This window comes from Pedobacter sp. AK013 (assembly GCF_014205835.1).
In the GTDB taxonomy this organism is placed as follows: Bacteria; Bacteroidota; Bacteroidia; order Sphingobacteriales; family Sphingobacteriaceae; genus Pedobacter.
Genome location: NZ_JACHCQ010000010.1, coordinates 57,672 through 114,845, shown reverse-complemented (window position 1 = coordinate 114,845; position 57,174 = coordinate 57,672). Strand labels below are relative to the sequence as shown.

The 57,174-nt window shown below is 37.1% G+C and carries 59 protein-coding genes (2 of these 59 running past the window's edge); 36 read left to right on the top strand and 23 right to left on the bottom strand.

Going from position 1 to position 57,174, the window contains the following annotated elements; all coding sequences use genetic code 11:
• On the top strand, nt 1–552 hold the 3' portion of the coding sequence (locus HDC90_RS09160; RefSeq protein ID WP_184465656.1) for a DUF1684 domain-containing protein. Its footprint begins 57 nt before the window's first position; only the last 552 of its 609 coding nucleotides appear in the window; its start codon lies beyond the left edge, outside the window; it ends in the stop codon at nt 550–552.
• 115 nt (nt 553–667) lie between these two features.
• Nucleotides 668–1,423, top strand: a complete 756-nt coding sequence (locus HDC90_RS09155; protein ID WP_184465655.1) for a LytTR family DNA-binding domain-containing protein — start codon at nt 668–670, stop codon at nt 1,421–1,423.
• A 1-nt stretch (nt 1,424) separates the two neighbouring features.
• Here the strand turns inward: HDC90_RS09155 and HDC90_RS09150 are convergent, their stop codons facing one another.
• On the bottom strand, nt 1,425–3,740 hold the full coding sequence (locus HDC90_RS09150) for a tetratricopeptide repeat protein (RefSeq protein WP_184465654.1): 2,316 nt from the start codon (nt 3,738–3,740) through the stop codon (nt 1,425–1,427).
• A 257-nt stretch (nt 3,741–3,997) separates the two neighbouring features.
• Nucleotides 3,998–6,418, bottom strand: coding sequence for a thiamine pyrophosphate-dependent enzyme (locus HDC90_RS09145; RefSeq protein ID WP_184465653.1), 2,421 nt, complete (start codon nt 6,416–6,418; stop codon nt 3,998–4,000).
• Between the two features lie 171 nt (nt 6,419–6,589).
• Here HDC90_RS09145 and HDC90_RS09140 point away from each other — a divergent pair, with 171 nt between their 5' ends.
• From HDC90_RS09140 to HDC90_RS09110, 7 genes are all read left to right on the top strand, one after another.
• Nucleotides 6,590–6,982: a DUF1573 domain-containing protein gene (locus HDC90_RS09140; protein WP_167294985.1), complete on the top strand. Its 393-nt coding sequence runs from the start codon at nt 6,590–6,592 to the stop codon at nt 6,980–6,982.
• Between the two features lie 62 nt (nt 6,983–7,044).
• Nucleotides 7,045–8,244, top strand: coding sequence for a pyridoxal phosphate-dependent aminotransferase (locus HDC90_RS09135; RefSeq protein WP_184465652.1), 1,200 nt, complete (start codon nt 7,045–7,047; stop codon nt 8,242–8,244).
• A gap of 675 nt (nt 8,245–8,919) precedes the next feature.
• Nucleotides 8,920–10,071, top strand: coding sequence for a hypothetical protein (locus HDC90_RS09130; protein ID WP_184465651.1), 1,152 nt, complete (start codon nt 8,920–8,922; stop codon nt 10,069–10,071).
• 1,024 nt (nt 10,072–11,095) lie between these two features.
• Nucleotides 11,096–11,353, top strand: a complete 258-nt coding sequence (locus HDC90_RS09125; RefSeq protein ID WP_184465650.1) for a helix-turn-helix domain-containing protein — start codon at nt 11,096–11,098, stop codon at nt 11,351–11,353.
• 759 nt (nt 11,354–12,112) lie between these two features.
• Nucleotides 12,113–12,859: a LytTR family DNA-binding domain-containing protein gene (locus HDC90_RS09120; RefSeq protein WP_184465649.1), complete on the top strand. Its 747-nt coding sequence runs from the start codon at nt 12,113–12,115 to the stop codon at nt 12,857–12,859.
• A gap of 247 nt (nt 12,860–13,106) precedes the next feature.
• Nucleotides 13,107–14,177, top strand: coding sequence for a sensor histidine kinase (locus HDC90_RS09115; protein ID WP_184465648.1), 1,071 nt, complete (start codon nt 13,107–13,109; stop codon nt 14,175–14,177).
• 393 nt (nt 14,178–14,570) lie between these two features.
• Nucleotides 14,571–16,394: a M60 family metallopeptidase gene (locus tag HDC90_RS09110; RefSeq protein WP_184465647.1), complete on the top strand. Its 1,824-nt coding sequence runs from the start codon at nt 14,571–14,573 to the stop codon at nt 16,392–16,394.
• A gap of 212 nt (nt 16,395–16,606) precedes the next feature.
• Here HDC90_RS09110 and HDC90_RS09105 read toward each other — a convergent pair whose 3' ends face one another.
• Entirely contained in the window at nt 16,607–16,837 is a 231-nt protein-coding gene (locus HDC90_RS09105; RefSeq protein ID WP_184465646.1) for a hypothetical protein, read from the bottom strand.
• 256 nt (nt 16,838–17,093) lie between these two features.
• Between HDC90_RS09105 and HDC90_RS09100 the strand changes: the two genes are divergently transcribed.
• The 3 genes from HDC90_RS09100 (at nt 17,094) to HDC90_RS09090 (ending at nt 20,390) form a co-directional block, all read left to right on the top strand.
• On the top strand, nt 17,094–17,777 hold the full coding sequence (locus tag HDC90_RS09100; protein WP_184465645.1) for a phosphatase PAP2 family protein: 684 nt from the start codon (nt 17,094–17,096) through the stop codon (nt 17,775–17,777).
• Nucleotides 17,778–19,304 carry a glycosyltransferase family 39 protein gene (locus HDC90_RS09095; protein WP_184465644.1) on the top strand — a complete coding sequence of 509 codons (1,527 nt, stop codon included), beginning with the start codon at nt 17,778–17,780 and terminating at the stop codon, nt 19,302–19,304. It abuts the gene before it with no gap.
• A gap of 135 nt (nt 19,305–19,439) precedes the next feature.
• A complete protein-coding gene (locus HDC90_RS09090) occupies nt 19,440–20,390 on the top strand; it encodes an alpha/beta hydrolase (protein ID WP_184465643.1) in 951 nt (316 codons plus the stop codon).
• 152 nt (nt 20,391–20,542) lie between these two features.
• On the opposite strand, the gene HDC90_RS09085 is transcribed toward HDC90_RS09090, so the two are convergent.
• Nucleotides 20,543–20,740, bottom strand: a complete 198-nt coding sequence (locus HDC90_RS09085; RefSeq protein ID WP_184465642.1) for a hypothetical protein — start codon at nt 20,738–20,740, stop codon at nt 20,543–20,545.
• Between the two features lie 347 nt (nt 20,741–21,087).
• Between HDC90_RS09085 and HDC90_RS09080 the strand changes: the two genes are divergently transcribed.
• Nucleotides 21,088–22,062, top strand: coding sequence for a Gfo/Idh/MocA family protein (locus HDC90_RS09080; RefSeq protein WP_184465641.1), 975 nt, complete (start codon nt 21,088–21,090; stop codon nt 22,060–22,062).
• Nucleotides 22,063–22,525: 463 nt separating this feature from the next.
• On the opposite strand, the gene HDC90_RS09075 is transcribed toward HDC90_RS09080, so the two are convergent.
• From HDC90_RS09075 to HDC90_RS09060, 4 genes are read right to left on the bottom strand one after another with little or no spacing between them, the layout of a single operon-like run.
• Complete coding sequence (locus HDC90_RS09075) at nt 22,526–23,107, bottom strand: peroxiredoxin-like family protein (protein ID WP_184465640.1); 582 nt, start codon at nt 23,105–23,107, stop codon at nt 22,526–22,528.
• 50 nt (nt 23,108–23,157) lie between these two features.
• Nucleotides 23,158–23,421 carry a hypothetical protein gene (locus tag HDC90_RS09070; RefSeq protein ID WP_184465639.1) on the bottom strand — a complete coding sequence of 88 codons (264 nt, stop codon included), beginning with the start codon at nt 23,419–23,421 and terminating at the stop codon, nt 23,158–23,160.
• A gap of 60 nt (nt 23,422–23,481) precedes the next feature.
• Nucleotides 23,482–23,748, bottom strand: a complete 267-nt coding sequence (locus HDC90_RS09065) for a zf-HC2 domain-containing protein (protein ID WP_184465638.1) — start codon at nt 23,746–23,748, stop codon at nt 23,482–23,484.
• Nucleotide 23,749: 1 nt separating this feature from the next.
• Nucleotides 23,750–24,349, bottom strand: coding sequence for a sigma-70 family RNA polymerase sigma factor (locus HDC90_RS09060; RefSeq protein ID WP_184465637.1), 600 nt, complete (start codon nt 24,347–24,349; stop codon nt 23,750–23,752).
• Nucleotides 24,350–24,479: 130 nt separating this feature from the next.
• Between HDC90_RS09060 and HDC90_RS09055 the strand changes: the two genes are divergently transcribed.
• From HDC90_RS09055 to HDC90_RS09045, 3 genes are read left to right on the top strand one after another with little or no spacing between them, the layout of a single operon-like run.
• On the top strand, nt 24,480–25,271 hold the full coding sequence (locus HDC90_RS09055; protein WP_184465636.1) for a thioredoxin family protein: 792 nt from the start codon (nt 24,480–24,482) through the stop codon (nt 25,269–25,271).
• Nucleotides 25,272–25,308: 37 nt separating this feature from the next.
• Nucleotides 25,309–26,028 (top strand): cytochrome b/b6 domain-containing protein, encoded by a 720-nt coding sequence (locus tag HDC90_RS09050; RefSeq protein WP_184465635.1) that lies wholly within the window; start codon nt 25,309–25,311, stop codon nt 26,026–26,028.
• Nucleotides 26,012–26,803, top strand: a complete 792-nt coding sequence (locus HDC90_RS09045) for a molybdopterin-dependent oxidoreductase (protein ID WP_184465634.1) — start codon at nt 26,012–26,014, stop codon at nt 26,801–26,803. Before HDC90_RS09050 ends, HDC90_RS09045 begins: the two co-directional genes overlap by 17 nt.
• 150 nt (nt 26,804–26,953) lie before the next feature.
• On the opposite strand, the gene msrB is transcribed toward HDC90_RS09045, so the two are convergent.
• Together msrB and HDC90_RS09035 are read right to left on the bottom strand one after the other, a co-directional pair.
• On the bottom strand, nt 26,954–27,457 hold the full coding sequence (gene msrB, locus HDC90_RS09040) for a peptide-methionine (R)-S-oxide reductase MsrB (protein ID WP_184465633.1): 504 nt from the start codon (nt 27,455–27,457) through the stop codon (nt 26,954–26,956).
• Nucleotides 27,458–27,540: 83 nt separating this feature from the next.
• Entirely contained in the window at nt 27,541–27,723 is a 183-nt protein-coding gene (locus HDC90_RS09035; RefSeq protein ID WP_184465632.1) for a twin-arginine translocase TatA/TatE family subunit, read from the bottom strand.
• Nucleotides 27,724–27,878: 155 nt separating this feature from the next.
• Between HDC90_RS09035 and HDC90_RS09030 the strand changes: the two genes are divergently transcribed.
• The 12 genes from HDC90_RS09030 to HDC90_RS08975 all read left to right on the top strand — a co-directional run bounded on the left by HDC90_RS09030 (nt 27,879) and on the right by HDC90_RS08975 (nt 36,651).
• Nucleotides 27,879–28,109, top strand: coding sequence for a hypothetical protein (locus tag HDC90_RS09030; protein WP_086547003.1), 231 nt, complete (start codon nt 27,879–27,881; stop codon nt 28,107–28,109).
• 126 nt (nt 28,110–28,235) lie between these two features.
• Complete coding sequence (locus HDC90_RS09025) at nt 28,236–29,339, top strand: XdhC family protein (RefSeq protein ID WP_184465631.1); 1,104 nt, start codon at nt 28,236–28,238, stop codon at nt 29,337–29,339.
• 14 nt (nt 29,340–29,353) lie between these two features.
• Nucleotides 29,354–29,944 carry an NTP transferase domain-containing protein gene (locus HDC90_RS09020; RefSeq protein ID WP_184465630.1) on the top strand — a complete coding sequence of 197 codons (591 nt, stop codon included), beginning with the start codon at nt 29,354–29,356 and terminating at the stop codon, nt 29,942–29,944.
• Nucleotides 29,941–30,921, top strand: a complete 981-nt coding sequence (gene moaA, locus HDC90_RS09015) for a GTP 3',8-cyclase MoaA (protein ID WP_184465629.1) — start codon at nt 29,941–29,943, stop codon at nt 30,919–30,921. Before HDC90_RS09020 ends, moaA begins: the two co-directional genes overlap by 4 nt.
• Before the next feature lie 7 nt (nt 30,922–30,928).
• Nucleotides 30,929–32,107: a gephyrin-like molybdotransferase Glp gene (gene glp, locus HDC90_RS09010; protein ID WP_184465628.1), complete on the top strand. Its 1,179-nt coding sequence runs from the start codon at nt 30,929–30,931 to the stop codon at nt 32,105–32,107.
• Between the two features lie 3 nt (nt 32,108–32,110).
• Nucleotides 32,111–32,851 (top strand): sulfite exporter TauE/SafE family protein, encoded by a 741-nt coding sequence (locus HDC90_RS09005; RefSeq protein WP_184465627.1) that lies wholly within the window; start codon nt 32,111–32,113, stop codon nt 32,849–32,851.
• Nucleotide 32,852: 1 nt separating this feature from the next.
• Nucleotides 32,853–33,350, top strand: coding sequence for a molybdopterin-binding protein (locus HDC90_RS09000; RefSeq protein ID WP_184465626.1), 498 nt, complete (start codon nt 32,853–32,855; stop codon nt 33,348–33,350).
• Between the two features lie 4 nt (nt 33,351–33,354).
• Nucleotides 33,355–33,588, top strand: coding sequence for a MoaD/ThiS family protein (locus tag HDC90_RS08995; RefSeq protein WP_184465625.1), 234 nt, complete (start codon nt 33,355–33,357; stop codon nt 33,586–33,588).
• A gap of 7 nt (nt 33,589–33,595) precedes the next feature.
• Complete coding sequence (locus HDC90_RS08990) at nt 33,596–34,702, top strand: HesA/MoeB/ThiF family protein (RefSeq protein WP_184465624.1); 1,107 nt, start codon at nt 33,596–33,598, stop codon at nt 34,700–34,702.
• 1 nt (nt 34,703) lies between these two features.
• Nucleotides 34,704–35,147 carry a molybdenum cofactor biosynthesis protein MoaE gene (locus tag HDC90_RS08985; protein WP_184465623.1) on the top strand — a complete coding sequence of 148 codons (444 nt, stop codon included), beginning with the start codon at nt 34,704–34,706 and terminating at the stop codon, nt 35,145–35,147.
• A 1-nt stretch (nt 35,148) separates the two neighbouring features.
• Nucleotides 35,149–36,057 (top strand): bifunctional molybdenum cofactor biosynthesis protein MoaC/MoaB, encoded by a 909-nt coding sequence (moaCB, locus tag HDC90_RS08980; RefSeq protein ID WP_184465622.1) that lies wholly within the window; start codon nt 35,149–35,151, stop codon nt 36,055–36,057.
• A gap of 252 nt (nt 36,058–36,309) precedes the next feature.
• A complete protein-coding gene (locus HDC90_RS08975) occupies nt 36,310–36,651 on the top strand; it encodes a hypothetical protein (protein WP_167295011.1) in 342 nt (113 codons plus the stop codon).
• 1 nt (nt 36,652) lies between these two features.
• Here the strand turns inward: HDC90_RS08975 and HDC90_RS08970 are convergent, their stop codons facing one another.
• The 7 genes from HDC90_RS08970 to HDC90_RS08940 all read right to left on the bottom strand — a co-directional run bounded on the left by HDC90_RS08970 (nt 36,653) and on the right by HDC90_RS08940 (nt 44,031).
• Nucleotides 36,653–37,324: a hypothetical protein gene (locus HDC90_RS08970; protein ID WP_184465621.1), complete on the bottom strand. Its 672-nt coding sequence runs from the start codon at nt 37,322–37,324 to the stop codon at nt 36,653–36,655.
• 245 nt (nt 37,325–37,569) lie between these two features.
• Entirely contained in the window at nt 37,570–37,758 is a 189-nt protein-coding gene (locus HDC90_RS08965; protein WP_025142821.1) for a cold-shock protein, read from the bottom strand.
• A 162-nt stretch (nt 37,759–37,920) separates the two neighbouring features.
• On the bottom strand, nt 37,921–38,211 hold the full coding sequence (locus HDC90_RS08960; protein ID WP_029277549.1) for a hypothetical protein: 291 nt from the start codon (nt 38,209–38,211) through the stop codon (nt 37,921–37,923).
• A gap of 627 nt (nt 38,212–38,838) precedes the next feature.
• Nucleotides 38,839–39,729 carry an SMP-30/gluconolactonase/LRE family protein gene (locus tag HDC90_RS08955; RefSeq protein WP_184465620.1) on the bottom strand — a complete coding sequence of 297 codons (891 nt, stop codon included), beginning with the start codon at nt 39,727–39,729 and terminating at the stop codon, nt 38,839–38,841.
• 70 nt (nt 39,730–39,799) lie between these two features.
• Entirely contained in the window at nt 39,800–41,602 is a 1,803-nt protein-coding gene (locus HDC90_RS08950; protein ID WP_255497567.1) for an ABC transporter ATP-binding protein, read from the bottom strand.
• The gene (locus HDC90_RS08945; RefSeq protein ID WP_184465619.1) at nt 41,547–43,283 is read right to left on the bottom strand and encodes an ABC transporter ATP-binding protein; all 1,737 of its coding nucleotides are present in this window, start codon (nt 43,281–43,283) and stop codon (nt 41,547–41,549) included. Before HDC90_RS08945 ends, HDC90_RS08950 begins: the two co-directional genes overlap by 56 nt.
• Before the next feature lie 145 nt (nt 43,284–43,428).
• The gene (locus HDC90_RS08940) at nt 43,429–44,031 is read right to left on the bottom strand and encodes an LURP-one-related/scramblase family protein (RefSeq protein ID WP_184465618.1); all 603 of its coding nucleotides are present in this window, start codon (nt 44,029–44,031) and stop codon (nt 43,429–43,431) included.
• A 311-nt stretch (nt 44,032–44,342) separates the two neighbouring features.
• On the opposite strand from HDC90_RS08940, the gene HDC90_RS08935 reads away from it, so the two are divergent.
• A complete protein-coding gene (locus HDC90_RS08935; RefSeq protein ID WP_184465617.1) occupies nt 44,343–45,188 on the top strand; it encodes a S1 RNA-binding domain-containing protein in 846 nt (281 codons plus the stop codon).
• Between the two features lie 118 nt (nt 45,189–45,306).
• Here HDC90_RS08935 and HDC90_RS08930 read toward each other — a convergent pair whose 3' ends face one another.
• The 3 genes from HDC90_RS08930 to HDC90_RS08920 form a co-directional block, all read right to left on the bottom strand.
• Entirely contained in the window at nt 45,307–45,981 is a 675-nt protein-coding gene (locus HDC90_RS08930; protein WP_255497565.1) for an MCP four helix bundle domain-containing protein, read from the bottom strand.
• A 119-nt stretch (nt 45,982–46,100) separates the two neighbouring features.
• Nucleotides 46,101–47,534, bottom strand: a complete 1,434-nt coding sequence (locus tag HDC90_RS08925; RefSeq protein ID WP_184465616.1) for an ATP-dependent RecD-like DNA helicase — start codon at nt 47,532–47,534, stop codon at nt 46,101–46,103.
• Nucleotides 47,535–47,750: 216 nt separating this feature from the next.
• A complete protein-coding gene (locus HDC90_RS08920) occupies nt 47,751–48,890 on the bottom strand; it encodes a putative sensor domain DACNV-containing protein (RefSeq protein ID WP_184465615.1) in 1,140 nt (379 codons plus the stop codon).
• 384 nt (nt 48,891–49,274) lie between these two features.
• Between HDC90_RS08920 and HDC90_RS08915 the strand changes: the two genes are divergently transcribed.
• The 5 genes from HDC90_RS08915 to HDC90_RS08895 all read left to right on the top strand — a co-directional run bounded on the left by HDC90_RS08915 (nt 49,275) and on the right by HDC90_RS08895 (nt 52,683).
• Nucleotides 49,275–50,081: a DUF3822 family protein gene (locus tag HDC90_RS08915; protein ID WP_184465614.1), complete on the top strand. Its 807-nt coding sequence runs from the start codon at nt 49,275–49,277 to the stop codon at nt 50,079–50,081.
• Nucleotides 50,072–50,611 (top strand): 16S rRNA (guanine(966)-N(2))-methyltransferase RsmD, encoded by a 540-nt coding sequence (gene rsmD, locus HDC90_RS08910; protein ID WP_184465613.1) that lies wholly within the window; start codon nt 50,072–50,074, stop codon nt 50,609–50,611. Before HDC90_RS08915 ends, rsmD begins: the two co-directional genes overlap by 10 nt.
• A 257-nt stretch (nt 50,612–50,868) precedes the next feature.
• The gene (gene coaD / locus HDC90_RS08905) at nt 50,869–51,330 is read left to right on the top strand and encodes a pantetheine-phosphate adenylyltransferase (RefSeq protein WP_184465612.1); all 462 of its coding nucleotides are present in this window, start codon (nt 50,869–50,871) and stop codon (nt 51,328–51,330) included.
• Nucleotides 51,331–51,584: 254 nt separating this feature from the next.
• Entirely contained in the window at nt 51,585–52,088 is a 504-nt protein-coding gene (locus HDC90_RS08900) for an RNA polymerase sigma factor (RefSeq protein WP_184465611.1), read from the top strand.
• Complete coding sequence (locus tag HDC90_RS08895) at nt 52,078–52,683, top strand: hypothetical protein (protein ID WP_184465610.1); 606 nt, start codon at nt 52,078–52,080, stop codon at nt 52,681–52,683. The genes HDC90_RS08900 and HDC90_RS08895 overlap by 11 nt, the downstream gene beginning before the upstream one ends.
• A gap of 188 nt (nt 52,684–52,871) precedes the next feature.
• Here HDC90_RS08895 and HDC90_RS08890 read toward each other — a convergent pair whose 3' ends face one another.
• Nucleotides 52,872–53,483, bottom strand: a complete 612-nt coding sequence (locus HDC90_RS08890) for an NUDIX hydrolase (RefSeq protein ID WP_167295026.1) — start codon at nt 53,481–53,483, stop codon at nt 52,872–52,874.
• A gap of 495 nt (nt 53,484–53,978) precedes the next feature.
• Here HDC90_RS08890 and HDC90_RS08885 point away from each other — a divergent pair, with 495 nt between their 5' ends.
• On the top strand, nt 53,979–54,830 hold the full coding sequence (locus HDC90_RS08885) for a hypothetical protein (RefSeq protein ID WP_184465609.1): 852 nt from the start codon (nt 53,979–53,981) through the stop codon (nt 54,828–54,830).
• Between the two features lie 106 nt (nt 54,831–54,936).
• On the opposite strand, the gene HDC90_RS08880 is transcribed toward HDC90_RS08885, so the two are convergent.
• Both HDC90_RS08880 and nudK read right to left on the bottom strand, forming a co-directional pair.
• Nucleotides 54,937–55,980, bottom strand: coding sequence for an NAD(P)-dependent alcohol dehydrogenase (locus HDC90_RS08880; protein ID WP_184465608.1), 1,044 nt, complete (start codon nt 55,978–55,980; stop codon nt 54,937–54,939).
• Nucleotides 55,981–56,078: 98 nt separating this feature from the next.
• Nucleotides 56,079–56,657 carry a GDP-mannose pyrophosphatase NudK gene (gene nudK / locus HDC90_RS08875; RefSeq protein ID WP_184465607.1) on the bottom strand — a complete coding sequence of 193 codons (579 nt, stop codon included), beginning with the start codon at nt 56,655–56,657 and terminating at the stop codon, nt 56,079–56,081.
• Nucleotides 56,658–56,711: 54 nt separating this feature from the next.
• Between nudK and HDC90_RS08870 the strand changes: the two genes are divergently transcribed.
• On the top strand, nt 56,712–57,174 hold the 5' portion of the coding sequence (locus tag HDC90_RS08870; RefSeq protein WP_184465606.1) for a DeoR/GlpR family DNA-binding transcription regulator. Its footprint extends 290 nt past the window's final position; 463 of the gene's 753 nt are visible here — the first part of the coding sequence; it begins with the start codon at nt 56,712–56,714; its stop codon lies off the right edge, out of view.

Here is a 57,174-nt window from a genome sequence, read left to right as displayed (position 1 = left end):
TATGCTGAACAGATCTCAAAACATCGTGAAACCTATAAACAGGATTTCATTAAAGATGAGCACTCACCACTCAAAAAAAATGACCTGCAAAACCTTCATTTTTATGAGGCAGACAGTGCGTATAAAATCTTAGCCGATGTAGAAATACTGAAGAATGAAAGGGTTTTCAAAATGCCCACTTTTAACGGTTCTAGCAGCGATTACTATAAATATGCGCATGTAAACTTTGTTCTCAACGGCAAAAAAAATCAGATGACTTTATATAAAAGTGTTTCTTTATCAACCAATCCGGTTTATAAAGACTACCTCTTTCTGCCTTTTACTGATGAAACCAACAATAAGGAAACTTATGGAGGAGGCAGGTACATTGATCTGGATGCAAAAGAAATCGTAGATAATCGTATCGAAATCGATTTTAATAAAGCCTACAATCCTTATTGTGCCTATAGCGACGGATACCGTTGCCCAGTCCCTCCAGAAGAAAACGACCTGCAATTGGCCGTAAAAGCTGGAGAGAAATTATACACTGGAGAAAAGAAACACCAAAAATAAATTTAACTTTGCGTTATCGATAGAACGATAGCTAGACTGTATTATAATCTATACTTTAGCGTAATTTTAACTAAAAATACCTGTTCTGTAAATAAATTATATATCCTATATCTAAATGACGTACAGCTGCCTAATTGTTGATGATAATGAAATTGAAAGAGATGCCATAGAAATGCATCTTAAAAAAATCCCATCATTAAATATTATTGCTGTTTGTAGTAACGGGATAGAAGCTTCGCAAATTTTATCAACCACTTCAGTGGATATTGTTTATTCCGATATTGATATGCCAGAGCTTTCAGGTATGGATTTATTAAAGAGCCTAAAAAAACAGCCGTTATTTATATTTATCACATCATTTAGCGAGTACGCGGCAGAAAGCTTTAACCTGGATGCACTTGATTTTATTGTTAAACCTGCAACATTCGAGCGCATATTAAAAGCTACCAATAAAGCAATCGAATATATTGAGTTGAGGAAGCAAGTAAATAAACTTCCTGCTGAAAATTTAAACGATTACGATAAAAAAGACGATGATTATTTCTTTTTTAGGGAAACAAAAGGCATAACCAAGCTGAAATATAATGATGTAATTTATATTGAAAGCATGGGCGATTTTTCAAAGCTGTTTACCAGTGGTGATAAACATGTTATTTTGGTAAGCCTAAAAAATTTAGAAAAACAATTGCCTTCGAAAATCTTTTCAAGAGTTCACAAACAATACATCATTAATATTAACCATATTGCAACCTTAACCAATCACGAGGTTCATTTAGATCATAATTTTCTGGTTCCAATAAGTGCCGCCAACAGGCAAGAATTACTGGAAAAATCTATTGATAAGAAAATTCTGTCGAGATTTTTAAAATAAGTTATTTCTGCAAAATTATTTTAAAATAACTTCCACCTGTAGGAATAGTATCGGCGCTGATTTTGCCATTCATTAAGCTAATAAAAGTTCTACAGAGCAATAAACCTAAACCAGTACCTTTTTCTTTATTTGTGCCCAAGGTGCTCATACCCGCACCTAAATAACCTGGCTTATTAAAATGTTCTACCTGTACAGGTGTTAAACCGACGCCAGTATCTGAAACTTTAATTTCCACTGTACTTCCAATAGAAAGAGCGCTGGCGGTGATGGTACCACCATTTGGCGTAAATTTAATTGCGTTACTGATGATATTGCGGATAACCAATATGAACATGTTCGAATCTGCTTTACAAAATGTTTTGGCCGGCACTAAATTCTGAATAGCCAAATGCTTTTGATTAGCGTTATCGTGCAAAGAAAGAATAACATCATTAATCAGCTCATGAACGTCCAATGATTCTAAATACGGGTTAAAACCCTGCATCTGGCTGGCTGCCCAATTGAGAAGGTTCTCCATCATTGTGGAGGTATAAGTGAGATTATTTTTTAGTGAGGCAGCATATCTGTTTAATTTCTCTTGCTCAATATTTCCACCTTCTAACAACTGCATAAAGGAAATTAATGAATTAACAGGCGTACGCATATCGTGGCTTACTACACTAAAAATACGATCTTTAACTTTACTTAACTGCTCTAATTCCCGTTTTTGCGTATTGATAATCTTATTCAGCCTGGTTGTTTTCCGCTGGTTAAAAAATATAACAATGGCAATAATCAGAATAAGTGTTGCAGCTATGGTAAGGAATAATTTAACACGTTCATCAAATTTAATCTGCTGTACCTGTTTACTAATCTGTTTATCCTTTATTCCGGCCGCTAACTGTGCCGCAAACTTAGCATTAGCAAATTTGCTATCCTGCGCCAAACGCTGAATATCGAGATCGGCTTTTGCTTTTTGAAAAGTTAACAGATCCAATGCTTTTTCTTTATCACTCAACACTAACTGTTGCCTCTTTAGCGCAAGTTCTTGCTGTTGTCTTTTTAACTCAGCTTCTGTAAGTTTTTGTTTCAATAAATAGTTGCGCTCCTTAATGCCAAAATCGAGCTGCATTTGCCTTCTGGTAATTTCTTTTTCTTTCTCCTGATCGAAAATTTTATCTCTAACAGCAATATACTGCCTGTAGTAGGCTAAAGATTTGTTGTAATCTTTTTGTTTTTCATATACGGCACTTAGTCCTAAAGAAGATTGTTTTTCAATATCTAGTAGTCTGTTATCTTCTGCAATTTTTAAACTATTATTGAGTAATATGATTGCATGTTCAAAATCATTTTCCTTTTGGTAAAAGTTTCCCAAAGCATATAAACTTGCGGCATAAGCTTCCTTATCTTCTCCTGTTTTATTTAACTCAACCGATTTTTGATACGATTTTAACGCCGCATCCTTTTGTCCTATTGAAGCGTACAAATCGGCAAGATCTCGTTTAACTGTAGCGATTAAGCCTATATCTCCAATAGCTTCTGACACCTTCAACGACTTGTTGTAATATGTTAAGGCCAGTTTTATTTTCTGGTTGGGCATTACATCCATCTCCGTTAATTCACGATCTGAAGCTTCGAAATAATTGGTTCCGATCAGGCCATAAACAACGGCTACACCTCTTGTATTTTCGCCATCTTTAGCAAATACTTTTAGCGCCAAGTTCATGTAAACCAATGCCTGACTCTGATTGCCCAAACTTTGGTAAATAGTAGAAATATTGGTATAACAACTGGCCATATCGGTTTCATTGCCCATTTTTTCGTAGATAGCTATAGCCTTTTGGTTAACATCCAGTGATTTTACATAATCAGGAATGCTGCTATATAAAGCGCCCAGATTGAGGTAAGTACCAGCCACCATATCCAAATTTCCTATTGCAGAAAACTCATTAACTGCATAATTATAGTTTTCTTCAGCCTTTTGATAATCAGACCTTCCATGATACATTAAACCCCTTCGGTAATAAGCCATGGCAGAGAATTTTTTCAGATTTTTCTCATGCGAAAGCTCAATGGTTTTATCCACATATTCTTCTGCTTTCTCTACATTTTTCATCCGCATGTATTGACGGTAAACCTCCGTCAATATTTTGATTTTAGTGGAATCTGATTTTAGATTTTTTAAATTTAAACTTAAAAGGCTATCAAGTTTCTTCTGCGGTGCACCAATCTGGCTAAAGCCAGCTGTGTATAAAAATGAAAAAAAGAGCAACAACATGCCTTTTTTTAAAAAACATGCTTTACTAACTAACTGAGCATTTACAAGATAGCGCTTCATTTTCAGACCAAACTAATAACTTATTTTTATCGGAAAATACCACGAAAAATCTTGAAAAATACAGCGTTTTATGCCGGGGATGAGATAAAACATTCTGAAATAACAAAATAGTGTTTGGTTTATAAAAGTAAATAAAAAACCGATTAATAGGTAACCAGTTTTTTACATTTTCATCAAAATCTCAAATCATTTAAGCATAAACAAAATAAGAAACTGATTGTAAACCTTTTAAATTATTCAGACTGTTAATTACTTAATTAAAAAAGCGAAGGGTATTTGGCTGGGTTTGCATCATGCATCATCTGGTAAATGGTTTCGATTACATCATCAACTGATGGTTTACTGAAATAATCGCCGTCTGATCCAAATGGCGGACGATGCGCTTTAGCCGACAATGTTTTCGGCTGACCATCTAAATGGAAATAACCTTTTTGTTCTTCCAGTACCTTTTGCAGGATATATGCAGATGCACCTCCTGGAACATCCTCATCTACTACCAATAATTTACTTGTTTTGGCAAGAGAGTTTACACAAACTTGCGTAGTATCGAAAGGCAAAAGCGTTTGTGGATCTATAATTTCTACAGAAATACCCAATAAGCTCAACTCCTCTGCTGCCTCCTGAACAATTCTTAAAGAAGAACCATAGGATATTACGGTAATGTCTGTTCCTTCTTCTAAAACCTCTGCTTTGCCTAACGGAACAGTAAAATCGCCAACATTACTTGGTAGTTTTTCTTTAAGCCTATAACCGTTTAAACACTCAATTACTATTGCAGGTTCATCAGCCCTAAAGAGGGTGTTGTACATACCGGCAGCCTGGGTCATATTTCTTGGCACGCATAAATGCATTCCTCTTAAAGTGCCTAAAATCATACTGATTGGCGACCCTGAGTGCCAGATTCCTTCCAATCGATGACCACGGGTACGTACAATAACCGGTGCTTTCTGAATCCCTTTGGTGCGATAGGAAAGCGACGCTAAATCGTCGCTAAGTACATTTAGTGCAAAAATTAAATAATCAAGATATTGTATTTCGGCAATTGGCTTTAAGCCCCTCATAGCTAAGCCTATACCTTGCCCCATAATGGTCATTTCTCTAATTCCGGTATCGGTAATTCTTAATTCACCATATTTGGCCTGCAAACCTGCAAAACCTTGATTGACATCACCAATATTCCCTAAGTCTTCTCCAAAAGCAACCAAACGCGGATCGCGCGCAAAGTTTTCATTAAAGCAGGCATTAAGCACTTCCCTACCGTCAACCATTTTCGATTGCTCATCATATACAGCATTAACCACTGCAATCATATCTGGGCTTTCTTTACCGTCTGTATGCAGTTTAGAGTTGTAACGGTCGTAATTAAACCTATCTTGTTGTTTATACCATGCTAATAGCTCATTGCGCTCTGGAGAGCTAAAACCAGCCGATAAACGTATTGCTTTTCGTGCAGCGGTATATACTTCCCGGCGTTGTGCATCGGCAGTTGAAGCCAGATTTGCCGCAATTTTAGCCAGTTCGGGTTGATGTTTAGCGATACCACTAATTAAATCAACAACTTGTTTTTGTTCTGGTTTAATACTATCCAAAAACTCATTCCAGGCTTCTTTTTGTGCGTTGCGCACATAAACCTTTGCATCTTTTTCAACCGTGGCAATTTCTTCTTCGGTTGTTATCGCTGAATCGAGCATCCAGGCACGCATTTTCAGGATACAATCATGCTCATTTTCCCAAGATAAGCGGTCTTTTGATTTGTACCTTTCGTGCGAGCCAGAGGTGGAATGCCCTTGGGGCTGAGTAAGTTCGGTAACGTGAATTAAAACAGGTACATGTTCTTCTCTACAAACATTTATTGCTTTTTCGTATACCTCGCATAAAGCAGGATAATCCCAGCCCTTTACTTTATAAATTTCATATCCCGGCTGATCAGCATCACGTTGAAAACCTTTTAAAACTTCTGAGATGTCTTCTTTCGTAGTTTGATATTTTGCCGGGACTGAAATGCCGTAAGCATCATCCCAAATAGAAATGGCCATGGGTATCTGCAAAACACCTGCAGCATTAATGGCTTCAAAAAACACCCCTTCCGAAGTTGATGCGTTACCAATAGTACCAAAAGCTACCTCATTTCCGTTTACAGAAAAGTGTTTTAAGTAATCGAGTTCTTTATTTTGCCTGAATAATTTAGAAGCATAAGCTAAACCTACCAAACGGGCCATCTGCCCACCTGTTGGAGAAATATCTGATGAGCAGTTTTTTATCTGCGTTAAATCGTTCCAGCTGCCATCTTCATTAACAGATTTTGTTGCAAAATGACAGTTCATTTGCCTCCCACCCGAAAATGGATCGGCTCCATCAGTTGGATTGGCATAAAGCTGTGCAAAAAATTCTTTAATAGTGGAAATGCCTGTTGCAAAAGCAAAAGTTTGATCGCGGTAATAACCCGAGCGCCAATCGCCGTTTTTAAAAGCTTTGGCCATGGCCACCTGGGGCACCTCTTTACCATCACCAAAAATACCAAATTTAGCCTTCCCTGTTAATACTTCTCTACGGCCTAAAATACTGGCCTGCCTACTTTCAAAGGCTATTTTATAGTCGTTTATGACGATAGATTTAAAATCGTTAAAACTGAGTTCGGAAGCATCAATAGTGTTGGTCATCAATTTTTCATTCGGCATAGTAATCAAAGATTGGTTGCGGCAAATATATACAAAATTAAAAGTTTGCCTTTATCCTCCATTGTAAAATTATATATCGATTTGCAAAATATATTTGGAATAGTTTTTGTTTTAAAATGAAAATATTAAATTTGTTTTAGAATTTTAAAAAATAAATTACAACCACATAACATGAAAAAGATCTTAGTATTATTCGCTTTTGTTTTGGGTTTAAGTGTTGCTGTAAATGCACAAACTAAACCTGCAGAGTTTAAATTCGAATCGGAAACCCACGATTTCGGTAAAATTGTTTTGAACAAACCAGTAACTTACGATTTTAAATACACTAATATTGGCGAAGAGCCTTTAATTATCACCAAAGCGGAAGCAAGCTGTGGATGTACAGTACCTAAATACACTTCTACTCCATTAAAAAAAGGCGAAACCGGTGTAATTTCGGTAACGTTTAACGCTGCTGCTGGTCCTTCTACTTTTTCGAAAGCCGTAACCATTACTTCAAATGCCAAAACACCTATTAAAGTGCTTTACATTAAAGGCGAAACGGTTGCAGCAGCTTCAAAATAATTTTTTAAACGATAATATTTAAAAAGTCCCGATTTTCATCGGGACTTTTTTATTTTTGTGCCATGCCAAAAATTTCACAAAAAGGTGTGCAGATGCCTGCATCGCCAATCAGAAAGTTAACTCCATTTGCAGATCAAGCTAAAAAAGATGGTAAAAAAGTTTTCCATCTCAATATTGGTCAACCAGATATCGAAACACCTGAGGGAATGTTAAACGCCATCAAAAACATTGATTTTAATGTTTGGGCCTATACTCCATCTGAAGGTACACTTGCTTACCGTTTAAAACTTACCGAATACTACAATAAACTAGGCTACAATATTACGCCAGAAAATATATTGGTAACTGTTGGTGGCTCTGAGGCCATTACCATTGCCATGCAAACCTGTGTAAATGAAGGCGATGAAATTATCATTCCAGAACCTTTTTATGCCAATTACAATGGCTTTGCCTGTATGAGCAATGTGGTTGTAAAACCAATACTTTCTTACATTGAAAATGGTTTTGCTTTACCACCGATTGCCGAATTCGAAAAATTGATTACTGAAAAAACCAAGGCAATTATTATCTGTAACCCCAATAATCCTACAGGTTATTTATATTCAAAAGCAGAATTAGAGGCTTTAAAAACACTTTGTGTTAAATACGATCTATTTTTATTCTCTGATGAGGCCTACCGCGAATTCTGTTATGATGGAAGGGAATTTATCTCACCTATGCACTTAGACGGTTTAGATGAAAATGTTGTTATTATGGATACCGTTTCTAAACGTTACAGCGCTTGTGGGGCACGTTTAGGCTGTTTGATTACCAAAAACAAAGACGTTATTGCATCAGGATTAAAATTTGCACAGGCAAGATTAAGTCCGGGTATGGTTGAACAGATTGCCGGTGCAGCAGCTGTAGATACGCCAGATAGTTATTTTGAAAAAGTAAATACCGAATATACTTTACGCCGTGATACTTTGGTTGGTCGGTTAAATAATATTGAAGGTGTTTTCTGTCCTAATCCAGGTGGCGCATTTTATGTAGTGGCAAAATTTCCTATCGATGACGCCGATAAATTCTGTCAGTGGATTTTAGAGGACTTTAACCATAATAACCAAACGGTAATGATGGCGCCTGCAACCGGGTTCTATTCTACCCCTGGTTCTGGTAAAAACGAGGTTCGTATGGCGTACGTATTAAATACCGACGATTTAAATGCAGCTATGGATTGCCTGGAAGTAGCATTGAAACAATATCCAGGAAGAGTAAGTTAATTCTAAAAATTATTTAAACCGATTAATTGTTGAGCATAGGCACAATTTTAGCAATTAATCGGTTTAAACAGTTATGGAAGTACAGTTAATTTGTATATTCTTGTAGATAGTCAATGTATAATAAGCTCAAATAATGGCAAATGACTAAATACTAATAAAAATAGAAGAGATATCTCCTAGAGAACTATAAATTAAATAGAAAAAGTCATCACCTATCTCTAAGCATAGCCGAGGTAAAGCAAACCTCCCGCGCAATCGAAAACCACCTACAATGACAGATATTTAACCTCAAGGTAAAATGCAATAAGAAAATGTGGTAATGCCTTCTGTTTTTCTGGTCATTCTTTATCTAACTAAATGCCCGCATTAAAAGCATCTGCATTTTAGATAATTCGCTTCGCCTTTCCACTTCCTTAAATTCTTGCAGCTATAGCTCCTTCCCATAATATTTGCATTCATGTGTATGATCGCCGATATCCGGACTGATCTAAATAAATACAAATTGCCCTGATATATTATCGAATAGCGCAACCATTAAAACCGGAATAATATGCTAATCTCAGCCAAAAAAAATGCAGAAATTAAGTTTCACCACGTTAACGGTCAGTTTTACCACGTTAACACAAAAAAAGAAAATAAAAAAACTTAGAATTAAGCAATTGGCTACTAAGCAAAATGACATTTGAACTTATCAGCTTCAGGAAAATAATTTTAGATGCCATTAAAGTAGAAGCGGCACATCAGCGGCCGCGTAAGGAACTGCAAGATGAAATTATAAAGGAAAGTAATCAGATAATCAGTTCCATTCTGTGTAATGTTGCGCAAATAGCACCTAAGAGATCAAAGGCTTACGTAAGGCAATATCAAAGAGGGTTGACGCAATTAATAGATGAGTTAGCACTAATGGTGAATAATGATAACCATAATGCTGGTCAAAAAGGCAAAAACGAAGAAATAAGCGGCGTAGCAAATCTACTCAACCAGATGGTTTTGGATCTTCAACAGCATTTACCATATTATTTTGACTATGATTGCCCTGTTTCTATCATTACTCAAAAACAAATATTATTGAATGTTGCAGAAAATTCCATTCTGATCCTAAAAAAACTTGAAGAACTGCAAGCCGATAATGAGACTGTTGTCATTTTCAAACATATCTTCGAGCACTTAAATGGCGTCAGTGGCCGCTTCACTTTCGAAAAGGCTATATATCTACATGACTTTTTTGAATCGCTTAAAATAGCATTAAACAAATTTGTTCCTCCTTTAGATGTGCAAGAGATTATCCTGCTGCTAGTCTCCCTAAATTTTAATCACCCATCTTTTTATCATTCCTGTTGCTGCCACTTTAATCATGAACTTCAAAAGTGCGAAAACATCAGCGAGCAATATAGATTAATTCATTTCTTTAAAAAGTTAATTGAGCAGGTTTTTAAAACCATAAGTATATCATATAATGGAAATTTGCCCAATATTGATGAATCGCTATTGAGGTATATCAAAAGCGAAATCAGCTATCTCAAAACAATAGATGCGATAGCCGAAGACCTAAGTTGTGGTGGTATTTTAGACAGCAATTTTAAAGTAACATTCACCGTTAGGCAGCTTGCAATATTCATCCACCTACAAGTTGAGGCTGGCATCATCACAACTCACAGCCCCAAGGCATTGCATCAATATGTTACGAAGCATTATAGCACTACAGAAAGAGATATCATATCAGAAAAAAGCTTTAAAAATGCATACTACGCAAATGTTGGAATCGATGTTCAAAAAGTGATCGAAAAAATCGTTGTCATGTTGGGCATTGCCCAAGACAAATACTAACCGAGAAGATTTAACAAATCCTTCCTTCGTAAAAAATCTACAAATTCAAAATACCAGTGTTCTGAATAATCATCCCGTTCATGTAATTCTTTTTGTTGGGTTCCAATAATATCCTGAAGTGTAAAAAAACCCATTAGTTTACTTCTAAGCTTAAAATTTTCTGATAGTGGAAGTTCTGCGATTGGCAGATTGACGAGAAAATGATTTGACTGGGAAAAACTATCCATAAAAAGCGTGGGTTAACCCGATATCCGCTTTAGAGGCACCGCAAAATGCCCAGACACAAGATAAACAGGCACCCACGCATAGCGTAGGCAACCATCTATTTTTTCCTGTGTCTTTTGAAGTTTTGCGGTTTTCTAAAACAGTAAAATAGCTATTGCTACAATATCAATATGTAATTAATTTTTATTTCATGGCTCAAATATAACAGATCTGAGCCTTTTATTCCCTTAAAACAAAAAATAAAGAGGCTGCTAGAGGTTGCCCTACCAGCAACTTGATAAAGTTTAAAAGATGAATTTCTTTGCTCTTGAAACAGATTAGGGAAAAGAACAATCTGTCAATTATGTTATGTACCAAACTGATTTTAGTAAAATGGAAAATCTGGCTCAGATGCGAGGAGATTAGAAGACAGCGATCCAGCTTCGAAACAACAAAGAAAAATCTGATATGAAGACAAAGATACTACAGGTATAAGTCTTGGCGGAGAGAAAAGTGGGCTTCCCAAACCATAACCTCATAATGTTTCTCACGCCTTACGTTGAAATGGAATTACAGCAGAAGCCCACTCTTATTTTGGAAAGCTAAAGATAGCAATTCCGCTATAAGAAATGGGATAAAATCTGCTGTCTTGCTCCAACGGCGTGAGATTTGAGGTTGCAAGACTCTTAATTTTACCTTACTGGTTTTATTTTTTTATTACGTAAATGTAGATAAAAAAAAGCCTATTGTCAAGTAATTACATGACGATTTAAAATAAAATATAAAAGACATTGCCAATTATATTTTTATTAGCAATGAAATGATTAGTGAGAAAGAAAAAATAATTCTGAAAAAATTCGGTCAGCATTTAAAATCGTTAAAGGAGAAACAGAAACTTTCTTATCGCGAATTTTATAAGAGAAGTGGAGTTAATACCGGAGATATTATTAAATATGAAAATGGAGAAACCAGCCCAAGTTTTATTACAATAATGAGATTGGCAATAGGTTTAAAAATCCATCCAACAGCACTTCTTGATTTTAATTTTGGAATAGACTTTAACGCTGGGCTTGAATAGTATAAGTCTTAACAATAATACCATAGTAGCAAATATGAAGACTATAGGCAATTAAAGGAGGAAATAACAAATTACACAGCGTAAACCATTAAAATAAAATCATCAAAAGCGGAGAAAAACATATAACAGGAATGCCTAATGATCTTATTGGCATGCTAAGTGTTAACGCAAAATATATTCAATCCTTCTAATCCGCTCTGCTGATTTTCGCAAAGTTTTCTTTTTCTATCAGGCATCACTCCTTCTATCAATAGCTGGTTCCAAAAAATCGACTGCCGACGGTGAAACATCACGGAAGAATTAGGAAATCCTGTACTATGTTAAAAAATTTTGCCACTATGCGCTATGAAAATCCTAACTTATGCCCTGTTATTTCTTGCAACATATTTGAAAAATTCTAACCCTTTTAATAACAAATTGTTTAGAGCAATCCTTTTTAAAACGTAGCCGCGAATCCAAGCAATACTTAAAGAAGCTAATCTTAATGCAACCAAAAGCGGCATTACGATTGCTGGTCAAGCCAGGAATAATATCCATATTCCATCATTGCCCCTCTATTGTTTTTCTAAAAAACTAAGCTTTTCAGAAAGAGCTCCAAATACAGTTTGGCGCTAAAACGGTAATGAACAACTATTAATTTAATGTTAGCCAGTTATTGGCTAACATTAAATTAGTTAACTATCACATTCTTAATCTTTTTCACTATTCCTTTTAAGAATAAATTTATTAAATTGCCTTTATCTACTTAAATCTATCTAAATGAAAAACTCAATCTCATGTATCATCATTGATGATGATCCTACCGCAATTAATATTTTACAAGACCATATTGCGGAAATGCCAAGATTAAAAATCCACCGCACCTTCACAAAACCGATAGAAGCCCTAAGCGAAATTAGTACTGAAAGCAATAAACAGCTAATCTTTTTGGATATCGATATGCCAGCAATGTCTGGCCTACGGCTCGCTGATAATCTCAAGCACAAATCGCATAACATTATTTTCACTACCTCCTATCCAGAATTTGCGCTAGATGCCTTCAAAGTGAGGGCAAAACATTATCTGTTAAAACCTTTCAACATGGGAGATTTTGCAGAAGTGGTTAACGAGGTCCTTTCCGAGTATTATGATACCCAGCGTCTTGTTCAAGAAAATGAAGAAGCATTCTTCTTACGCACAAACGGCGAACGCGGCAGACTGACCAAAGTACTCAAAAAAGACATCATTTATCTCCAGGGCTCAAATAACCATGTGCACATTTACACGCCAACAAATGATTATTCGGTATACATGACCATTAAGGAAATGGAAGAAAAACTCCGGGAAAATGAACACTTCTATCGCGTTCACAAATCATACATGATTAACACCACCTTTGTAAAGGAAATTAATGGGCATAAAATCGATCTTGGAAAGTACGAAGTGCTCATGACCCCACAATACAAAGCGGCCTTTATGGATTATATAGAAAGCCAAACCCTTGTCTCAAAACGACTAAGGGATTGACCCTTGCAAACCTGATTGGGTTGTTAATGTTGTAATCGCTGTAACTGTACTAGTTGTTGGATCAGTTTTTTGAGAGCGCATATCAGCCGCCCTTTGTGAGCGGAAAACAAATACAGTTTTCCGGGTCGATTTTAAGTCTATAATTCTTTTCATAAACGAAAATTAGCGCCATCGAAATCCCTAAAAGACTACATTACGCAAAGCAATTATTGACTGTTGTGAAACCAAATTTTAACTCAAAAACAAAATGAAAAACTGGTTAAAAAATTACCGTTGGCATATTATTGCATGGGCTATCTTTATTCTTTATGAACATGTAATTGTTTCGCTGATCCTTGATATAAACGCCGATATATTAAACTACTTCATTCATTACATCATCAATATAACACTCTTTTATATTCATGCTGAACTGGTACTGACAAGAGGTCTGAAACCGCAAAAACCTGCTTATTTAAGCATAGTTATATTTACATTACTTGAATTATGTTTGCATACTGTTATCGCATACCTTGCAGATCGTTTCTTTTCAAAAACCATGATACTTTCTATTGGTAAACATCCGGTTATAGACTGGAAGCATATGTTTTTAACAGTATGGCGGGGAATTTATTTCCTGCTCTTTTCAACAGCTTATTATTTTATTAAAAGTTATATCCAGCAGAAACATCGAACAGTAGAGTTGGAAAAAGAAGCCATTGAAGAAATGTTGAAGCAAAAGCAAACAACACTTGAACTGGCTAATGCTAAAAATGCCTACCTCAAAGCACAAATTAATCCTCATTTCATGTTTAATACCTTAACCTACATATATAACAGTACACATAAAAGTGAACCCCGGGCTGCAGAAGCCGTGAGATACCTTTCAAAACTGATGCGTTACGCGCTGGAATGTGAACATGGTCCGGAAATTATGCCTCTGGAAGCAGAGATCCGCCAAGTCGAAAACCTTCTTCTGCTTAGCAGAATAAAGCAGCCCGACTTATTTATAGATTTTAGTTATGACCGGAAAACCGAATCGACCGAGGTAATTCCATTACTTTTACTTACCCTAATCGAAAATATGGTTAAACATGGTAACCTGAGCCAACCAGAAGACCCTGGAAAGATTATAGTAAAACTGCAGAAAGGGCTGTTTAGCATTCAAACAAGCAACCTGATTAATACAGGCCTTAACGATACAGGTTTCCATACGGGCCTTGAAAATATCCGGCAAAGATTGCTTCATACCTATGCAGACAAGGCAGAGATCTCTTCCGGACCGAAAGGTAATTATTTTGAAGTGCTAATTACAATCAATCTGGTAGAGGCTCGTTGATTCATAATTTAGCAGAAACATATCAGATTAAATAAAATTGTATTTTTTTGTTCATGATGGCGTGATAAGTATCTGAAACACGTACCAAATGTTTATCAATAACCAAAGTTTTCCATTCCACACTACCCACCTTCAAACTGACAATAAAGATCAGTTTTCATATAAAAAATATGTTTATTACCGTAAAGCACAACAAATCAAACGTTTGCGCAGTCTTTATTCTTTTATATCAATGTAATTATGAATACATTGTATTGACATTTTAAACAGACTACAACCATCTGTATTTGTATTAAATTAAAACCGGCTAATTAACATTACGGAACTAACGACCACCATAATCCATTGTTGGAATATGGTTACCTATACCAAATATTCACAAAAACCAAAAAAATGAAAAAGAAACTATTACTCTTATCTGTTTCGGCCATTGTAAGCCTTTCAGCCTGTAAAAAAGCGACTGTATTACAAGATGAAGTTCTAAACAGTAAAAAAACCATGAGTGGTGCCAGTGTACAGTCCCTCACTCAAACCAATATTTTTAATGTTACTGAAAAAATCAATGCATCAATTGAAAGAGACCGCTTAAAAAATGGATACTATTTAACCGATTTTACAGCAACTGGTTTATATATGGCTCCTGGTGCTACTTTAGATATCACCGTAGAACAAACTGCAGGAACCCGCTTGCCGAAATTATTAATTGGTACCTACTCCAGATATGGCACTTGGAACACTCAGCCCACAGTGGTGCAGCTAACAGCAGGTACCAATACCATTACCAATGCTGTAGGAGGTTTATTATGGATCAGATACACTAACTCAACTACCGGATCAACTGCTAAAATAACTTTTAATAGCGGCTACCAATATGCGCCTTATTACAAAGTTGGTGTAACTACAAATTCAGACTGGATTAATCAATTACAAACCTATACCACTCCTGATGTTGTTTTGGAGGGCGCAAATTGTTTTATTGTCGTATCCAGAACTAAGGCCATACAGTACCAGTCAGAAGATCAGAGTGCCATATTGAATAAAATTACACAGATTATTGCGCTAGAAGATGATTTGAATGGCTTAGACAACTCGTTGCCTGCTCATGCAAAAAATGTACATACCTATCTTTTAACACAGCATGAAGATCCAGCCTATTATTTTTTCGCTTATGATTATCGCACCGCTTATATCACCTCGGATGTGAATGCCATTTTAACATTAAGCGCAGTGGGTACTAATGGTTGGGGAGTATGGCACGAACTCGGCCATCAACACCAAATGATGTGGCGCTGGGGTGCCCTGGGCGAAGTTTCGGTAAATCTTTACAGTTTATATGTACAACGTACACTTACTCCATCAATCAATAGGTTGGTAAATGATGGGGTTTGGCCAAAAGCTTTTACCTATTTGGGAAAAGCTGCTGGAACCAAAGATTATAACGGGTCAACAAGTTATGCCAATCCTTTAACCGATTTGTTTATCAGGCTTTGCATGTTCCAACAATTAACTTTGGCCTATGGCGATAACTTTTATAAAACCCTGGCTAAAAATATGCGTGTTGAAAATCCAACTTTAGCTAATGACGATGCCAAGATGCGTTATTTCATGCTAGCCGCCTGTAATATATCGGGAAAAAACTTAAGTAATTTCTTCCAAAAGTGGGGGTTAAATTTATCTACTGCAGCAGCTACTACTCAAATATATGCCGATATGGCCGCTTTGGGTTTACCTGCACCAAGCACAGACCCTTCTACCCTGCAAGACAATGTTGCACCATTAACAGAATTAAGTAAAACAGGATGGAGCATCAATTCTTTCAGCTCTGAAGAAACCAGTGGCGAGGGTACTATTAATGGCAGAGCCGCTACTTTAATTGATGGTAGTTATAGTACATTCTGGCATTCACGCTGGACCACTTCTGCAACAAGTTATCCGCATCAGGTTGTTATTGATCTGGGAGCCTCAAAATCGGCTAATGGCTTAAGTTTAGTACAAAGAAGCGGATTGAGCCGGGCAATTAAAAACTTTCAGGTTTTAACAAGTACTGATAATATAAATTTCACATCGGTAAACAATTATGTAGCTCAAAATACTGACGGCGTACAATATTTTGCCTTTGGCAGCACCAAAACTTTAAGATACCTTAAGGTAATTATGAATTCAGCACAAGATGGTCTGCAGTTTGCATCTCTGGCAGAGTTAGGTTTATACAATTAACAATTTACGGGCTGTATCATATTTGTAATTTTATTCGAATTTGTCGCCTTGAGCTTCGATATAATAGCAAACATCTATATATCAGAAATTTAAGCAAATAATTTAACAAACTCAGCACAACAATATGATACAGCCTGTTTTATTTCACAGCCACATACATTTCTTCTTTTTGACCTAGTTCATCGTATTAAAACAATGACCTTTTTAGTGACTTAAAAGTTATTTACTTCAAAACCACGGTAACTAAGCATTTCTGCATTATGCGAAACAATTAAACGAAGTTTTAATCTTTCTATAATTTCTCTTGCTTGAGCAATATTCCTTTGTATATCGTTTATCCCCCTGATTTCTATCCCGCGAGACATTAGTTTAAATTTGCTGGGCTCAAACTTATCAATAAACTGTTGTAGATCTGGGCTAATCTTTACCTGACTGTTTTGCATAATCAATTATTAATCTTTTGCCGCAAAGCAAGACAAAGCATTTTAACTTATCAGCGTTTTCATATTAACTTATTAAGAAATGTTAACAAAGGGCTTCCTTTCATGTAATCACTTCCCTTGCGCTGGTAATTGAGCTTAATTCAATCAACATGCAGATTGATAATTAATTCTAAAATTTAGCGGAATGACATAAACATGACGTTGTCTTAACTTTCAGATGATATATAGCTAATAGTTTTGCGTTAAAAACCCGGGCATGCGCACGATAAAAAGATTGACCGAACTCAATTACTATTTCTTTACTGCAATGTCAATACTTCTGTTGGCACTTATTTTTAATTTTAGCTTTTCCAAAACAGATGGATTCCTCATTTTTAACCGGTTTCATCCAGCCTGGCTAGATATTTTTTTTAAGTATGTTACTAATTTCGGAGATGGTTTAATCAGCATCCTGGCGGCGGCTATTCTGCTAGCACTTCGGAAAAAGAAAAAAGCCTTTACTTTAGCACTCGCTTATATTTATTCAGGACTACTTGTTCAGGTTGCTAAAAGAATTTTTCACATGCCACGGCCAAAATATTTTTTTGAACAGACTTCATTTCAGTATACTCATTTTGTTGAAGGGGTTAATATGCATGGTCAAAATTCTTTTCCTTCAGGTCATACCGCATCTGCTTTTGCCCTGGCGACAGTGTTGGTTTTGGTTTTCAGGAAAAAGAAAATCTCTTCTTATTGTTTATTTTTCGCTCTTTTAATCGGTTATTCACGCATATACCTGGCACAACATTTTCTTATTGATGTAATTTTTGGTGCAATCGCCGGTATAATCTGCGCAATTTTGAGCTATCATCAGGTATACGACCTTAAACTTTTCAGATCGGCAAAGCTTAACAGAAGATATAAACAGCTTAAAATTGCCAATCAGGCTAATCTCATTTAAGTGAAACAAATTCCGGTTAAACTTTGGCTTTTTATCATGGTGATGACCGTGATCAAACTGATTATAGCCTCAACAATGGCCCTTGGAAATGACGAGGTATATTACTGGACATATGCTTTAAATCTGGAGTGGAATTATTTTGATCATCCTCCATTTGTGGCGTGGTTAATTAGAACAACAACTGCAAATTTGTATATCCATAACGAATTAGCGGTTCGGCTAGGCGCCATAATATCATCCACGATAGGTACAGTAATTGTATATAAAATTGGTAAATTACTCCTTAATAACCGTGTAGGCTGGTTGGCTGTTTTGCTTTATTCTTCGTCTTTTTACTGCAGCATTATTGCCGGGACGTTTATTTTGCCAGATAGCCCTCAAATGGTTTTCTGGTTATGGAGCATCTTTTTGTTGCTTAAAATTACCAAATCTGTTCGCCAGGGTCTACCCACATTAAGTCTCTGGTGCTGGTTCGGGGTGGCAACAGGCCTTTGTATGATGTGTAAGATCCATGGTATCTACTTATGGGTAGCCGTTGCACTGTTTGCGCTGTTTAGCAATAGAAAATTGATGCTGCAGAGCGGTATGTATGTTTCGGCCTTAATTAGTTTAATTATAGTATCTCCATTCATCATCTGGAATATCCAACACCATTTCATCACCTATACCTACCATAGTAACCGGGTTAGCCTGTTACACGCTGGCATAAATCCATTGGCTTTCGCCAGAGAAATTAGCGGCCAAATATTTTACAATAATCCTATTGTTTTTTTTCTGGCGTGGATTGCAGTTTTTAGTTTCATCAAAACCAAACACCATCTTAAAAGCGAAATACAACTGCTATTATATTGTGCGCTACCACTTATTGCTACGCTGGTTTTTCTTTCAATTTTTAGAGATACATTGCCGCATTGGTCTGGCCCAGCCTATAGCTGTTTAATATTCCTTTCAGCATTAAAACTGGAGTCTTTTACCTTATCAAAAGTAAAAGCCATTATTGCTGCTAGTATGCTGTTTTTCGTGTTCGTAATAAGTGCAGGCCTCATCGCAATTAATTTTTACAAGGGCACATTTTCAACTCAAAAAGGCCCCATGCATTTAGGTACGGGCGACCCCACCTTAGATTTATATGGCTGGAAAGAAACAGGCAGAATAATTGATTCTATTTACCGTGTGGATCATTCATCAAAGAAGGATAAAACAATCAGCAGCATTGTGATTACAAAGTGGTTTCCTGCAGCACATTTAGATTTTTATGTTTGCACCAAAACTGGTTTGCATACCTATGGTATTGGAGAAATATTTGATCTTCACCAGTATTACTGGTCGAACCAAAATAAACAGAAATTATCTCTTGGCGATAACGCATATTACATTGTCCCTTCTAATCTTTACGATGAAAACAGTATAAGTTTTATTAAGTCTCAATTTAAAAGTTGTAAAGCACCAACCATTGCACCTGTTTTCAGGAATGGTGTTATTTGCAAAAACATCTTATTATTTAGGTTAAATGGCTACAAAAAATAGTACAATGGCAGTTATAACCGGGTAAATTAATGTTTAAAATCTAATTGCACCAGAGCTGAAAATGCAATAAATTAGCATAGAAATTAAAGCCGATCTGATTTGGCAATTAGCGAACTCTTCCTAAAAATATAGATGATGCCCAATAACAAAGTATATCCGCTAAGCATGCTGTTCCTAGCGCTTTTATTTAGCTCTTTATCTTCAATAGGACAAATTGTACTCCAGGATAAGAAATATCATGTAGACACTAAAATATTTTCGCAAACCGATTCAGGCGCACTGAAATTAGATATTTATTACAGTGGCAAAATAACAGAAACTAAGCCAACAATACTTTTTGTATTTGGTGGTGGTTTTGTAATGGGGCGCAGAGACAGCAAGTTATTTGATCAATACTTTAACGCTTTAATAGCACATAACTATAAAGTAGTTTCAGTTGACTACAGACTAGGCCTTAAGGGCAAGAAATTTCCTAGTCCATTTAATACCTCTAATTTAAAAGCAGCTATTGATACGGCTACAACAGATGTTTTCGATGCAACAGCCTATCTGATCAAAAATGCAAAAGAACTCGGTATCGATACGGCAATGATCATCTTATCAGGATCAAGTGCGGGCGCTATTACCGCACTACATGCTGATTATAACAAGCGCAATGCTACAGCATTATCGACTAAACTACCACTGCATTTTCAATATAAAGGTGTAATTTCTTTTGCCGGGGCAATATTAAGTTATCACGGTGCGCCAAAATATGCCATTCCACCAGCACCTACCATGCTTTTCCATGGTACAGCAGATAAACTTGTACCCTATAACAAAGTGAGATTACTTAACAGAGGCTTTTTTGGTTCTAAGTATCTTGCGCGTACTTTCAGAAAAAACCGATACCCGTATTACTTTCAATATGTGCAAGATATGGGGCATGAAATAGCTGGCTCGCCAATGGTTGAAAACCTACCTGATATTGTATGGTTTATAGAAAATTACATCATTAAACAAAAACGCTACTTTATGGAAGTAAACTTTAAAGATGCCGACAAAAAACCCACTTTTAGCATACCACCTGCCTTAAAAAAAAGGTAGCATAAATTGCATGGTTACCACTATTTTTTCAATTTGAGCAGATTTATGATCGAAGTTGGGACAGCTGCGTGGATGAAAGTTCCAAATAAATGAGATGGTACCCTTTTACTTTAAATTAATTTAATCAATAATGATCTTTTTATTTTAGTAGATTAGATTTCATGCTCGCCAGCCTCATCGGTGAGTATCCTTTCCATTTCTATCATCATCTGCTCGGCCAGGCGATGTTTAGCTTGCAATTTCGTTAGGTAAGCATCGGCAAATGTCTCTTCAAGTTCATCCATAATAAAGGCATATTTTGCCTTAAGTTCTATAAGATCAATCTGAAGCTTCTTGGAAAGATTTTGCATAGTACAAAGCTAAAAAAAGAGAGGCTAATTTTGGATAATTGACCTTATTTTTCTTTTTTTTCAAAAAAAACACCAAATACATAAACTTAACAAAACAATCTCCTAATTCTTTCGTTTATATGTTGATTCCGGGGTGGTTTCCGGAATAGATTTGTTTGGTTAGTTGATTAGGGATCACTCTCAAAGTGAATCCCTTTTCTTTTTTACTTAACTAAAATTAGCTAAACCAACAACCACCTCCAAAGGCATATCCTGTTATTATTTGCTTACCCGGGCACCAAATTTCTGCAATCCAACCCTTTTTCGGGCAATATTTTCTAAATTCAACCTTTTAAAACGATTGTATAATGGAAGAAATAAGGTGGGGAATTATAGGTTGTGGAGATGTAACAGAAGTAAAAAGCGGACCAGCTTTTAATAAGGTAAACAATTCCAAACTTGTTGCAGTAATGCGCCGCGACGGTGCTAAAGCGGCTGATTATGCCAGGCGACATCAAGTGCCTAAATGGTATGATGATGCTTCTCAATTGATTAATGATCCGGAAATTAATGCCATATACATTGCTACCCCACCCCTGCAGCACGAAGCTTATGCTATTGAAGCTTTAAAGTCGGGCAAGCCAGTATATGTAGAAAAACCCATGACTTTAGATGCCAAAGCTGCTCACCGCATGACCAATGCGGCCAACAAATTAAAGGTGAAGCTTTGCGTAGCCCACTACCGCCGGGCTCAACCCATGTTTTTAAAAGTTAAAGAACTATTGGCTGCACATGCTATTGGCGATATACGTTTAGTCCGGTTAAAAATGCTCCAATCGCCCAACCCTGCACTTATTGCAAAAACAGCTAATAATTGGCGGATTAACCCGGCCATTTCTGGCGGTGGTTTATTTCATGATCTGGCTCCCCATCAATTAGATTTAATGACTTATTATTTCGGCGATGTGAAAAATGCCATAGGCATTACCGCCAGGCAACAGGAAAATACCAAGGTTGATGATCTGGTTGTGGGTAATATCCTGTTCGAAAACGGAGTTATTTTCACTGGCAGCTGGTGCTTCTCTGTTTCGCCACAAGATCATGCAGATAGTTGCGTAATATATGGATCAAAAGGTCATATCAGTTTCCCGATGTTCGGCAATAGCATTATGGTTACAACTGATCTGTCAACTGAAGAATATGCATTTGAACCCTTACCGCATGTGCAACAACCCATGATCGAAAAGGTAGTTGATTACTTTTTAGGCAAGGGACAAAATCCATGTAGTGGTGAGGATGCATTGATTACCATGAAATTAATGGATGATTTTACGCGGAAATAAATAACAGGCAGATAAAATCATCACCGTTTTACATTAAGGTCAGTATCTTTTGTTCTTTCGGAGCGCAGGGCTGCTGCATCAAACCAAGTTGGCTCCCGTGTTAGGCTTTACGCTTCGGCTTCGTGCCTCAACCTGCAGGGTAACGCTTTCACTCGGGGCTAAATGGCTAAAACTGCGTTCTATTTTTGCGGTTTGCATGGCGCAAAACACTGTTCATCTGCATGATAAAACGAAAGGGTATTAACCATATAAGAAATTTAAGAACCATATAAGCTTATATCTTCTTCTATGTCTTATATGGTTTAATTAGCGGTTTTTATTTTAGCGTAAGCTCGCAGCAAAACACTAAATTATTTCCAAAATTTTAAGGCTAAAAAGTTCCAGCTATCAAATACTAAGCAAAAACACCCACCGCCATTAAAACAGCACTGGGTGTAATTAAAGATTGTTTTATTAAATCGACCTAAAGTTTGGAAAGCAAAAGTTTTACCGAGGCTCTTTTTTGGTAGTTGGGATCGAAATGGACATATTTAATTTTACCTGAACGATCGATAATGTAGGTTGCTGGAACGGGTAAAGTATGCCGGGTATTCCCATTGTTATCTTCTAAATTTATCCCGTAACCCTTGTATTTGGTAAAGGTTGCTTCGTCCATAACAAAGTTAACATTATAGGCCTTCATAATCTCATCGTCTTTATCCTGGAGGATAGAAAAACCAGCATTTGTTTTTTTAATTGTTTTATCAATGTTTTCTTTCGTTTCGGGTGTAACACCTATAACATAAGCATCTTTCCCACTTAACAGGCTTAAAGAATCCTGGAGTTCTTTAATATGTTTATTACAATAAGGACACCATTGACCACGATAAAAAAACAGTACTACAGATCGATGTGCTTTAAGCGCATTTTTCAAGCTTACCGTTTTGCCATTCTGATCAACCCCACTAAACATTGGGGCATTATTTCCTTCTTTTAAGCCTTTTTGTGCTTTTACCTGTAGCGATAATCCAAAAATTAAAGCACTAAATAGTATAATTCTTTTCATTTTATTGTGTTAAAACAGGCAGGAAAGACAACGCTTTCCTGCCTGTTGTTTTACATTTTACTTTTCGACATTTTGCCTTTCGCCATCTTAGCTTTTTCCATTTTGGCTTTTTTCATAGAATCGGTTTTCATTTTACTCATTTTATCCTTTTCCATCTTGTCCATTTTCTTTTTCTCCATTTTGTCTTGTTTCATTTTAGACATTTTTTCCTGCAATGGACTACTGGTTGAAGCATAACCCGATAACGAAAGACCAGCCACAACTACAGCAGCCATAAGAAATTTTCCTGTTGATTTTAAAATTTGATTTTTCATGTTTTTATGCGTTTTGTTTATTCCTTAGTCGAAGCAATAAGTAAAACCTTACAAGAAAAATCAATTTTTATTTATTTCTTTTTTAATCTTCTCCGTTAATGTTTTTTTAAAGGCCTGATCCAGCTTAAAATCATTATCATTAAAGCCGATAAATACCTGATTGATCAATATACTTTGTTGCTGATAAATTTTGCATACCGAACAACCCGCCAGATGAACATGCAATTGTAGGGTTTCGGCAGCTGTAATTTTTCCGGCAAGTCTTTTTTCGATTAAAAAAGTAGCTTGTTTACAGTTATAAATTATATTTCTTAGCGCGCTCGTCATATCAGTTCCAGTTTTTTTGAAGGCATGCCCTCAGGTTAAGTTTTGTGCGGTGCATAATTACCCAAAAATTAGCCGCAGTAAGTTTAAGTTCGGTACATATCAGTTCGGAGGACAGATCGTCCATATGTTTCATCGAGAAAACCGAAAACCATAACCCAGGGAGTTTTGCCAAACATTTATTTAATATGCTGCCCAGCTCTTTCATCATCAAAGGATTATCTACCTCTAAACCAAAGGCCTGTGGCCGATATTTATCATTCCAATGTCCTGTTTCAGAGTCAAAGAAATTTTGCTGTTCGCTCTCGGCATCTGTTAGTTTTAAATTGCTCAACCCACTGGAAGATCGTTTCCGGTAAAAATCAGCAATCTTGTTTTTAAGGATAGCCGTTAACCATGTTTTTTCCTCACTATTTCCTTCAAAATGGTCTAATCTTTGCAAACCTGCCAAAAAGGTATCCTGCACCAGATCTTTGGCTATATCTTCATCCCGCAATCTCGACATCGCAAATCCGTAAAGATAATCGGCATATTTTTCAACCCAGTTAAGTGGATTTGAGTGGAGACTTTTGGCCCTAAGCCCATTGTCTGTTTCGTTGTGCATTTTTTTATGTGTCTTATATAAATATAGTACTTAATTATTTAGTAGCAGAACAAGAAATATCCTTACAAATTATTTTATTTTTTTCTGTAAGGCTTCGGTATCGAAAACGACTAAACTTAAAATGATGACCATGATTAGAAAAATAGAATTACCACTTTTAGTGATCAGCTTCCTTAGCGTTGCCTTTATTGCTGATAATAAATCTACACCAAACCCACTCGCCAAAACAGGTTTTGCGTTTGTAGAACTTTTTACTTCAGAAGGTTGTTCGAGCTGCCCTCCAGCCGATGCATTATTGGCTAAAATCGAAAAAGAAAATCAAAACAAAGCGGTGTACTTATTGGCCTTTCATGTCGATTATTGGGATCGGCTAGGCTGGAAAGATAGTTTTAGCAGTCCAAAATTTTCTGCACGACAAAACCAATATGCAGATTGGTTGAACCTTAAAACCGTTTATACACCCCAAATGGTAGTAAACGGAACAAAAGAGTTTGTAGGTTTGGAAGAAAGTATTCTGCGTAACAGCATTAAAACGGAACTAGCAAAACCTACTGTAGCAAATCTGCAGATTTCGCTAGAAAAAAGCAGTAAAAATAGCCTCACAATCAATTATAATACCGATCGACAAACAGACGGCTATATGCTTGCAGTAGCCTTAGTAACAGCAAATGCTACAAACCAGGTTTTGAAAGGTGAAAATAAAGGCAAAACACTTACCCACGTTCAAATTGTAAGGCAGTTCGAAAGCTTTCCATTGCAAGGCAAAACTAATGGTGCTGTAAATATTCAGTTGAAACAGTTAAATGAACAAATGCCATCCGAACTGATCGCCTTTTTACAGGATAATAAAACAGGCAGAATAACTGCCGCGACCAGATTAAATGATTTATCTGCTGTGCAGCTGATACATAAATCCAGATGAGAAACTTTTGCGTTTATCAGTTATAAATAGCCTCGCCATGAAAGTAATCAAAGAAAAACATACATTTTTAATGCGGTGGACGCATTGGGTAAATTTCCCGGTATTGGCCATTATGATCTGGAGCGGGCTGTTTATTTATTGGGCCAACGATGCTTACGGCATTTCTATTTTTGGTTATAGCCTGATTAAATTTTTCCCCGAATGGTTTTACAATTTCTTCCATATTCCACAGCGTCTTGCCGAAGGAATGGCTTTCCACTTCCTTTTTATGTGGTTCTTTTTCATTAATGGCTTGCTGTACATCATTTACACTATTTTTTCGGGTGCCTGGCGAGAGCTTATGCCCAATAAAAACTCATTTAAGGAAGCTTGGCAAGTACTTTTACACGATCTTCATATCCGAAAAACCATTCCGCCACAAAAGAAATACAATGCTGCACAGCGTATTGCCTATACGATCATTATTTTGATGGGTATCGGCTCGGTGGTAACGGGTTTGGCTATTTACAAACCTGTGCAGTTTTACTGGATCTGCTGGCTATGCGGAGGTTACCATTTTGCCCGGATACTACACTTTACCTTAACCATAGGCTATGTCTTTTTCTTTCTAATCCACATTGTTCAGGTAATTCTTGCTGGCTGGAATAATTTCAGGGCAGTAGTAGCCGGATTTGAAGTGGTAGAAGAACAGCAAGCGCTTAGACAAGAACCCATAACTACCGAAAAAACTGAAGATAGCGATGAAAACAGATCATAAAAAGAAGGCTAAAGCCCCGCTAACGATTGAGCAAAAAATCAAACGCCGTAATTTTATTTCTTTTGGGGCTTTCTTTGCGCTTGGCGGGGGTGCCGTTGCAGGCTGGAAATGGCTTTTAGATGCTCCTGAAGAAACACCTGGCATTACCGGGGGCACCCGTGCTCCTTTACGTAGGGCACTTAACAAAACCGAACTCTTTTTCCGCAATTTTTTTAGCAACAATCACCTGGTTAAAACTTACGACAAAGAACGGGCCGCGAAAACGCCAAGGGTAAACAGTTTAATAGGCATTGAAGATGATGAAGATTTCGACATCACAACTTGGAAACTCCATGTAAAACTGAATAACTTAAATAGTCAATATATTAGCATTGATGAGATAAAAGCGTTGCCTAAAACAGAAATTGTTTACGATTTTAAATGTGTTGAAGGCTGGGACGAAATTCAACATTGGGCAGGTGTAAGACTAAGCGATTTTTTAGCACATTTTAACCTGGAAGAACAGGCTAAGAAGCAATATATGGGTTTGGAAACGCCAAATAAAGCATATTATGTAGGGTTGGAAAGAGACAGCGTATTTCACCCTCAAACTATTTTGGCTTATGAAATGAATGGAAAACCGATCAGTTTAGAACATGGTGCCCCATTAAGACTTATTGTACCCGTAAAATATGGCATCAAAAACCTTAAGAGAATTGGCAATATGACGTTTAGCGATAGTAGGCCCAAAGATTATTGGGCCGAGCAAGGTTATGATTATTATTCGGGCCTTTAAATAATTATAATTAAAGCCATTATTTTTTCAAATTCTGGCTTTAAATAGGCGTTCTTTTTTTGCAAAATCCTTCATTTTAAGGTTTTGTCCGTTGGCGCAGGCACTCAAAAAAACAAGTGCAAGTACACATATTTCATATTAGCCATCAACTTATTTGGCTGGAATAAATTTTAATGCATAAGAGTTCATGCAGTATCTTTTGCCCGTTGGTTCTGGTCCATCATCAAATACATGCCCCAGATGTAAGCCGGTACTGGCTTCTACCACTTCATCTCTCACCATACCGTCTGATTTATCGGTTACGATTTTAATGGCACTCTGATCTATCGGTTTGAAAAAACTTGGCCAGCCCGTTCCCGATTCAAATTTGGTATCTGACGAAAATAAAGGCTTACCGGTAGCAGCGCTTACATAAATCCCTTTTCTATGATTGTTCCAATAGGGGTTTTTATATGGAGTTTCTGTTCCGCTGTTTACCATTATTTCGTAAGCATCGGCAGAAAGGATTTTTTTCCAATAAGTAGCAGGCTTAGCTTCTGGGAATAACTTTGTGTTGGCTTCCATTCCTGCCACTTTTTCAGGAGATTTAACTTGGCTACAAGCATTCAGCGTAACAGCCAAAAGTGGTATCATCAATAATTTTAACGTTTTCATATAACATTAGTCGTATGGTGAGGAAAATCCTTACAAATGGTTAAAAATTAATTGAATACCTACCAGATAAAAGCCAAAAAGAATTAAGCTTCTTTTGATACTTCGGGTTTCTCTTCTTCCTGCCCGGCTTTAAATTCTTTTATGCCTTTGCCCAATCCTTTCATCAATTCAGGGATTTTTTTTCCACCGAACAATAATAAAACAGCAACTCCAACAAGGATCATTTCAGGACCTCCAAACAAGGCAGCGATGGTTGTATTCAACATTTTGTTTTTAATTTATGGATATGTTACACTTACGCATCAACCAAGGCTTTGGTTTTTAATTGCAAAATTAAAAATTTAAAAAAAAACATCTCAATTTAAAGTAATTTCTAAAGTTGTACGTCTACTCTTGATAACAAACCTAAAAACATTTTATTATGATAGCCGTTTTCAAAACAAATGTATCCACGGATAGCGAATTAAACGTAATCAGCCCATTGCTGAACAGCCAATTCAAAGAAATTAAATGGAATATCGATTTATGGGACAGCGATAAAATCCTTCGGGTAGATTCGCCAAGAGATTGGACAAAAGAAATTACCGAGCTCTTTAACAGTATTGGTTTGCGCTGCATTAACCTCGAAATCTTTCATTCCGAGCCTTTTTAAGCCTAACATTGAAATTCCGGTAATTATTATTGATATCACGATCTATTGGTGTCAGATATTACGATCTAATACCGAATTTTGTAATAGATTATCGTTAAATTGCATCATCTATTGCATCGACCCCTAATGAAAGAAATTACCGATATCATAAAGGCGTACCAAAAGGCAACGAAAGAAAAGAAAAAAACAGCCCTTGCAACGGTAGTTAAAGTAGAAGGTTCTTCTTATCGCAGGCCTGGTGCCAGGATGCTGATTACTGAAGATGGCCAGTTAACAGGAGCCATTAGCGGCGGTTGTTTAGAAGGCGATGCCTTACGGAAAGCACTTTCGGCAATAGTACAGCAAGAAAACAAACTCATTACTTACGATACCACGGACGAAGATGATGCCAAATTTGGCGTACAATTGGGCTGCAATGGTATTGTACATATCCTGTTCGAACCCATTATAGAGGCGGATGGCTTAAATCCCATCGTTATTTTAACCGCTTTGCAAAACAAAAGGGAAAACGCTGTATTGGTAACACTTTTTTCGTTAGCGGATAAGTTGCAGTTGGGCACAAGCATGCTTTTTAGAAATCAACCTATCCTATCTAAAATCCCTAATGCAATCTTCGATGAGACGATCAAAGACATCCAAAAAGTTTCTGAAAATAAAACTACAGCATTTAAAGTTTACGAGCTCGGCAGTCAAAAGATTGATGCTTTTCTGGAGTTTATCCAACCACCCATCTCATTCATGATAGCCGGTGCGGGCAATGATGCACAACCACTGGCAGAAATGGCCTACCTTTTAGGCTGGGAAGTAACTGTAATAGATGGAAGGTCTACGCACGCCACACTTCAACGTTTTCCAAATGCAAACAAAGTTTTAGTGAGTAAAGCTGAAAATGTATTATCTCACATTCAGATAGATGAACAAACAGCCTTTGTATTGATGACACATAATTACAATTACGATCTCGAACTGCTTAAATATTTATTGGGCACAAACGCACCATATATTGGCACACTTGGTCCAAAGAAAAAGCTGGTCAGGATGTTAGATGAACTGGATTTAGCAACACCAATAAATGAAACACGCGTGCATGGGCCCGTAGGACTTGATATTGGCGCAGAAACCGCAGAAGAAATTGCCATTTCTATCCTCGCAGAGATTAAATCTGTTTTTACCGGCGCTTCGGCTATATTCTTAAAAGAGAAGAAAAAACCGATCCACGTTTACGAATAAAAAGCGATTAAGCATTGAAAACGGGCATCATCATACTGGCAGCAGGCAACTCCTCACGTTTAGGAAGACCAAAACAGCTTTTAAATTACAAAGGAAAAACACTCTTGCAAGGGGTAATAAATGAAGCTTTAGAAACAAATTGCGAACCTGTTATCGTTGTTTTAGGCGCAAATGCGAAAGAAATATCCAGCCAGCATCAAAATGATCAGATTAATTTCGTTATTAATGAAAACTGGGAAAATGGAATGGCCTCAAGTATTGTTGCCGGACTTTCAACTTTGATCAAAAATAATAGTAAAATAGAAAGTATCATTATTGCTGTGGCTGACCAGGCTTTTATAAAAATGAGTAACTTTAACAACTTAATCGAAAAGCAGAAAGAAACAGGCAAAAATATCATTGCCAGTGCATATGATGAAACGATGGGGACTCCTGTTCTCTTCAAAAAAGACTACTTTGAAGTACTTTTATCGCTTAAAGGGGCTGAAGGGGCAAAAAATATATTAAAACAATATCCCCTGGACTTGGAAACGGTAGCTTTCGAGCATGGAGGAATTGATATTGATACAGAAACAGATTACAATAATTTAATTAGCCAGCAATGATAGCCGATTCTTTTGGAAGAATACATGATTACCTGCGGATATCGCTTACCGATAACTGCAATTTTCGCTGCTTTTATTGCATGCCCGAAGAGGAATACGATTTCACCCCTGCTTCGCGGCTAATGCAAACTGAAGAAATTATTAAGCTTGCAGAAGTTTTTGTAACCAATGGCGTAAAAAAAATCAGGCTTACAGGTGGTGAGCCATTGGTAAGGAAAGATGCAGCCCAAATTATTGCGGCGTTGGGTAAACTTCCGGTTGAGCTCGTAATTACCACAAACGGAACCCGCATTGCAGAAATGCTGCCGGTATTAAAAGAAGCAGGTGTTAAAACCATTAACATTAGTCTGGATACATTACAGCCTGAGAAGTTCTTTATGATCACCAGAAGGGATGTTTTCCATCAGGTACGCAGCAATATAGAACTGCTTTTGCAGCATAAAATAAAGGTAAAAGTAAACATGGTGGTGATGAAAGATCTTAACGACAACGAAATTAACGATTTCATCAATTGGACCAAACACAATCCCATCCAGATCAGATTTATTGAATTTATGCCTTTTAGTGGTAATAAATGGACGAGCAATAAAATGTTTTCTTTGGATGAGATACTGGCTTTGATTGAAAAAGATTTCTCGGTATTACCTGTTAAGGGAGAACCACACGATACGGCCAAAAGTTTCATGATTCCTGGTCATGAAGGTTCGTTTGCCATTATCAGCACCATGACCAATCCTTTTTGCGATACCTGTAACCGCATGCGCCTAACTGCAGATGGAAAACTAAAAAACTGCCTGTTTTCGGATAGCGAAACCGATCTGCTTACCGCATTGCGCAAAAATGAAGATGTGCTTCCGTTAATCCAAGCAGCAATATGGAGCAAAAAGAAAGCATTAGGCGGACAGTTGGTGGGTGATTTCGAAAAAATTGATACCACTACCATTCAAAACAGAAGTATGATTACCATTGGAGGATAAAATTTTCATGATTAGCGTTAAAGAAGCAAAACACCTCATTTCTCAACACATAACAGCATTAAATCCCATTTCAATTGACTTGGCAAAGGCATCAGGCTACATTCTTGCAGCCGACGTTTATGCTAAATACGATATTCCGGCATTTAGCCAATCTGCAATGGATGGTTATGCGCTAAAATTTACTGATCACGAAAAAGTACTCAATATAATCGGCGAAATGGCTGCCGGAACGGCAACCAATATCAGCATCCAGAATGGAGAAACCAGTAGAATATTTACAGGTGCCCCCTTACCAAATGGTGCCGATACAGTAGTGATGCAGGAAAAAATTACCAGGATAGATGGAAAAATCACCTTACAGGATCCTAATTTAAAACCTGGCTTAAATGTAAGGGATAAGGGTTCGGAGATTAATGCCGGAGCATTAGCAATGGAAAAGGGAAATTTTCTTAGTCCTGCCGCTATTGGCTTTCTGGCGGGGATCGGCATTAACGAAGTTAGCATTTATCCCATGCCAAAGATTTCGATTATTGTAACGGGAAAAGAATTACAACAACCGGGGAAAGGACTAGAATTTGGTCAGGTGTACGAATCGAATTCCTATTCTCTTTCTGCTGCTTTAAAACATGAAGGCATTGAACAAATTACCGTTTACGAAGCCGATGACGATCTCGAGATCCTTAAAAAAGTACTACTAAATGCAGTGGCAAACAGCGATGTTGTGCTACTTACGGGAGGTGTAAGTGTGGGCGATTATGATTTCGTAATCGAAGCAGCCTCAGATTGCGGCATCAAACAGATTTTTCATAAAGTGAAACAGAAACCTGGTAAACCATTGTATTTTGGCACAAAAGATCAAAAACTAATATTCGGACTTCCGGGCAACCCTTCATCTGTACTCAGCTGCTATTATAATTACGTGTTGCCATCTATAAAATCTTTATCATATAAAAACAATAGTGTTATTGAGGTTCAGGCCGAGCTTACACATCCTTATTCCAAACCTGCAGGGCTAACACATTTCCTAAAAGGCAAATATGAAAATGGATTAGTTACCCCGCTTAGTGCGCAAGAATCTTACCGATTAAGCTCCTTTGCACAGGCCAATTGCCTGATCTCCCTCGATGAAACACAAGAACACTTTAATAAAAGTGACACCGTAACTGTAATGATTTTACCAAACTAAACCATGCAAGAAAGCTTCATCCTCTTTTACTGTTTACTTTTTATTGTTGCTTTTTTATATGCTTCAGTTGGGCATGGCGGAGCAAGTGGCTACCTTGCGCTAATGGCGATTTTTGCCATTTCGCCCGCTATCATGAAGCCTACGGCACTATTGCTTAATCTGTTTGTTTCTTCCACTTCCTTTATCCAGTTTTACCGCGGTGGCCACTTTAAGTGGAAAACCTTTTGGCCTTTTGCAGTTGCCTCTATCCCGCTCTCTTTTGTGGGCGGTATGATGGTTATTGAAAGTTCCATTTATAAAAAGATTTTAGGGTTGCTTTTACTCATCCCGGTCATCCGTTTTTTCTTCTTTAAAAATACCGATCCTAAAGATTTCAAACCATCAAATATTCCTTTATCGCTTGCTATTGGCGGTATTATCGGTTTGCTTTCGGGCATGATCGGCATCGGAGGCGGAATTATCCTTTCTCCTGTCCTATTATTGTTAAAATGGACGGATCAAAAACAGACGGCAGCAATTAGTGCAGCGTTCATATTTGTTAATTCAGTTGCTGGTTTAGGCGGCCAGCTGATTAAAGGCTTCGAATTTAATAGTCATATGCTCGCTTATGTTGGAGTAGCTTTTGTTGGCGGTATTTGCGGTGCTTATTTTGGCGCCTTAAAATTTCCGCAAACCGTTTTAAAAAATGTGCTCGCCTGCGTATTAGCGCTAGCCGCTTATAAATTATTATTTACACATGCATAATATGAAATACCTTATCATTGCCATATTATTTTTAAGTTTTGCTGCAAATGCCCAAGAAAGCAAGCAATTTATAATCGAAGGGAAGGTTAAAAAGCCATTAACAATCACGCTAGACAATTTAAGTACTTATAAATCCGTTAGTTTGGATAGTATGACAATTTTTAACCACTTGATGCAACGTAAAAGCAGTATCAAAAACATTAAAGGTGTGCTTTTGAAAGATATTTTGGCCAAAGTAGAAATAGATGCTGCTTCGCCAAAAGCACTCAGCGAATACTACCTTGTTTTTACCGCAACTGATCATTATAAAGTGGTGTACTCGTGGAATGAAATTTTTAATTCGCCAACCGGAAACCAACTGATGGTTTTAAGTAGTTATGATACCGATCCAGTAAAGACTGAAAAAGGGAATATTGCCATTATTACACCCAGCGACTTCGCTACAGGAAGAAGATTTGTAAAAGGATTGAGTAAAATCAGCATCTTACAGGTAAATTAGCAGCATGGAAATTGAAATAATCAGTTTTGGTCAAATTACCGAATTCATTAATAATCAAAAAATTGAAGTTGATGGCATCGCTGATACCGATGCCTTTAAACAATACCTCGAAGATCGGTTTCCAGCCTTAAAGGGTATAAAATATAAACTTGCCCTGAATAAAAATATTGTCCAACAGAATACGGAAATTTTAAACCAGGCTACAATAGCCATCATGCCACCGTTTTCTGGCGGCTAAACAACATATGAGTGCAGAGCGATACAATAGGCAGATTATCCTTAAAGGATTTGGAGAGGAAGCGCAACAAAAGCTTTTAAGGGCAAAAGTACTTGTTATTGGTGCTGGTGGTTTGGGCTGTCCAGCGTTACAATACCTGGCTGCTGCTGGTATTGGCCATATTGGCATTGTTGATGATGATACCATTTCATTATCCAATTTACATAGACAGGTACTTTTTACTACAGCTGATATCGGAAAGCTGAAAGTAGAGATTGCTGCAAAGCGCCTGCAGGAAATGAATACCCAGATCGGGATTATCCGTCACCCTATCCGTTTGCAGAAAAACAATATCCTCGATATTCTATCCAGATATGATTACATATTAGATGGTACAGACAATTTCGAATCCAGGTACCTGATTAACGATGCCTGTGCGCTACTTAACAAACCGCTTATATTTGCCGCAGTTTCAGGTTTTGAGGGGCAATTAGCTATATTTAACGCTCCGGATCATTTAACACCTAGTACCAATTACCGCGATATCTTCCCTATTCCTCCCGATAAAGGAGAAGTAGCCAATTGTGCCGAAAATGGTATTTTAGGTGTATTGCCAGGTATATTGGGTACCATGGCAGCCGCAGAAACCATTAAACTGATTGCCAAAATCGGGCAACCGCTCATCAATAAAATATTAAATTATAACCTACTTACACAAGAACAATATACGATCAACATCAGTCACGGAGGCGGTTATATCCTACCTAAAACTGTTGATGATTTTTTAAATATGGATTATCAGGATACCAGCGAAGGGCCCCAGGGGTATATAGAAATTGATGCCAGCGAACTGGTTAAACTTCAGCAGTTAGAATCGACAATTTTAATCGATGTACGTGAAAGGCACGAAGTACCGATATTGGATAAACAAATCTTTACACAGGTACCAATGTCGGAGTTTGGCGCTTTTATGAGCAAAGAGTTTTATCAAAAACATGTGGTTTTAATCTGCCAGCATGGAATCAGAAGTGTAGCAGCGGCAGAGGCCATGCAGGAAAAATATGGTGATGCCAAAAAGATTTACAGTTTAAAAGGCGGTATTGTAAAATGGAGAGATCATTTTCTCAAATCCTAATATGAGCGAGAAAAAAATTAAGAACATATTTGTTGATGGTCCAATAGCACCTGCTTTTATAGCCGATAGCATTGCCAAGCACAAGAGCAAAACCGCTATTGGTGGCCATAGTATTTTTATGGGCCAGGTGAGAAAAGATGAAATTGACAGCAAATTTGTTGCAGCGATAGATTATACCGCATACGAAGACCTCGCTCTTGAAAAAATGCATCAGATCAGAGAAGATATTTTCGAAAAATATCCATTAAACTGTATGCATATTTATCATAGCTTAGGTAGGGTTAAAGCAGGCGAGATCTGCCTCTTCGTTTTTACTTCATCAGCACACCGCAAACCTGCAATAGCAGCCTGTAGCGAAGTAGTAGACCGATTAAAAGCCGAATTACCGATTTGGGGAAAAGAAATATTCGAAGACGAAACCCATCAGTGGAAAGAAAATATTTAATATGGTAAATATCACAAAAAAATCCAATACCTTAAGGATTGCCATTGCAACCGCTACCGTAAAGGTATCGAAGCAGGAAACCATTGATGCCGTTGAACAGCGCAAAATTCCCAAAGGTGATGTATTTGAATTTGCCCGTGCAGCAGGGTTATTTGGCGTAAAAAAAACAAGCGACGTAATTCCGGATTGCCACCCGCTTCCGATTGAATATACTGCTATTACTTACGAAATTGTGGGTTTAACCATCATTATTAATGTTGAAGTACATACCATTTATAAAACAGGCGTAGAAGTTGAAGCTATGCATGGTGCCTCGGTTACTGCCTTAACCATGTATGATATGTTAAAACCAATTGACAAGGGAGTCGAAATCGAAAATATCAGGTTATTAAAAAAATCAGGAGGAAAATCTGACCTTAAAAATGCGATATTCCCTGAAATAAAAGCTGCGGTAGTAGTCTGTTCAGACTCTATTTTCGAAAATAAAGCACAGGATAGCGCTGGTAAAGCAATTATTTCGAAATTGGCACAATGGGACATCAATGCTAAGAAGTACGAAATCGTACCCGATGAAATTAACATCATCCGGGATAAAGCCAATGAGTTAAGTGCAAGTGGTTATCACCTGATCATTTTTACCGGAGGAACCGGCCTATCACCCCGCGATGTAACTCCTGAAGCCATTGCGCCTTTAATTGACAGGAACATTGAAGGGATTATGGAAACTGCCCGCCGTTACGGCCAGGAACGTATGCCTTATGCTATGCTTTCGCGTGGTGTAGCGGGTTTTATCGGAGAAACATTGGTGCTTACTTTCCCGGGCTCGAAAGGTGGCGCAGAAGAAAGTATGGATGCGCTTTTCCCACAGGTTTTACATTTGTTTAAGGTGATTAAGGGCGAGAAACATTAGTTGTTAGTCGGGATTGGTAATATTTATAGTTCCACCTTAAGAACCAAGGATTTATAATCCGCAGAACAAAGGTCGAGATCACAGATCCTGACCAATGAGTATCGTCATTCCCAACTTGATTGGGAATCGTAATGCAATAAGCTTTAAGATTCCTGCCAGCGCGGGAAAGACGAATTAGTTTAAATCAACAATATTAAATCTAAACAGCAAAAATCTTTTTTGTGATAAAAAATTAAGTCCTACTTTTGCGGCATGTCGTCTAAATATAAGATTTTATACTTTTTCCAAAATTCTGATACTGCTATTCTAGAAATTCAACGTCTTGGTTTGCCCGAGAATGCTGATGCAGAAGCGACCTACCACTGGCTTTATTTTGACAAAATTACGGGCTCTTTAATTAAATTATGGTTCAGATCGATGGATTCTTCTACCGAAATTGAAGAACGTTATTTTGAACAAGGTTATCTTAAATTCAATAAAACAGAGGCTACATACATTGAAAAGCACAATTCTTCGCAGCAAAAACTCAATAATATGGGCAATAGAGCTATTGGGGATGAAATAAGTGTTTTATTAGAAAATTACCTGAAATAATTTAAGCCATCTCTGGCAGCTCTGATTCTAAACCAACTTTATTTAAAGGATAACGGGAGGCATGAAAATCCTGAAGCGACTGGCAAAAACCAGGGTACCATTCTTGTTTTTGCATACTTTCTAAAAGTTGTGCACAGGCAAGTACATCGGCATCAGCCTGATGCAGTGCATGGGCAACAAAATTAACGACATCCCAAATACCTTCTATCATAAAAAACCTAAAGGCAGACAGGATTGCAGACCACTGCACTTTTTTAGCCAGCAGCAAAAAGAAACGCGATACAGGGCTGCACAAACGTTTAAAAGCCATGTAATCATCTTCTGCGCCCTCCAGGTTTAAAAGGCCATCAATGTAGGGTAGATTTACAATTTCTGCAGCAATTTTATCACGACCATAGAAATAAACACTACCTGCACAAATGGAAGATATTGAGATCAGCGCCAAATGATCGTAGATTTCGGGATGCATTTTTAACTTTCCATTACGTACAAATACCAATCCGCCCTTTTTTGATGCACCAGCTTGTTTATTCATAGCCGATAAGCTCAAAAGCTCAAATTCGTTGGCAAAATTAAGTGCCATTACAAACTGTGCCGCAGCCATAAAAGTACCCCGATCTAGCGGTTTATTGTTTATAACAGGTTCCTGAATTGAAAAAATAGAAAGTTGCAAAAATATTTAATTTGTTTGGTTCCGGCCGACTATATCGACATTGGCAAAAATAAAAATCCAATTCAGAAAACAACGATATAGATAATGGGTAAAGTTGATCAGAATGATAATCGACTAGAAATGAGAAGGAAATTTTTTCAACCTTTTTGTTCAGTAAATCGTATCCCTAAGTTCGATAGTGTAATAAAATATCCGTGCAAAAAAAAAGCAGGACTAAATCCTGCTCAAAATCTTTTGGGGAAGAATTAAACAACTCTTACTTTCACTGCATTAAGGCCTTTTTTGCCTTCTTGAACTTCATATTCAACTGTATCATTTTCTCTGATTTCGTCAATCAGGCCTGATGCATGCACAAAAATCTCAGATCCGCTTTCTTCTTTAATAAAGCCAAAGCCTTTTTCTGAGTTAAAAAATTTTACTGTTCCGTTTTTCATTATACTGGATGTTTTTAAATTAAAAACCAAAAATAGGATTAAAACCCAAAAACCAAAATTACTGGCAAACAAAATTGCGAATTATGCACAAAAAGATTTACAACTGTAAAAATTATGGCTGCCATTTTACAGTCTAAGATATTAACCGCGAATGTTTACGGGTTAAAAAGATTTTCCTTGCGTAATAGAAGAATACCAATTAATCGGGTGTGATCTTAAATTCATGCCATCACTTTCAATATGATACAAGATAATGGGCATACTAAAATCGACAAAACGTTCTACCTGTCTGGAAAGTTTACCGAGAAAATCCATGCTCGATATGCCCTCTTTTAAATGAACGTAAATTACACTGCCTGTTTTAAACTCAAAGCGCTCTACCACTCCTGGCCACTCTGTTTTTATCCTGGTGAGGAAAGCTTTGATTTTGGTTTCTTCTTTTAGATTTTCCATAAGCTTATCAGGTTTTTTTTAATATATGCTAATTTAAAAAATTATTCCAAATTAGATTAATTGTAACAGGACCTATACAATTCTGCGTATAATTACTTATGGTGCTAAACGCCGTGAAGAATCTTTTATAAAGCGCCCAGTAAAGCCTAATCCTAATCATACTTGCTATCCGCATAAACCTGGTAAACATTAATCCCAGTCAAGCTGGGAATGACGTCACCTCATTATTATATATTATTCCAGCACAGATAGAAACGATGTGTTACTCAACAAGGCTAATACTTGACTCCTTTTAAGTCCACATCATATTCAAATTAATTCTCAGCTTTCCAGCATTTTAATTCATTTCGGATTGTAATATAGAATAGCAGAACTCAAGTAGATGCTGAAGTAGATTATCAGCATTTTTTTTGTGATTATTTTAGGACGGGATAATTAAATTAAAAAAGCCCTTCAATCCTGAGAGGGCTTTTTCATAGTCGTCTATCCCTATAAGTAGGAATTTCAAAACTAATTAATGCATTTTATATTTTTTGGGGTTGAATAAACTGAACAGATTTTTTTTTCGGCTTAATTCATCTTTGCTTTTTCAGCTAAAAATGCCTTTTAAACGACTATAACACACTATTACTCTACTCCCTTTGCACTAGTAGAAATAACATACAGCGATTTTGAAGCCGTAATAAAAAGCAAGTTTTTATCTTTTCCACCAAAACAAATATTACCACACCACTGTTCAGGCACTTCAATATGACCGATTTGTTCGCCTGTTGGTTTGTAAATATTCACCCCTTTTCCGGTGACATAAATATTTCCCTTACTATCTAAAGTCATCCCATCAGAATGCTGGTTGAGGATAAGTTGTCTGTCCGTTAATTTGGCGTCGGTGCCAATACGATAACGGTAGGTTTTATTCGCACCCATGTCGGCTACATACAAAAATTTACCGTCTGGTGTCCCCACAATTCCGTTTGGTTTCATCACATCGTCTGCAACTATGACAGCCTCCTTTTTCCCTTTCGGAAGATAATACACCTTTTGACCTTGAATCTCCGGTGATTTTCTCGTCCAGTAATCGCGCTGATAGTAAGGATCAGTAAAATAAATTCCACCTTTGGCATCTAACCAGATATCATTGGGTCCGTTTACTTTTTTACCCTCATAATCGCTGAAGAGTACTTTTATTTTCTTGTTTTTATCGATAGACCAGATCTCGTTATGTTCGTCGGCACACACAATTAAGTTTCCCTTCTTATCAAAATAAGTTCCATTTGCCCTACCCGATTTATCCATATATAGGCTCAGTTTACCATCAATACCGTATTTCCAGATCTTATCGTTTGGTTGATCAGTAAAAAAAACGTTTCCCTGTTTATCAACAGATGCACCTTCAGTAAACTTAAACTGTGAAGAAATCAATTTTAAACTATCCTGAACAAAAAGATTTTGCCCTACACTTTGTGCAAAAGAAGCTAAGCTTAAGGCCGAAAAGGCTAGAGAGAAGAAATATTTTTTCATTTGTGTTTTTAATTGTTTGATCAAATCTCGCAGGTTTTAAAAACCTGCGAGATCCATGCTCGTAAATATATCAACTTACCCGTTTTCCTTTCAGCAACATATTTAATGCATCACTCAGTGTACCAGCTTTTTGCACTTCGCCTTCATTTACAAAATAAATTTCGTCGGCATTTTCAATAGTATTTAAGCGGTGGGCAATAATTACCAATGTAGTTTCTTTTGATAGTTTATTTAAAATGCTTCCCAAAAGTTGTTCAGTTATGGTATCGATATTGGCTGTAGCTTCATCAAGAATCAATAATTCAGGATTTCTGAGCACAGCACGCATAAAAGCAATCAGCTGTTTCTGTCCCAAACTGATACTGTCTGACGCTGAAGTAATCTGCGTATTTAATCCTTCATCAAATATGGCTAAAAGTGCATTTAGGTTAGCCTCTTCAATTATTTTCTCCAGTTGCTCATCACTTACCTCTTTATATAAACTGTTGCCATATAAAATATTCTCTTTTACAGATCCGGTAAATAAAAATGGCTCTTGCAATATGAAACCGATTTTTTGTGTCCGTTGTTCTGCCGAAAACGAACGGATATCCTTGCCGTTTAATAAAACAGTTCCTTTTGTGGCATCGTATAAACGTGAGATTAGTGAGGCAGTTGTGGTTTTTCCACCTCCGGTTGGTCCAATTAGGGCGTAAGTTTTACCCTTTTCGAACCTTAAGTTAATGTTATGCAAAATTTCTTTACTACCATCATAAGAAAAATGAACATTTTTAAATTCGAGCAAAGCAGCATCAGAGGTAATATTTTCGTCAACTTTAACCTGTTTTAAGTTGCTCTCTAATGACAAGATTTGCGATATCCTGTCCCAACCTGCCATGGCAACCTGAAAACTAGTCCAAAGTGCGGCCAACTGCCTCAGCGGATTATAAAAATTGGTGGTATAAGAAATATAACTCACCAATAAACCTAAGGTGAAATTTCCCGTGGAAATTAAATAAATCCCAAAAAGTAAGGTAATTAATTGCGCAATACTCGATAATAGCCCGTAAACAGGCACAAAAATATTGTTGGCCAAACCTGCACCAATCGCCGTTTTATAATTTTCGGTATTGGCTTCGTTAAAACGCTTCCTAAAATAATCCCTCCGGTTAAAGGCAATAATCACCTTAAAGTTGTTTAGGCTTTCCTGTATTTCGGCGCTCATACTACCAACACTTTTTAAATTTTTAGCATTTTTTCCTTTTACCCAAGGCGATAAAGCTAATGTAAAAAGTACAATTACAACCGCCGGCGAAAGTGTTGCCGCGCCAAGCGCCGTGTTAATCGAAAGCAGAAAAATACCTGCACCGATCATGGTTACAATACTGCCGATAAACTGCATTAGCGACTGCGAGAAAAACTGGTTCAGCTTATCGGTATCGTTATTCACCCTCGAAATCAGGTCACCCGCTTTGTTCTGGTTAAAAAAAGAAACGGGTAATTCCTGTAATTTATTAAAAATGGCATTACGTAAAGTGTATAACATCCGCTGGCCTACCCCACCCATTAACCTGGTTTGAGTGTAACCGGTTACCATGGCAATCATATACATTACCAAGAGTATACCGCCAAAAACAAGCACACCATGAAACTGTTTGGTGCGGATATAAGTATCAACTGTATGGCCCACCAACAGTGGCCCTAAAAGCAATAAGCCTGAATTTACCAAAATGGCAATTAGTGCCAGCCAAAGGTTTTTACGTTCAACTGAAATGAGTTTAAGCAGGCTTTTCAGTGCTTTATAAGTAGATTGCTTTTCCTGCCTGGTGCTAAGCTGGTTAAGATTGTAGTTCATAATTACTGGTGCTCTGTTGTGAATTGTAAATCTGAACATATTCAGGACTGCTTTTTAACAATTCCTGATGGGTTCCTTCTGCAATGATTTCGCCCTGCATCAGCAAGATCACTTTGTCGTAATGTTCAACAGACGCTATTTTTTGTGTAATGGATAGTAAAGTTAAACCTGGATAATTTTGCTGGATATTTTCCAGAATTCTTTTCTCTGTATTGGTATCAACACGGGCAGTAAAATCATCGAGCAATAAGATTTTCGGATTCACAGCTAAGGCCCTGGCCAGCATAATCCGTTGTTTTTGTCCACCCGAAAGGCTGTTTCCACGTTCAGAAACAATGGTGTTCAACTGATCGGGCAAAGCGCTTACAAAATCTTTAAGTTCGGCTGTAGCAATGGCCTTTGCCAGCGATTCGTCTGTAACGGTATCGCTAAAGGCAATATTTTCCCTAATGCTCATGTTGAACATAATACTGTCCTGAAATACAAAACCAACCTGTTGATGGAAATTCTCCTGATTGTATTGTTTAATTGCTTCACCATCAAACAATACCGATCCCGAATCGGCATCTATCAAACCTGTTAAAATATAGAGCAATTGTGTTTTACCCGCAGCCGTAGGCCCAATAATGGCCGTTTTAGAGCCTGCTTTTGCAGAAAACGAAACCGATTTTAAAACCGGTTTTTGACCGAAATTCATGGTAATATCTTTCACTTCTACATCACCCTTTAATTGTCTTTTCAGCGTACCCGGATGTTTAACCTCGGCAGCATTCAGCACACTTTCTATCCTTTGATAGGATGCTGTAGCCTGTGCAATAACATTGCTCATGAAACCGATTACCAAAATAGGAAATATGATGAGCGTGAGGTAACTGCTAAAAGCCGTAAACTCTCCCAACGTCATCGAATTGGTAATTACAAAATGACCGCCCAGCACCAAAATGCACAAACCAGATAAATTGGCTGTAAAAACAATAACCGGGATCAAGGCTGCAAACATTCGCAAGATGGATATCCCTAAATCTCTCGCTTTGGCATTTGCATCCAAAAATTTATTGTATTCTAAAGTTTGAGAGTTAATTACCCGTATTAAAGCTGAACCTAAAATACTTTCGCTGATTACTTTATTCAACCAATCAATCACTTCTCTGCTCTTTTTGAAAAGCACTTTTACTTTACTTAATACATAAAAAAATGCACCGCCAATAATCGGCACAATTGCAATAACACAAAGTGCCAGTTTCCAGTTGATCATTAAGAGCAAAATACTCGCCCCAACAATTAAAAATATAGATGAACAGATAGAAACGATAGCCTGCGAAACAAACATTTTGATCGAATCGGCATCGGCCGTAAGGTTAGTCAACAGTTTTGAGGGGTTAGCCTGAATAATGTAGGCATGGCTTTGCCTCGAAATCTGATCAGACAACCTGGTTCTTAAATCTCTTGCTACACGTTCAGAAGCATAGGTTTGTACAATGCTCTGTAAATAAGTAAAAATAAAAACCAGAACAATGGCCAGCGAGAACTGAAGCAGGATGGATTGAAGATTAAAAGTTTTGTTGGTATAAGAATCGATACCACCGGCAATAATCTTCGGTAAGAGTAAGTTGATGCCGTTACTGAGCAATGCAAACAGGATTAGCATAAAAATTAAGCCCCTGTAGTTTCCAAGTAAACTAAAAATACTTGGTTTTTTGGCTTCTTTGGTTTTTTCCATATCAAATGAAGATACCTTAAATTGTAGGTTCCAAATTTAGCCCAAAGAAATGATTAAATGACGGAATTATTGAATTAGAGAATGTAATTTATTCGAGGGATATTCTCAATCAATAATTCAATCATTCTCTAATTCAATAATTATCCTACTTACTTTCCTTCAAAACCATATCGATGGTAATGGCAGTGGCTACAATTGCTACTTTCTGGTTGCTTTCTGCATAACTGGGATCGATAGAAACATTGTATTTATCGGCTGTGGTAAAAACTTCTTTCAAAGCGCCAGCCCATTTTTTATTTATTTTGCCCATTTCGGCGCCTGCATTATTGGTAATGCTGAAATTCCAGGCTTTCCAATCGCCAGATATTTTTGCAATCTCCTCTCCCGATGTTGGACTCGAAATGGTAAAAGTTGGCTTAAATAATTTAAATTTTTGTTTAATAATACCCACTTCAACACCTAACGGATCGGTAACAATAATTTTCGACATCCAGAATGTCCAGCCTCTGGTAATGGTAGCCTGCAACTGATCGTTGGTGTCGGTAATTTCTAATTTAAAAGGCATCATTCGCTTATCAACCAACAAGGTTAGAACCTTGTGCCAGCCAGAAATACGTTGTTTAATAATCCCGATCTGAGCACCCTGATCGTTGTAAACTTTGTACTCGTTCGCAAACTTTAAAAAGTTTACTTTCTCATCAATAAAATATTCATCGCTTAAAAAAAACGGGGGAATCTGCTTGTTCATATTGTAGATTTAATTTTAGATAAGCTGCTAAAATATATATTTTTTTCAATTACTGCCCTTAATTCTCTAATCGTCGTTAATTATACAAGGGTCGTCATCCTGAATTTATTTCAGGGTCTTTATTACACAAAAGATGCTGAAATAAATTCAGCATGACGTACTGATTAGAAATAGCTGATTTAATTATTTTGCAACTGTAATTCTCAGCAAACACTGCAGCACCTTTCCGACAGATTTAAAACCAATTTGCAGCTAAACATTGCTACCTTTGCAACAAAAGCCATTGAAGAAAATGGTTAAACCCAAAACAAATGATTGAAATAGGAAAATACAACGAGTTAAGAATTTTAAGCAAAACTGAGGCTGGATTAAACTTAACCGACGGCGATAAACTAGTGGTGCTACCTTACCAATATGTGCCGAATGGTGTAGAAATAGGCGATAACATTAATGTTTTTGTATTTGTGCAGAAAGACGGCCGCTTAACGGGGACTACTCAAAAAGCATATGCCGAGGTGGGCGATTTTGCTTTTTTGAAAGTGGTTTCTGATGGTGATGACGGCGTTTTTATGGATCTCGGTATTGATAAAGACGTATATGTGCCGGATCGTGAGCAAAAAAGGCCAATGCAAAAAGGCTACAAATATGTGGTTTACCTGTATTTAGACGAAAGTAACGGTCGCTTATTGGCTTCCTCTAAACTATATGATTTTGTTGAAGAAGAGGACTTCGATTTTGAAGAAGGCGACGAAGTAAGTTTATTGATTACGGAAGAAACCGATCTTGGTTTCAACGCCATTATTAATAATACTTATATCGGTTTGCTATACAATAATGAGGTTTTCGATAATATCCAACCAGGTGATCTGCGTAAAGGCTGGATCAAGAAAATCCGTGTAGAAGGCAAGATCGATTTAACCCTGCAACCTAGCGGTTATGGTCATATCCTCGATTCGAAAGAGATGGTGTTAAAAGAACTGAAAAAAAGTGGTGGTGTGATTGAATTAGGCGACAAAAGTTCACCAGAAGACATTTACCATCGTTTCCAGATCAGTAAAAGTGCTTTTAAAAAAACCATAGGTTCATTATACAAAGAACGCTTAATTATGCTTTCTGACGATTCGATCAGACTGATTACAGACGACGAAGCAGAATAAAATCGCCACGGATCAAAAGGACAAGCACAGTTTAGCTATAATTAGCCACGGAAACACAGATTAACACCGAATAATTTTCTGTGATTTCTGTGCCTCCGTGGCAAAAAAACCGTAGGAATTAGTTCAAATTAAATTTCTCGTTCTGAATTTTCACTGCGTTCGAGGCCGAAACTATGGCCACGATCATAATTCCGATTACTATGGCCAAAATAACTTGCAAAGTGGAATAGATCTTAGTTCCGGAAACAAAAATTTCTGATCCTTTAATCAGCTCGTTCCCGACTTTAGATTGTATTTTAATGAGCGCCGAAAGTTTGGCTAAAGTCTGGTTTGTCGCTTTCCTGCCTAACGACTCATAAATTGTCCTACCTTCTGTACCAGCCACGTTCAAAATTTTAGCCTCCAATCCTTGCTGAATGGTTAATGCACTTTTAAGATCGTTTAGAAAACTTTTTTCCTGCTTTACCAATAAAGTAAGTTCATATTTATTAATTACAGAATCTATTTTACGATTGTGCTTATTCATTTTCACCATTCCCACTGAGGGATGAATAATGCCGTTATCCAACAATATATCTTGAAGGATCTCATTTTTATAATACAGGTTTTCGGCAATAAAATATAGGTCTGTTGCCGGAACAAGCCTGTCATTGTACATGGAAATAAATGATTCGTTAATCCGTTCTACACTTTTATCCTCTAAAAAACGGATTAATAAAGTACAACACATGATACAGAAAAGCAAAACAGCAATTTTCAGCTTATTTTTAAGGCTAAAGGCAAATTTCATCATATAATTGGTTGGTATTTAAAATTCTTAGCTCACTATCTTACCTTGATCGTCAACCTGAATTTATTTCAGGGCCTCTTCGCAAAATAGATGCTGAAATAAATTCAGCATGACGATAGCCACTAAAAATAATCTTCCTGCGCTGTCTTCGCGAAAAGCTGAGGCGCAAAATTGACTAAATATAACTCTTTTTTTGCTCGCGTTACGGCAGTATATAACCAGCGGAGAAAATCCAGATCGATCATTTCTTCAGTCAGATAACCTTGGTCAGCAAAAACAGCATCCCACTGCCCACCCTGGGCTTTATGACAGGTTACCGCATAAGCAAATTTAATTTGTAGGGCGTTATAAAAAGGATCGGCCTTAATGGCCAGCATCCGTTGCCTTTTATTGGCAATGTGCTCGTAATCTTCATTAAGCCCATCAAATAACTTTTTATTCTGCTCATAAGGCAGATTAGCACTTTCTAAATTGAGCGTATCCAACATTACTTTGCAGCTTATCTGCCCCGCAGCAGGAAAATCCATAAACTCTAAGGTGGCGTCGGCAAAACGGAATCCATAACGTTCTTCTTCTCCCCTCACACGAATCACCTTTGCCATATCACCATTGGCAATAAAAGCAGTATCCTCGTTCTCAGGCAGCCAGAAATAGTTATTCCGCACCACCATAATCTGATCACCACCTGTTAATTCTTCTTCGCGGTATAGCAACCTTGCTCTAATCTGTTGGTTATATACATTGGCCGATTTATTGGAACGGCAAACCACCAGGGTATTTTCCATGCCGAATTTTCGGTAAGCATACTCCAACCCTTCCACCAAACGTGCACCAGGCATGTTGTAAATATCGGTGTAACTTTTAGTCAGGAATTTAGGTAATGGTTTTTCAGGATTTTTAGCAATCTGGTTCCGCAACATGGTAGCATTGGCCAAGATACCCGATTTCCGTCCCTGACGAACCACTTCCTTTAACTCAACCGATGAAACCGTTAAAGCGAATTTATCTTTAAGGTACTGTTCGTTTAATGCGGGGCTATCTAAACTTCCAACTGGAGGCAATTGTGCCGTATCGCCAACAAAAAGCAAAAAACAATTTTTGGTATTATATACAAACTCGAGCAGATCTCTCAATATCGAAGAACCTGTTTCATTAAATTCATCGGCGATCATGGAAGCCTCATCAATAATGAACAATGTATTTTCGGCAAGGTTCGGTGCCAACTGAAACTGCATTTCTGGCGATGCTGCTGAACGCTTTCGGTAAATTCGTTTATGTATAGTTAAAGCCTTTCGAAAAGAATATTGACTCATTACTTTCGCAGCCCTTCCGGTTGGGGCCAATAACTCACTACGCAGGTTAAATTGTTTCAAAACCTTTACCAAAGCTGCTACAGAAGTAGTTTTACCCGTACCGGCATAACCTTTTAGCACAAAACAGCGGTACTCATCGTCCTGTTGCAAAAACAACGCCATCCGTTCGCAAAAAAGCAATTGCTCTTTGGTTGGACTATGTTCGTATGCAGAGGCAATAAGCTGGCTTTTATCCTGAATCATTTAGGGTCAATTGTATAAATTGGTTAACTGTTTTAGGTGTGTAAAATAGAGTCTGAGTTTTCGGCATTAGGTCTGGGTTAACTAAACCGTATTGGAGCGATATCCCCCGATTCTTCATCGGGGATTTAGCAGAAAAACGGACTACAGCAACCAACTGGCTGTACAGCACCTTTTCAAATCTATAATCGCTAAGCTCTATGTGCTCTGCCCAGCCTATTACAAAAGTAAGGTTTCTATACGATGCGCCATTACCATATTTTGTTTTTTGCTATAACTGAAAATAGTAAAATGGCCATCCTGAGAGGCTACCAAACCAATAGACTGCGGCTGATCGTTAACAAACTGTGCCACAGAAAAATGCCGTGTACCACCAAGCTGTCCCGGATAAAGAATCTTATCTTCACCACCAACAATGGGCTCCGAAAATGCAATCTGTTCTACCGTTGGTTTACCTTTAGCACGACCGATTTTTGCACCAAATGCAATCAGATCAAATTCTTCGTTAATGATTGTTGCACCATCAACAGCTGTTAAACCTGCCAAATGATCAACTTCGCGGCGCACAGCTCCCTGCGAAAAAATTTCGCTCTGGTTACCGCTTTGTTTTGCAAGATTGGATAACCCACAAAATGGAGGTTCTATCAAATACTGTATCGGGTGGATAATCGATTCTTCCCACTTCGTATCGCCTTTCGGCACAATTAACAAGGCTCCCCCCCGACCATGAGCACGCATAGAAACCGAAAATTGAATCAAAATATTGATCGGATCATTCCAGCTGGCTAAAACAGTGAGATCTAGCAAGGCCTGTAAAATAGGCGGGCAATCCTTATTCGTACAGCTTCTATCGTCTACAATGCGGATCTGCTCCCCTTTTAGCACAGCAACGTTCGTAAACTTACCAATGCCATAAATCCTTCGGTGTTTAATTACAATTAAGCCAGGTTCAGAAACATCAACTACAAAACAAAAGTTCGGAATATTAAGGGTTGTGCCCCAGATATAAAGTTCACCATCTTCTTCCCAAACGCCCAAATGGATGCCAGAACGTTCAATCCCAGGTGCTATTTTGGTTAAGGTATTCGCATTTAACGTTAGCTTTTTGGCAAAATGCAATGGTTTCGAGGTTTGTTCAGGAGGTAAAAAAGCAATCGAAATCCGTGGCGAATGTCCCTCCTCCTTACGTAAGCTGCTCCAAAAAGCAACATCAATTATTGCTTCAATTATTTTTTGATCTGGTTGAGTAGCCAAATCTATCTCACCCTGTGCAATTGCATTTTTATGCAGTTTAACAAAATGTTGCTCAATAGTTGCTGCAATCGTGTTTGCCGCTTTGTAGGTAGGCTTATAACTCATGTTCCGAATTTAAGCCGAATATTTCGATTTTTGAATATCCTAAAGGTTTGATTTTGGTAAAAAAACACAGACATTTTTACCACAGATTTTCACAGATAAACACAGATATTTTTGATCTTCTTTTAAGTGCAGAGACAAGATTAACTACGAAGGCTCAAAGAACACAACGTTAATTGTATATTTTTGGGCGAATATTAATTTGCTCAAGTGAACTAGGGTATTTTGGGTGTAAAAATATTCATTGGATAATTAGTAGGCAAAATGACTAGGATTTATTTCCATGAGCACCATGTTTCCATAGTAAAAAACTAAAGCACTCGGGGCAAAACCAAAAAATTTACCTCATCTTACCGTTAATCCTCAAAAAAGTCTATTTTTGTTTCAATGAGTAACAATAGTCTCTTATTAGTCGATCCAGATTTTAAAGCTGATGCATCTGCGAACTGCCATTTATTATTAAAAATAACGAATGATAGCTTTTCTTATGCTGTGGTAGGTAAAGATACGGAAGAGATTAATATCATTTTTGATAAACAAGGCTGTGAAGATGTACAGAGAGCGCTAAAATCTGCATTTGAAACCGATCGTTACTTATCATTAAACTATGCAGCTGTAAAAGCGGCAATCCATACATCAAATTTTATTTTTATCCCTGATGAGTGGTTTGATAGTGAAAACCTGGCCGTTTATTCAAAGTATTTAGGTTCCGAGGCTAAAGTTTATACTAAACACAACAATAAGCTGGGTTTTAATACTATTTTTTGTTTAGATGAGGATATTAAAGCAAATTTGCCTGAAAAAACAGTTTTATTTCCGCAGTCTGAACCCCTCATGGCTTTATTTAACCATTTGGCAGGCGAATCTTTATTAATCGATTTTACAGCAGTATCCTTTAATGTATTATACATAAAAGATAAAAAGATTGTTTTTCAAAACCACTATCAATCAGAAAATGCAGAGGAGTTTAATTATTTCCTGTTGTTAATGATCGAACAACTGGGATTAACCGATACGATTCCCGTTTATTTACAAGGCATTATAAACGAAGATGATGAGCATTACAACTGCTTATTAAAATATTTTAACCAACTTTATTTCTTCCTTCCTGCTGGAAAACAAAATAGCGAGTTATTGGCCGATATGCCTAAGCACTATTTCAGCGGGCTACTTGCTTTAGATTTATGCGAATAATTGGCGGCAAATTAAAGGGTATCCGTTTGCAGCCCCCTGCAAATTTACCGGTACGCCCAACCACGGATATGGCCAAAGAAGCGCTTTTCAATATCCTCAACAACAAATATGATTTCGAAACCTGTACCGTACTTGATTTATTCAGTGGTACCGGAAATTTAACTTTTGAGTTTGCCTCACGCGGGGCAAAAAGCATCTTAGCTGTTGATATGGATTATGGCTGCGTAAATTGGGTTAAAAATACCGCAAAACAATATCAGTTCGATCAGATTGATGTACGTAAAGGTGATGTTTTTAAATTGTTAAAACAGATGACCGGCGCTTACGATCTGATTTTTGCCGATCCACCCTACAATATGCCCAACATTCCACAGATTCCGGTGATGGTAAAGGAGCAACAATTACTTAAACCTGACGGCCTGTTAATTGTAGAACACCAAAGTAATATGAAACTGAACAGCCAGCCTGGCTACACCGAAACTAGAAAATACGGTAATTCATCCTTCAGCTTTTTTGAGTTTAGTTGGTAGCAAATATCCTAAGCTTTTCTTAAACCAGTCTAATATTATTTTCTTTTCTGAAAGCGAGCATTCGGTACGTTGCGGCAGCCTTTCCTGCTTCAGTTATAGTGCCGTTGAACGTCTTAATGTTCTTAATTTCTTCATCATAAAAGATTAAACCGGGTGTATTGTGTAAATCCGTGTTTCTGCAGAAAAAAAATACTCCTTTTTATGTTCGCTATGTCTTAGTGTTTAATAATTTCAGCATAAAAATCTATATTTGAATAATGAAGATAGCGCTATTTCCTGGCTCCTTTGATCCGATCACCATTGCTCATGTAAACATTTTACAACGTGCCACCCCACTTTTCGATAAAATTGTAGTGGGCATCGGACTCAACAGTTCTAAACAGAATTTTTTAAGTGCGGAGCAGCGTCTCCAGATTTTACAAACTGTTTTTAAAGACTATCAAAATATCGAAATCCAAACTTACGAAGGCTTAACTGTAGATTTCTGCCGAAAAATTGATGCCACATATATGGTGAGAGGTATCCGTTCAGCTGCCGATTTTGAGTATGAAAGAGCCATCGCGCAGATCAACCAGACCATGATGCCCGAAGTAGAAACCATTTTACTTTTAAGCAAACCCGAATATTCTGCCATTAGCTCTACCATTGTCCGCGATATTTTAAGAAACAATGGCGATGTAAGTCCATTTGTACCAAAAGAAGCACTTAATTTTTTATAGTTCTTATAATGTCCATTCAGGTTTTACCACCTGAATGGTAAATACGTATTCCCCTCTTCCAGAGGGTATCCGCAGAACGGGGTGTTTTATTTACTTAACATACCTAATCTCCGCAACTAATCTTAGCGTCTCGCTAAGACATAATTATTTCTATACTGAATCATTTGTCTCAGATAGAAATATCTGACACCACAATTTATTTCAAAAAAAATGTAACGTTTTTAAAAATCAGTTACCAATTGGATATATATTAAATGAAAGAAACAGAAAATACATTCCTCACCCTGATCAATCAGCACAAAGCGATTATACATAAGATTTCTAAAATGTATATGAACAATGCCGAAGAACAGCGTGATCTGTTTCAGGAAATCGTGTTACAGCTATGGAAAGCCTATCCTACTTTTAAGGGTAAGGCCAAATTTACCACCTGGATGTACCGTGTCTGTTTAAATACGGCTTTAATCTATTTTAAAAAGGACAACAGAAAAGTAGACAAAACACCATTGGATGAAAATATTGATATAATAGATGTAAATGAAAGTGCCGAAAAGGAAGAAAAACTGGCCTATCTGTATACTGCCATGCAAGAGCTGAATGTTATAGAAAAAGCATTGATATTTCTCTTCCTCGAAAATCAATCTCATCGCGAAATTGCCGAAAACCTGGGCATCAGCGAAGTAAATGCGCGGGTTAAACTCAACAGAACTAAAGAAAAATTACAATTCATCATAAAGAAAAACGGTTATGAATTTTGACGAAATAAAAAATGAATGGAATGCTGAAAGTCCAGAAGGAAACATCATTTCAACCGATATGCTTAAAATAAAGCAGGCACATACCCCAATTGATAAAATAAGAGGGAAAATGAAACATGAGTTTTTCTACCAGATCTTTTTTTTGATACTCATGGCCTTTGTTCCTTACCTTTTTGGTTTCTCATCCGTAATGAATCAGGTATTTTTAATGTTTTATGCCATCACCTGCGGATTTACAGCTTATTATTTTTTTAAGTTTTACCTGTTCTATAAAAACTCTTACGATATGAGTTTAGATACGCGCAAAAACATCCTCTGGTTTTTCTACGAAATGAAACTCAATATCGAACTATATAAGGCCCTTACCTACATTATTGCCTTTATCGGCATCGCATTCATTACCGTTTATTTATTTATAGAAAAGGCTTCTATTTTCAATAAAATTTTAGCCAGGCTTTCACCCGTTTACATCTTATTAAACTGTTTTATTACCATTCTGATTATCGGAGTAATTACCGAACTATGGGCTTGGTATTACTATGGCAAGTATTTAAAGCTGGTTAAAAAAGTAGTTGATGAGTTGGATTATGAATAAATCTGTGCTGTTAGCTGTTACCATCTGAGTATTAAAGTATATTAAAATTCCACCTATAATTGTTCCGTTCTGTGCCAGATAGAAATATCTGACACACCGCTAAAAAAGATGAGATCTGTGTTCATTCTTTTTATCTGCAGTAAAAAGATGCTGAAACAAGTTCAGTATCGCGGTAGCAATATAGAAATCTACAAAATCCCGCCAGCCCTCAGCACATCCATAATTGATGGAAAAGTATTTTTAACTACCGGCGAAATGTGATTTTTATCCAGCCAAACTGCTTCATCAATGCCTTCCTCTTTTTGCGGTATCAATTTTGGTTCGCCTTTAACCTTCATTTTGTACCAGTTGGTTTTCTTGATCACCATTTTAGTACCAATGGGGTAAACATGATAGGTTTTACAAAGTTTTTCTTCGCGCTTAAAAACCCTGATTCCACACTCCTCCTCTACCTCACGGACAGCGGCTTCCTTCATTTTTTCACCTTCTTCTAGCTTTCCTTTGGGTAGATCCCATTTTTTATTCCTAAAAATAAACAAAAAATTACCATTTGCACTCTCTACCAGGCCACCAGCGGCTTTAATAATGGTGCAATCTTTCTTCAATTTTTTAAAGGTTTCCTGAGGATTTTTTGTCAAGAAAATATAACTCTTTTTAGAACCATTTTTTAGTTTTTTGTAGAACGTTTGCAGATTGAAATCCTGAAATTCTAATTGTTGGATTTTTTCTTTTTGCTCTGGCAAAAAATCTGATATAAACAAAGTGTTATCGTTGATATAAATTCTATAATTTCTTGGCATATATTTTTAACACACATTAAATAGAGAATGGTGCTTTTTTTTATAGCAACCCGCTCCTTTCCCGATTACATTTAAAGAGTTCTTTCTGCGAAACCTATATATTTTGCAATGCTCTAAAAGTAGAAAAATTGTTGGGTTATTTATAGGATATAAAAAAAGGTTACAACAATTAATGTTGTAACCTTATCTAAATTAACGCTCTCAATCAAAGATTGATGCAAGGCTCTCACCCCTTGCTTGGTACAAATATAGAATAATTTATTAAACTGATAAAAAAAATCAAAAAATATTTCGGACATATCAAAATACTGATCTTAAACAATTGAATGCTAACAGCTTGTGTTTTCAAAAAAAATCTTACACCATCAAACTCTTGATACACTAGATTGTAAAAAAAATGGTTTAATAGTAATAATGGAATGTTTAAAGGGAAAACAACGCTTATAATTCCTTCAACGATAAATATTTTTCATAATTTTAGCTTTTTAATCTACCATGCCCATACCTTCATTATCAGAAAAAGATCTGGAAGCCTACCAAAATGATCTTTCTAATCCAGAAAAATCAACAGAAGTGCTCTTTATCACATTAACCGGGCTTTATCAGCGTTTTGCCGGCAATGAACAGTTGTTGGCAAGTTTCGAGTACACATCCGAACTGCAAAGTTTGGAAAACAGTTACGCTGCTAAAAAAGAACATTATAATAAAGAAATTGCTGAACTTAAAAGACAGTTTAAACAATTAGATAACCGTATTGTTGCCGCAGAGCAAAAGTTACGTCATGGCATACCCGATGATTTGATGGTGATGGACAAAATTATAGCTGAGCAAGAATCTATTGTTGAGGATCAAGAAAAGCTTAACAATGCAGAATCAGCTATAGTAGAGCAGGTTAGAAAAATAGATATAGCATATGGGAAAGACCTTCAGAAGCTAGAACAGCAACAAAACAACAGAAATACTCCCCTTAACAATAAATTTTCAGCTTTTAACGATCAGATAAAACTGGCTGAAAAACGCATTAGACTCAAAGCAAATGCGATCTCAATTATTGTCATTATCGGTATTCCGCTAATAGTAGATATGATTTTAATATCTTTAGGATTGCCTGCTTTAAGCAAGAATACCAATAAGCTGATCTTTACCCATTATATTTTTTTAATCGCACTAATCCTGATCGAATTGTTGCTTGCCGAAAAGGTCAAAAGCAGGATTTCATACATGTTATCCATCTCTTACCTTAAAGATTCACTAGGTACACTCCAAAATCTGTTCAGAGAAAACAAAAAACAAATTGCCAAAGTAGAATCTGAGCATAACATCTCTATCTCAGAATTTGTAAAATAAAATTACACGGGCCTAGAGAAAATTATTTGTTTGATAAACAAATAGGGATTTAGAAACCTTTATTTCAGTCTCTAAACCCCTATTAATTACAATCTGATATTTACAGCTACAGCGTAGCCATATCAATTACGAAACGATAGCGTACATCACCTTTTTCCATACGTTCGTAGGCGTGGTGGATATCCTTTATATCGATTATTTCAATGTCTGATACAATATTGTGCTCTGCACAGAAATCTAACATTTCCTGAGTTTCAGCAATACCTCCTATGCCCGATCCTGCAAGGCTTTTTCTACCGCCCAATAAACTGAAAGCGGCAATTTCTGCGGGTTTAGGTGGAACACCTACACAAATGTGTATACCATTGGTTCTCAATAAAGAAAGATACATATTAAAATCATGTTCTGCAGATACCGTATCTAATATAAAATCGAATGTGCCTCTTGCTGCTTTAACCTGTGCCGGATCGGTAGTTACCACAAAATGGTGCGCACCTAATTTTTTGGCATCCGCTTCTTTTTTTGGTGAAGTACTTAATACCGTTACCTCAGCGCCAAAAGCTACACCAAATTTCACCGCCATATGCCCTAAACCACCTAAGCCCAATACAGCCAGTTTATGACCTTCTCCTACTTTCCAGTGTTTTAAAGGCGAATAAGTGGTAATACCTGCGCATAAAAGTGGTGCTACAGCAGCAAGATTTAATTTATCTGATACATGAAGTACAAATTCTTCCCTTACTACAATCGTATCAGAATAACCACCATAAGTTGGTGTTTTACCATCTCTTTCTAAACTATTATATGTTTGTGTATTTCCTTCTAAACAATATTGTTCTAAATCTTGCTTACAGTTTTCGCAAACCTGACAAGAATCTACCATACAACCTGTACCGGCAAGATCGCCCACCTTAAATTTCTTAACGTGATCTCCAACCTTTACTACCCTGCCCACAATTTCGTGCCCGGGAACCATTGGGAATATTCCCGGAAACCAATCATTTTGTATCTGGTGTAGATCTGAGTGGCAAACCCCACAGAAAAGTATTTCGAACTGCACATCATGGGGCCCTACTTCCCTGCGCTCAAAATTCCAGGGTGCAAGATCAGTTTCGGCATTTTGCGCCGCATATCCTTTTGTTGCTATCATAAAAATTTAAATTAATTAAACCACAACAAATGTAAACAGCAGTTTGTTAAGAATAATTACGCAAATCAAATAAATCATTGCAAAATTCAAACAATCAACTACAACATTAATCCCTTTAACTGGGCGTACTGTAGCAGCATAATGGTTTTACCATCCTTTATTTCACCTGATCTGACCATTTCAAGCGTTTTTTCAAAGGGCAGTTCTAAAACTTCTATATCTTCATTTTCTTCTTGCACCCCACCCCCATCATGTAGTTTCATATCATGCGAATATGCTGCAACAAAAAAGTATAACAGCTCCGTAACCGAGCCGGGCGACATATAGGCCTCAAAAATTTTTTCTACATGATCAATTTTAAACCCTGTTTCTTCTTCAGTTTCTCTTCTGATACAATCTTCCGCATTGTCCTCATCCAATAGTCCGGCGCAGCACTCAATCAGGTAACCTGTATCATTTCCATTAATAAAAGTCGGGATTCTAAATTGCCGGGTAAGCACAACGGTTTTGCGCTCTTTATTATATAATAATATTGTAGCACCATTTCCCCTGTCATAAGCTTCGCGTTCTAAAATGGTTTTAGAACCATCGATTGCCGTCATTTCGAAACTTACTTTTTTAAGTATATACCAATTATCCGATAGAATTTGTGTATTTAATATATTAATATTTTTCATTTTGATTATTTTTGATCAATTATGATTATTTTTGATCGAATTAAATCATTTTTTATGACATTTCAAAAAAGGACACATAAAATTCTCGAACTTTTAGAGCACCATGGAGAAGTTGAGATCCGTCAATTGGCGACAGAAATAGGCGTTTCTGAAGTGACGGTAAGAAGAGACCTCGCAAGCATGGCTAAAGACGGATTGCTTTACCGCACCCATGGTGGGGCTATGAAAATAAGCGAATTGATAAAACCTGTATCATTTGCCAATAAAGCTGCAGTAAATTTAAAAGCAAAAGATGCAATCTGTAAAAGGGCTGCAGAAGACATTATTGATGGTGATGTTATATTTATCGATTGCGGGAGTACAGCTTTTAGGTTATGCCAGTTTATCAAAAACAAAAAAATAAAGGTAATTACCAATTCTCTACCGGTAGTAAATGAATTACAGCACAGCACAGTAACCATCAACCTTATTGGAGGTGAGGTTGATACAACTAGACAAGCTGTTCATGGAACGATGG

What these genes read in the sequence shown, in the direction of transcription:
- HDC90_RS09090 (WP_184465643.1), top strand. Translation starts at nt 19,440, where the DNA reads ATGCCCAATAACAAAGTATATCCGCTAAGCATGCTGTTCCTAGCGCTT.
- HDC90_RS09070 (WP_184465639.1), bottom strand. Translation starts at nt 23,421, where the DNA reads ATGAAAAATCAAATTTTAAAATCAACAGGAAAATTTCTTATGGCTGCT.
- HDC90_RS08930 (WP_255497565.1), bottom strand. Translation starts at nt 45,981, where the DNA reads ATGATGAAATTTGCCTTTAGCCTTAAAAATAAGCTGAAAATTGCTGTT.
- HDC90_RS08885 (WP_184465609.1), top strand. Translation starts at nt 53,979, where the DNA reads ATGCCCATACCTTCATTATCAGAAAAAGATCTGGAAGCCTACCAAAAT.
- HDC90_RS09055 (WP_184465636.1), top strand. Translation starts at nt 24,480, where the DNA reads ATGATTAGAAAAATAGAATTACCACTTTTAGTGATCAGCTTCCTTAGC.
- msrB (WP_184465633.1), bottom strand. Translation starts at nt 27,457, where the DNA reads ATGAAAACGTTAAAATTATTGATGATACCACTTTTGGCTGTTACGCTG.
- HDC90_RS08975 (WP_167295011.1), top strand. Translation starts at nt 36,310, where the DNA reads ATGTCGTCTAAATATAAGATTTTATACTTTTTCCAAAATTCTGATACT.
- HDC90_RS09145 (WP_184465653.1), bottom strand. Translation starts at nt 6,418, where the DNA reads ATGCCGAATGAAAAATTGATGACCAACACTATTGATGCTTCCGAACTC.
- HDC90_RS08920 (WP_184465615.1), bottom strand. Translation starts at nt 48,890, where the DNA reads ATGAGTTATAAGCCTACCTACAAAGCGGCAAACACGATTGCAGCAACT.
- HDC90_RS08990 (WP_184465624.1), top strand. Translation starts at nt 33,596, where the DNA reads ATGAGTGCAGAGCGATACAATAGGCAGATTATCCTTAAAGGATTTGGA.
- HDC90_RS09135 (WP_184465652.1), top strand. Translation starts at nt 7,045, where the DNA reads ATGCCAAAAATTTCACAAAAAGGTGTGCAGATGCCTGCATCGCCAATC.
- HDC90_RS09065 (WP_184465638.1), bottom strand. Translation starts at nt 23,748, where the DNA reads ATGACGAGCGCGCTAAGAAATATAATTTATAACTGTAAACAAGCTACT.
- HDC90_RS09075 (WP_184465640.1), bottom strand. Translation starts at nt 23,107, where the DNA reads ATGAAAAGAATTATACTATTTAGTGCTTTAATTTTTGGATTATCGCTA.
- HDC90_RS09025 (WP_184465631.1), top strand. Translation starts at nt 28,236, where the DNA reads ATGAAAGAAATTACCGATATCATAAAGGCGTACCAAAAGGCAACGAAA.
- HDC90_RS09035 (WP_184465632.1), bottom strand. Translation starts at nt 27,723, where the DNA reads ATGTTGAATACAACCATCGCTGCCTTGTTTGGAGGTCCTGAAATGATC.
- HDC90_RS09000 (WP_184465626.1), top strand. Translation starts at nt 32,853, where the DNA reads ATGAAATACCTTATCATTGCCATATTATTTTTAAGTTTTGCTGCAAAT.
- HDC90_RS09150 (WP_184465654.1), bottom strand. Translation starts at nt 3,740, where the DNA reads ATGAAGCGCTATCTTGTAAATGCTCAGTTAGTTAGTAAAGCATGTTTT.
- HDC90_RS08900 (WP_184465611.1), top strand. Translation starts at nt 51,585, where the DNA reads ATGAAAGAAACAGAAAATACATTCCTCACCCTGATCAATCAGCACAAA.
- HDC90_RS08995 (WP_184465625.1), top strand. Translation starts at nt 33,355, where the DNA reads ATGGAAATTGAAATAATCAGTTTTGGTCAAATTACCGAATTCATTAAT.
- HDC90_RS09085 (WP_184465642.1), bottom strand. Translation starts at nt 20,740, where the DNA reads ATGCAAAATCTTTCCAAGAAGCTTCAGATTGATCTTATAGAACTTAAG.
- HDC90_RS09155 (WP_184465655.1), top strand. Translation starts at nt 668, where the DNA reads ATGACGTACAGCTGCCTAATTGTTGATGATAATGAAATTGAAAGAGAT.
- HDC90_RS09125 (WP_184465650.1), top strand. Translation starts at nt 11,096, where the DNA reads ATGATTAGTGAGAAAGAAAAAATAATTCTGAAAAAATTCGGTCAGCAT.
- HDC90_RS09130 (WP_184465651.1), top strand. Translation starts at nt 8,920, where the DNA reads ATGACATTTGAACTTATCAGCTTCAGGAAAATAATTTTAGATGCCATT.
- HDC90_RS09045 (WP_184465634.1), top strand. Translation starts at nt 26,012, where the DNA reads ATGAAAACAGATCATAAAAAGAAGGCTAAAGCCCCGCTAACGATTGAG.
- HDC90_RS08925 (WP_184465616.1), bottom strand. Translation starts at nt 47,534, where the DNA reads ATGATTCAGGATAAAAGCCAGCTTATTGCCTCTGCATACGAACATAGT.
- HDC90_RS08960 (WP_029277549.1), bottom strand. Translation starts at nt 38,211, where the DNA reads ATGGAAAATCTAAAAGAAGAAACCAAAATCAAAGCTTTCCTCACCAGG.
- HDC90_RS08880 (WP_184465608.1), bottom strand. Translation starts at nt 55,980, where the DNA reads ATGATAGCAACAAAAGGATATGCGGCGCAAAATGCCGAAACTGATCTT.
- moaA (WP_184465629.1), top strand. Translation starts at nt 29,941, where the DNA reads ATGATAGCCGATTCTTTTGGAAGAATACATGATTACCTGCGGATATCG.
- nudK (WP_184465607.1), bottom strand. Translation starts at nt 56,657, where the DNA reads ATGAAAAATATTAATATATTAAATACACAAATTCTATCGGATAATTGG.
- moaCB (WP_184465622.1), top strand. Translation starts at nt 35,149, where the DNA reads ATGGTAAATATCACAAAAAAATCCAATACCTTAAGGATTGCCATTGCA.
- HDC90_RS08890 (WP_167295026.1), bottom strand. Translation starts at nt 53,483, where the DNA reads ATGCCAAGAAATTATAGAATTTATATCAACGATAACACTTTGTTTATA.
- HDC90_RS08895 (WP_184465610.1), top strand. Translation starts at nt 52,078, where the DNA reads ATGAATTTTGACGAAATAAAAAATGAATGGAATGCTGAAAGTCCAGAA.
- HDC90_RS09105 (WP_184465646.1), bottom strand. Translation starts at nt 16,837, where the DNA reads ATGCAAAACAGTCAGGTAAAGATTAGCCCAGATCTACAACAGTTTATT.
- HDC90_RS09080 (WP_184465641.1), top strand. Translation starts at nt 21,088, where the DNA reads ATGGAAGAAATAAGGTGGGGAATTATAGGTTGTGGAGATGTAACAGAA.
- HDC90_RS09110 (WP_184465647.1), top strand. Translation starts at nt 14,571, where the DNA reads ATGAAAAAGAAACTATTACTCTTATCTGTTTCGGCCATTGTAAGCCTT.
- HDC90_RS08950 (WP_255497567.1), bottom strand. Translation starts at nt 41,602, where the DNA reads ATGTTCAGATTTACAATTCACAACAGAGCACCAGTAATTATGAACTAC.
- HDC90_RS08945 (WP_184465619.1), bottom strand. Translation starts at nt 43,283, where the DNA reads ATGGAAAAAACCAAAGAAGCCAAAAAACCAAGTATTTTTAGTTTACTT.
- HDC90_RS09140 (WP_167294985.1), top strand. Translation starts at nt 6,590, where the DNA reads ATGAAAAAGATCTTAGTATTATTCGCTTTTGTTTTGGGTTTAAGTGTT.
- HDC90_RS09115 (WP_184465648.1), top strand. Translation starts at nt 13,107, where the DNA reads ATGAAAAACTGGTTAAAAAATTACCGTTGGCATATTATTGCATGGGCT.
- HDC90_RS08985 (WP_184465623.1), top strand. Translation starts at nt 34,704, where the DNA reads ATGAGCGAGAAAAAAATTAAGAACATATTTGTTGATGGTCCAATAGCA.
- HDC90_RS08955 (WP_184465620.1), bottom strand. Translation starts at nt 39,729, where the DNA reads ATGAAAAAATATTTCTTCTCTCTAGCCTTTTCGGCCTTAAGCTTAGCT.
- glp (WP_184465628.1), top strand. Translation starts at nt 30,929, where the DNA reads ATGATTAGCGTTAAAGAAGCAAAACACCTCATTTCTCAACACATAACA.
- HDC90_RS09060 (WP_184465637.1), bottom strand. Translation starts at nt 24,349, where the DNA reads ATGCACAACGAAACAGACAATGGGCTTAGGGCCAAAAGTCTCCACTCA.
- HDC90_RS09120 (WP_184465649.1), top strand. Translation starts at nt 12,113, where the DNA reads ATGAAAAACTCAATCTCATGTATCATCATTGATGATGATCCTACCGCA.
- HDC90_RS08965 (WP_025142821.1), bottom strand. Translation starts at nt 37,758, where the DNA reads ATGAAAAACGGAACAGTAAAATTTTTTAACTCAGAAAAAGGCTTTGGC.
- rsmD (WP_184465613.1), top strand. Translation starts at nt 50,072, where the DNA reads ATGCGAATAATTGGCGGCAAATTAAAGGGTATCCGTTTGCAGCCCCCT.
- HDC90_RS09100 (WP_184465645.1), top strand. Translation starts at nt 17,094, where the DNA reads ATGCGCACGATAAAAAGATTGACCGAACTCAATTACTATTTCTTTACT.
- coaD (WP_184465612.1), top strand. Translation starts at nt 50,869, where the DNA reads ATGAAGATAGCGCTATTTCCTGGCTCCTTTGATCCGATCACCATTGCT.
- HDC90_RS08915 (WP_184465614.1), top strand. Translation starts at nt 49,275, where the DNA reads ATGAGTAACAATAGTCTCTTATTAGTCGATCCAGATTTTAAAGCTGAT.
- HDC90_RS09030 (WP_086547003.1), top strand. Translation starts at nt 27,879, where the DNA reads ATGATAGCCGTTTTCAAAACAAATGTATCCACGGATAGCGAATTAAAC.
- HDC90_RS08940 (WP_184465618.1), bottom strand. Translation starts at nt 44,031, where the DNA reads ATGAACAAGCAGATTCCCCCGTTTTTTTTAAGCGATGAATATTTTATT.
- HDC90_RS08935 (WP_184465617.1), top strand. Translation starts at nt 44,343, where the DNA reads ATGATTGAAATAGGAAAATACAACGAGTTAAGAATTTTAAGCAAAACT.
- HDC90_RS09005 (WP_184465627.1), top strand. Translation starts at nt 32,111, where the DNA reads ATGCAAGAAAGCTTCATCCTCTTTTACTGTTTACTTTTTATTGTTGCT.
- HDC90_RS09050 (WP_184465635.1), top strand. Translation starts at nt 25,309, where the DNA reads ATGAAAGTAATCAAAGAAAAACATACATTTTTAATGCGGTGGACGCAT.